The 57,671-nt window shown below is 42.6% G+C and carries 46 protein-coding genes (1 of these 46 running past the window's edge); 22 read left to right on the top strand and 24 right to left on the bottom strand.

What is annotated here, in order from left to right:
- Both tadA and AACU33_RS30885 read left to right on the top strand, forming a co-directional pair.
- On the top strand, positions 1 to 53 hold the 3' end of the coding sequence (gene tadA / locus AACU33_RS30890) for a tRNA adenosine(34) deaminase TadA (protein WP_096594107.1). Its footprint begins 433 nt before the window's first position; the window shows 53 of its 486 coding nt (coding positions 434-486); the start codon falls outside the window, past its left edge; its stop codon occupies positions 51 to 53.
- Positions 54 to 164: 111 nt separating this feature from the next.
- Positions 165 to 935, top strand: coding sequence for a lysophospholipid acyltransferase family protein (locus tag AACU33_RS30885; RefSeq protein WP_339376388.1), 771 nt, complete (start codon positions 165 to 167; stop codon positions 933 to 935).
- A 209-nt stretch (positions 936 to 1,144) separates the two neighbouring features.
- On the opposite strand, the gene AACU33_RS30880 is transcribed toward AACU33_RS30885, so the two are convergent.
- A complete protein-coding gene (locus AACU33_RS30880; RefSeq protein WP_096594105.1) occupies positions 1,145 to 3,247 on the bottom strand; it encodes a S8 family serine peptidase in 2,103 nt (700 codons plus the stop codon).
- A 171-nt stretch (positions 3,248 to 3,418) separates the two neighbouring features.
- On the opposite strand from AACU33_RS30880, the gene AACU33_RS30875 reads away from it, so the two are divergent.
- The 4 genes from AACU33_RS30875 (at position 3,419) to AACU33_RS30860 (ending at position 5,532) form a co-directional block, all read left to right on the top strand.
- Positions 3,419 to 4,018 (top strand): hypothetical protein, encoded by a 600-nt coding sequence (locus AACU33_RS30875; RefSeq protein ID WP_096595445.1) that lies wholly within the window; start codon positions 3,419 to 3,421, stop codon positions 4,016 to 4,018.
- A 209-nt stretch (positions 4,019 to 4,227) separates the two neighbouring features.
- On the top strand, positions 4,228 to 4,485 hold the full coding sequence (locus AACU33_RS30870; RefSeq protein WP_096594104.1) for a BolA family protein: 258 nt from the start codon (positions 4,228 to 4,230) through the stop codon (positions 4,483 to 4,485).
- A gap of 94 nt (positions 4,486 to 4,579) precedes the next feature.
- Positions 4,580 to 4,903, top strand: coding sequence for a Grx4 family monothiol glutaredoxin (grxD, locus tag AACU33_RS30865; RefSeq protein WP_096594103.1), 324 nt, complete (start codon positions 4,580 to 4,582; stop codon positions 4,901 to 4,903).
- A 161-nt stretch (positions 4,904 to 5,064) separates the two neighbouring features.
- Positions 5,065 to 5,532 (top strand): hypothetical protein, encoded by a 468-nt coding sequence (locus tag AACU33_RS30860; protein WP_096594102.1) that lies wholly within the window; start codon positions 5,065 to 5,067, stop codon positions 5,530 to 5,532.
- 52 nt (positions 5,533 to 5,584) lie between these two features.
- Here the strand turns inward: AACU33_RS30860 and AACU33_RS30855 are convergent, their stop codons facing one another.
- From AACU33_RS30855 to AACU33_RS30810, 10 genes are all read right to left on the bottom strand, one after another.
- Positions 5,585 to 6,184, bottom strand: coding sequence for an SMI1/KNR4 family protein (locus AACU33_RS30855; protein ID WP_096594101.1), 600 nt, complete (start codon positions 6,182 to 6,184; stop codon positions 5,585 to 5,587).
- Between the two features lie 160 nt (positions 6,185 to 6,344).
- Positions 6,345 to 8,183 (bottom strand): ATP-dependent zinc metalloprotease FtsH3, encoded by a 1,839-nt coding sequence (ftsH3, locus tag AACU33_RS30850; protein WP_096594100.1) that lies wholly within the window; start codon positions 8,181 to 8,183, stop codon positions 6,345 to 6,347.
- 80 nt (positions 8,184 to 8,263) lie between these two features.
- The gene (locus tag AACU33_RS30845; protein WP_096595444.1) at positions 8,264 to 9,085 is read right to left on the bottom strand and encodes an aminotransferase class IV; all 822 of its coding nucleotides are present in this window, start codon (positions 9,083 to 9,085) and stop codon (positions 8,264 to 8,266) included.
- A gap of 180 nt (positions 9,086 to 9,265) precedes the next feature.
- Positions 9,266 to 10,051 (bottom strand): hypothetical protein, encoded by a 786-nt coding sequence (locus AACU33_RS30840; protein WP_096594099.1) that lies wholly within the window; start codon positions 10,049 to 10,051, stop codon positions 9,266 to 9,268.
- Positions 10,052 to 10,180: 129 nt separating this feature from the next.
- Positions 10,181 to 11,398 carry an acetate kinase gene (locus AACU33_RS30835; protein WP_096594098.1) on the bottom strand — a complete coding sequence of 406 codons (1,218 nt, stop codon included), beginning with the start codon at positions 11,396 to 11,398 and terminating at the stop codon, positions 10,181 to 10,183.
- A complete protein-coding gene (locus tag AACU33_RS30830) occupies positions 11,395 to 12,084 on the bottom strand; it encodes an N-acetylmannosamine-6-phosphate 2-epimerase (protein ID WP_096594097.1) in 690 nt (229 codons plus the stop codon). Before AACU33_RS30830 ends, AACU33_RS30835 begins: the two co-directional genes overlap by 4 nt.
- 3 nt (positions 12,085 to 12,087) lie before the next feature.
- Positions 12,088 to 12,408 (bottom strand): TolC family protein, encoded by a 321-nt coding sequence (locus AACU33_RS30825; protein WP_445291774.1) that lies wholly within the window; start codon positions 12,406 to 12,408, stop codon positions 12,088 to 12,090.
- A 171-nt stretch (positions 12,409 to 12,579) separates the two neighbouring features.
- A complete protein-coding gene (locus tag AACU33_RS30820; RefSeq protein ID WP_096594096.1) occupies positions 12,580 to 16,611 on the bottom strand; it encodes a tetratricopeptide repeat protein in 4,032 nt (1,343 codons plus the stop codon).
- Positions 16,612 to 16,686: 75 nt separating this feature from the next.
- A complete protein-coding gene (locus AACU33_RS30815; RefSeq protein ID WP_096594095.1) occupies positions 16,687 to 17,013 on the bottom strand; it encodes a hypothetical protein in 327 nt (108 codons plus the stop codon).
- A 164-nt stretch (positions 17,014 to 17,177) separates the two neighbouring features.
- Positions 17,178 to 17,810, bottom strand: coding sequence for a YdcF family protein (locus AACU33_RS30810; protein WP_445291773.1), 633 nt, complete (start codon positions 17,808 to 17,810; stop codon positions 17,178 to 17,180).
- Between the two features lie 376 nt (positions 17,811 to 18,186).
- Here AACU33_RS30810 and ctpB point away from each other — a divergent pair, with 376 nt between their 5' ends.
- From ctpB to AACU33_RS30795, 3 genes are all read left to right on the top strand, one after another.
- Positions 18,187 to 19,524 carry a carboxyl-terminal processing protease CtpB gene (ctpB, locus tag AACU33_RS30805; protein ID WP_096594093.1) on the top strand — a complete coding sequence of 446 codons (1,338 nt, stop codon included), beginning with the start codon at positions 18,187 to 18,189 and terminating at the stop codon, positions 19,522 to 19,524.
- Positions 19,525 to 19,693: 169 nt separating this feature from the next.
- Positions 19,694 to 20,662 (top strand): glycosyltransferase, encoded by a 969-nt coding sequence (locus AACU33_RS30800; RefSeq protein ID WP_096594092.1) that lies wholly within the window; start codon positions 19,694 to 19,696, stop codon positions 20,660 to 20,662.
- 191 nt (positions 20,663 to 20,853) lie between these two features.
- Positions 20,854 to 21,549: a response regulator transcription factor gene (locus AACU33_RS30795; RefSeq protein ID WP_096594091.1), complete on the top strand. Its 696-nt coding sequence runs from the start codon at positions 20,854 to 20,856 to the stop codon at positions 21,547 to 21,549.
- Between the two features lie 759 nt (positions 21,550 to 22,308).
- Here the strand turns inward: AACU33_RS30795 and AACU33_RS30790 are convergent.
- On the bottom strand, positions 22,309 to 22,590 hold the full coding sequence (locus AACU33_RS30790; RefSeq protein ID WP_086682179.1) for an Npun_R1517 family heterocyst differentiation transcriptional regulator: 282 nt from the start codon (positions 22,588 to 22,590) through the stop codon (positions 22,309 to 22,311).
- Positions 22,591 to 23,787: 1,197 nt separating this feature from the next.
- Between AACU33_RS30790 and AACU33_RS30785 the strand changes: the two genes are divergently transcribed.
- From AACU33_RS30785 to AACU33_RS30765, 5 genes are all read left to right on the top strand, one after another.
- A complete protein-coding gene (locus AACU33_RS30785) occupies positions 23,788 to 24,147 on the top strand; it encodes an NAD(P)H-quinone oxidoreductase subunit M (protein WP_096594090.1) in 360 nt (119 codons plus the stop codon).
- Positions 24,148 to 25,294: 1,147 nt separating this feature from the next.
- On the top strand, positions 25,295 to 27,559 hold the full coding sequence (locus AACU33_RS30780) for a protein phosphatase 2C domain-containing protein (RefSeq protein ID WP_096594089.1): 2,265 nt from the start codon (positions 25,295 to 25,297) through the stop codon (positions 27,557 to 27,559).
- A gap of 137 nt (positions 27,560 to 27,696) precedes the next feature.
- Complete coding sequence (locus AACU33_RS30775) at positions 27,697 to 29,283, top strand: CHAT domain-containing protein (protein ID WP_096595443.1); 1,587 nt, start codon at positions 27,697 to 27,699, stop codon at positions 29,281 to 29,283.
- A 238-nt stretch (positions 29,284 to 29,521) separates the two neighbouring features.
- The gene (locus tag AACU33_RS30770; RefSeq protein WP_096594088.1) at positions 29,522 to 30,172 is read left to right on the top strand and encodes a hypothetical protein; all 651 of its coding nucleotides are present in this window, start codon (positions 29,522 to 29,524) and stop codon (positions 30,170 to 30,172) included.
- Between the two features lie 315 nt (positions 30,173 to 30,487).
- On the top strand, positions 30,488 to 30,823 hold the full coding sequence (locus AACU33_RS30765) for a hypothetical protein (protein ID WP_339376386.1): 336 nt from the start codon (positions 30,488 to 30,490) through the stop codon (positions 30,821 to 30,823).
- Here AACU33_RS30765 and AACU33_RS30760 read toward each other — a convergent pair.
- On the bottom strand, positions 30,773 to 32,137 hold the full coding sequence (locus AACU33_RS30760; RefSeq protein ID WP_096594086.1) for a PrsW family glutamic-type intramembrane protease: 1,365 nt from the start codon (positions 32,135 to 32,137) through the stop codon (positions 30,773 to 30,775). The two genes, AACU33_RS30765 and AACU33_RS30760, sit on opposite strands and share 51 nt — an antisense overlap.
- Positions 32,138 to 32,653: 516 nt before the next feature.
- Between AACU33_RS30760 and AACU33_RS30755 the strand changes: the two genes are divergently transcribed.
- Positions 32,654 to 33,850, top strand: coding sequence for a transposase (locus AACU33_RS30755; RefSeq protein WP_339375962.1), 1,197 nt, complete (start codon positions 32,654 to 32,656; stop codon positions 33,848 to 33,850).
- 344 nt (positions 33,851 to 34,194) lie between these two features.
- Here AACU33_RS30755 and AACU33_RS30750 read toward each other — a convergent pair whose 3' ends face one another.
- The 9 genes from AACU33_RS30750 to AACU33_RS30710 all read right to left on the bottom strand — a co-directional run bounded on the left by AACU33_RS30750 (position 34,195) and on the right by AACU33_RS30710 (position 46,549).
- Entirely contained in the window at positions 34,195 to 34,656 is a 462-nt protein-coding gene (locus tag AACU33_RS30750; RefSeq protein WP_096594085.1) for a nitrate reductase associated protein, read from the bottom strand.
- A gap of 112 nt (positions 34,657 to 34,768) precedes the next feature.
- Positions 34,769 to 35,176, bottom strand: coding sequence for a phosphate-starvation-inducible PsiE family protein (locus AACU33_RS30745; RefSeq protein WP_096595442.1), 408 nt, complete (start codon positions 35,174 to 35,176; stop codon positions 34,769 to 34,771).
- 312 nt (positions 35,177 to 35,488) lie between these two features.
- Complete coding sequence (locus AACU33_RS30740; RefSeq protein WP_096594084.1) at positions 35,489 to 37,675, bottom strand: molybdopterin oxidoreductase family protein; 2,187 nt, start codon at positions 37,673 to 37,675, stop codon at positions 35,489 to 35,491.
- A gap of 163 nt (positions 37,676 to 37,838) precedes the next feature.
- Positions 37,839 to 39,341 (bottom strand): NarK family nitrate/nitrite MFS transporter, encoded by a 1,503-nt coding sequence (locus tag AACU33_RS30735; RefSeq protein WP_096594083.1) that lies wholly within the window; start codon positions 39,339 to 39,341, stop codon positions 37,839 to 37,841.
- Positions 39,342 to 39,623: 282 nt separating this feature from the next.
- Positions 39,624 to 40,463 (bottom strand): nitrate ABC transporter ATP-binding protein, encoded by an 840-nt coding sequence (locus AACU33_RS30730; RefSeq protein ID WP_096594082.1) that lies wholly within the window; start codon positions 40,461 to 40,463, stop codon positions 39,624 to 39,626.
- 123 nt (positions 40,464 to 40,586) lie between these two features.
- Positions 40,587 to 42,563, bottom strand: coding sequence for an ABC transporter ATP-binding/substrate-binding protein (locus tag AACU33_RS30725; protein WP_096594081.1), 1,977 nt, complete (start codon positions 42,561 to 42,563; stop codon positions 40,587 to 40,589).
- Positions 42,564 to 42,649: 86 nt separating this feature from the next.
- The gene (ntrB, locus tag AACU33_RS30720; protein ID WP_096594080.1) at positions 42,650 to 43,489 is read right to left on the bottom strand and encodes a nitrate ABC transporter permease; all 840 of its coding nucleotides are present in this window, start codon (positions 43,487 to 43,489) and stop codon (positions 42,650 to 42,652) included.
- Between the two features lie 58 nt (positions 43,490 to 43,547).
- The gene (locus AACU33_RS30715) at positions 43,548 to 44,873 is read right to left on the bottom strand and encodes a CmpA/NrtA family ABC transporter substrate-binding protein (RefSeq protein ID WP_096594079.1); all 1,326 of its coding nucleotides are present in this window, start codon (positions 44,871 to 44,873) and stop codon (positions 43,548 to 43,550) included.
- Positions 44,874 to 44,977: 104 nt separating this feature from the next.
- Positions 44,978 to 46,549 (bottom strand): ferredoxin--nitrite reductase, encoded by a 1,572-nt coding sequence (locus AACU33_RS30710; RefSeq protein ID WP_096594078.1) that lies wholly within the window; start codon positions 46,547 to 46,549, stop codon positions 44,978 to 44,980.
- A gap of 409 nt (positions 46,550 to 46,958) precedes the next feature.
- Here AACU33_RS30710 and AACU33_RS30705 point away from each other — a divergent pair, with 409 nt between their 5' ends.
- From AACU33_RS30705 to AACU33_RS30675, 7 genes are all read left to right on the top strand, one after another.
- Positions 46,959 to 47,393 (top strand): QcrA and Rieske domain-containing protein, encoded by a 435-nt coding sequence (locus AACU33_RS30705; RefSeq protein WP_096594077.1) that lies wholly within the window; start codon positions 46,959 to 46,961, stop codon positions 47,391 to 47,393.
- 147 nt (positions 47,394 to 47,540) lie between these two features.
- A complete protein-coding gene (locus tag AACU33_RS30700; RefSeq protein WP_096594076.1) occupies positions 47,541 to 48,842 on the top strand; it encodes a HEAT repeat domain-containing protein in 1,302 nt (433 codons plus the stop codon).
- Positions 48,843 to 49,288: 446 nt separating this feature from the next.
- Complete coding sequence (locus AACU33_RS30695) at positions 49,289 to 53,542, top strand: PAS domain S-box protein (protein ID WP_096594075.1); 4,254 nt, start codon at positions 49,289 to 49,291, stop codon at positions 53,540 to 53,542.
- A gap of 4 nt (positions 53,543 to 53,546) precedes the next feature.
- Positions 53,547 to 53,699: a hypothetical protein gene (locus AACU33_RS30690; protein ID WP_339376385.1), complete on the top strand. Its 153-nt coding sequence runs from the start codon at positions 53,547 to 53,549 to the stop codon at positions 53,697 to 53,699.
- A 12-nt stretch (positions 53,700 to 53,711) separates the two neighbouring features.
- Entirely contained in the window at positions 53,712 to 53,834 is a 123-nt protein-coding gene (locus AACU33_RS30685; protein WP_339376384.1) for a hypothetical protein, read from the top strand.
- A gap of 150 nt (positions 53,835 to 53,984) precedes the next feature.
- Positions 53,985 to 54,932 (top strand): LysR family transcriptional regulator, encoded by a 948-nt coding sequence (locus AACU33_RS30680; RefSeq protein WP_096594074.1) that lies wholly within the window; start codon positions 53,985 to 53,987, stop codon positions 54,930 to 54,932.
- A gap of 123 nt (positions 54,933 to 55,055) precedes the next feature.
- Positions 55,056 to 56,126, top strand: a complete 1,071-nt coding sequence (locus AACU33_RS30675; protein ID WP_096594073.1) for an anthranilate phosphoribosyltransferase family protein — start codon at positions 55,056 to 55,058, stop codon at positions 56,124 to 56,126.
- Positions 56,127 to 56,206: 80 nt separating this feature from the next.
- Here the strand turns inward: AACU33_RS30675 and AACU33_RS30670 are convergent, their stop codons facing one another.
- On the bottom strand, positions 56,207 to 57,109 hold the full coding sequence (locus AACU33_RS30670) for an MBL fold metallo-hydrolase (RefSeq protein ID WP_096594072.1): 903 nt from the start codon (positions 57,107 to 57,109) through the stop codon (positions 56,207 to 56,209).
- 12 nt (positions 57,110 to 57,121) lie between these two features.
- Positions 57,122 to 57,505, bottom strand: a complete 384-nt coding sequence (panD, locus tag AACU33_RS30665; protein WP_096594071.1) for an aspartate 1-decarboxylase — start codon at positions 57,503 to 57,505, stop codon at positions 57,122 to 57,124.
- Positions 57,506 to 57,671 lie beyond the last annotated feature (166 nt).

The raw sequence follows: 57,671 nt of genomic DNA, 5'->3' as shown, positions 1-57,671 counted from the left end.
GTCGTCAGCAATTGCAAGCTTGGTTTGCTACCCGACGCCATCAGCAAAATTAGCAGACAGAGACGAAACTGTCCAATAGGTATGACACAAGTAATGAAAGAAAATTTACGGTGTAACTAATCAAGGTTTCGTCACAATTTATCTGACAATCAGCAGCCACCATCATGATGGAAATTTACTCTGCTAACCCTACCTCTCAGCAAAAACTAGCAAATACTCGTGCAACTACCAAGGTGGCTCATACTACCTCGCGGGTTTCTTCTTGGTTAGCGCCTCTAGCGTATCTCTTAGGACGCCACTTCCTTATACCGTCGTTTTTTGGGCGAATTAAAATTATTGGGCAAGAAAATATTCCCACAACTGGCCCTGTAATTCTCGCTCCTACCCACCGTGCGCGTTGGGATGCATTGCTTGTACCTTATGCAGCGATCGCTTGTCAAGCAAAAACAGACCTGCGATTTATGGTGACTAGTAGCGAATGTAAAGGGTTGCAAGGTTGGTTTGTCCGACGTTTAGGAGGATTTCCTGTCGATCCTAAACACCCATCAATTAGTACCTTACGGCATGGGGTCGATCTGCTTCAGCAGAAAAAAACCCTAGTAATTTTCCCAGAAGGTGGAATTTACCGTGATGGTGAAGTTCACCCATTAAAGCCAGGAATTGCACGTCTAGCTTTGAGTGCTGAATCAAGTCAGCCAGATTTGGAAATTAAAATTATACCTATTAGTATTAATTACAGTCAAACTTATCCAAACTGGGGTACAGATGTGATTATTCGCATTGGCCCAGCAATCAAAGTTGCAGATTATAGTAAAGGTTGTATCAAACAAAATGCTAAATCCCTAACTAGCGATTTAGCTAAAGTTTTGCAACAACTCAGCTACCAAGAATCAGAAATTACTAATCATACATTGGTCGAAATTCCTAATTCTTAATTTTGTCATTTGTTGTTTGTCCTTTGTCCTTGGTTAGGATGTCATAAGTTATAGGCAAGTTTCTATAGTTCATATAGCAGTCCTATTTGGTTTGTGAAAACTGAGATTCTCCCAACCCAGACTTCTTTAATTACTATTTTTTCTAGATAATTTAGAGTTTGTATAGCCTATAGTCCAATGACAAATGACCAATGACGAATAACAAATGACTAAATACTGAAATTTAACTCCCAGCTATTCAACTGACCAACATCTTGTAGTGCATAATCGACAAGCCATAATTGCCAGCGTCCTTTAGCTGAGGAGGATAGCAACTGTTTGAGGGCTGGGTGCGATCGCACTGTATAAGTTGTTTGTAAATTAGTGCGGCGACCTAAGGTGCGATTTTGCAATAAAACCTGTTGATTATTGGGTGCAATTAAATAAATTTCTAAATCGCCTAAAAAATCGTGGGTGATATTAACTGTTACTTGAATATCTTGTATAGGACTGTCTTCAGAAATGGCGATCGCACTTTTTATTCCCTGTTGATTATTATCGGGAATACCTATTGGGCTGTCATTTCTGCCTTTAATTTGTTTGGTAGCCGTTGATGCGCCTGTACGCATTTGCTGCGCTGTTTGTACTGCTTTAGCAGCATTCACCTTACCATAACCAAACCATTGGGAATGGCCGTTACTGTCGTAAGTACCTTCACGTAACCCTAGTTGTGGGTCGGGATTCGTGTCTAAAATTTTATCGGCGGTTTCTTGTAATATCCGTCTGACTTGTTGGGCTGTTAAGTCAGGATTTACTGACAACATCAAAGCTGCAACACCTGCGACTACAGGTGTTGCGCCAGAAGTACCGCCAAAGTTGCGGGTAAAGTCACCAGGATCGTAACCTGCGGCTCCTAATTGATCGGTGGTGAGCATTCCTAATCCTGAAAGCGAAGTTGCGATCGCAGGTTGTGTTTCCATATATCCAGAATCTTGAAACCACATCCCCGGAGGAGCATTGTTACTAGGCGCACATACTGCAATATTATTACCCCAATTGCTATAGGCTGATTTCTTACTCAAACTTGTGGAAGCAGCCACAGCTATCACATCTGTATGTACCGCAAAACCACTTAACCAATCTGTATTCCCTGATAGCAGATTCTTAGGCCAATTGCGCTCAAAAATAGTACCGTCAATTGGGCGGTTAGCATTACCTGCTGCAAACAAAATTACACAGCCTTTACCATTGCGCCCTTTGGTAGCGGCGCGAGTGATAACAGCCTTTTGACGCAAAGATAAAGGGAAATAAACAGCAGATGCTCCCCAACTGCAAGAAATCACGCTAGCGCCTTTGTCGATTGCCCAATTGAATATATCTTCAATTGATTCATCATCTAAAAACCCGGTGGTGCGAATTGGCATTAAAGCACAACCAGGAGCTACCCCCACAATCCCTTTACCATTTTCTTCCGCTACAGCTATCCCTGCACAAGCTGTACCGTGGCTGGTTTCCTGTTCATCAGGTAAAGGTAAAAAGTCATTTTCTTTTAAGTCTCTAGAGGCGACAATCTTACCACTGCCTTGGAAATCTGGATGGTTCAAATCAAAAGAATCATCAACCACAGCCAAAACCACAGAACGAACACCGCGAGTAATATCCCAAGCCTTTTCTATAGAAATATGAGAACCAACTGCTAACTGATTACCACCATTGTGGTTGAGATACCATTGCTGGGGATAGAGAGGATCGCGGGGTTTGTAATGAGTTTCTTGGCGTACAAGAATATTAGGTTCAGTAGCCAATACTTCTTTTAGCCCTTGGATTTGGTTAGTAATTTTGATGGGATTTTCTGTGGCTTGTTTGCTGACGCGAAACACAAAAGTATTAGGCAGACCAAGAACTGGTTTTTCTTGAATTAGGTTAAATGCATTGGAGAGAGCATTTATTCTAGCCTGATCAACATCAGTGGCAAATTGAATTGTAATTCGATCGCTGAGATAAACAAAGGTTCCAGGATTATCTTTAAGTTTGTAAATATGGCTGGCAAAAGCAACATTTTGGTCAGCACGTGCTTGGGACATTGCAGTTTCTAACTGGTTAGGTGCAACAGTAAAAATTTCTAGCCGTGCTTGGGGAATGCTGCGCTGCCAAGTACCCCAACTAACCTGAGATAATGCCTGGAGAGAAATATCATTAACCAAACGGACACTGAAACGATCCAAAGCCTTTTCTAAAATTAATTCTTCACCACCGCGTTGTAATACCATGCCCAGATTACTAGTTGGTATACCTGTATTGGTATAATTAGAGGAATTGACGGGATCGTTCATAGGAACACTTTTAGATACTATGATTAGAGGCTAAGGGAACTCAATTAGGGTGATTTTCAGTCTAAAACAGAGAAACCTACTGTGTTGCTTTGCTTGGTCAAAGACGAAAACAGAGTTAAGATACCCGAAGTTTCCATTACTTTTTATATATTTGTCGCACAAATTGATCCCATGAACCTAGCAGCAGCTGTTCCCTGGATTCGCTTCACTTCTTTATCACTCATAGCAGGCCTCAGTCTGCTATCGCCTGTTAGCGCTCAAGTAATCCAGCTACCGAGCAATAACCAACCGCAACCTATCGATCCCAACAATCCCAATAACTTGCGTCCTGTAGCGCAAAATAGTACCCTATTAAGCATGGAAAGTGGGCAGCGTCTGCTCAAAGAAGCAGAAAGTGCTGTTTCTAGTCAAAAATATGATGTAGCGGCGAAGAAACTCCAAGAAGCCCGTCAGGTTTTCAATCAACTTTCTAATTTTTATCAGGATCTCAACTCTAGTTTTTCGGGAATTGACCTCAGAGTCTCTGATTCTCAGCGGGAAAAAGCCCGACAGTCTGCCCAATTGCGAGATGAAGCCACCTATAGATTGGCACTGGTACATCGGGCACAAAATCAATCAGAATTAGCCGTACCTTTGCTAATCCAAATTATCAAGAGCCAAAGCCCAACACGAGACTTAGGTAAGAAAGCCTACCAACAGTTATATGAGTTAGGTTTTGTTGATGCACCCTATCCCCGACAAGGTGGTAGTTCTTCTTCATCCCAAAAATAATCAAATTTAGCCAATAATCCCTTTTGTGGTAGCCGTAGCTTGTGAATGCCCTAATGGTAAGATGTAATCATCTGCCATATTTTTAGCTATTCTCAAAACACGTGCCTAGAGCGCGTCTATGCTTAAAGCTTGTCAAAAGCTTGCAAGTAGTAAAGGCGATCGCTCTATATCTGTTAATAATAGAAAAGAAGTTTTTTTCAGGAATTGCGATGATTAGTCCGCAGCAGGTTGAGGAAATGATCAAAGCGGAACTGCCAGACGCCGTGGTTCAGGTGCAAGATTTGACTGGTGGTGGAGACCACTATCAAGTGACAGTAGTTTCATCGCAGTTTGCAGACAAGAGACTGGTGCAACAACACCAGTTAGTGTACGGTGCGTTGCGGCAAGCTATGTCAACTGAAGCGATTCATGCTCTGGCAGTAAAAACTTATACTCCCGAAGCTTGGCAAGCAACAGCCGCTTCTTAGTAGTTTAATACTGACTGTTGAATGCCAGTCGCAGCGATGGACTAACTGGACTGGCTCCTCTCGACTATAAGCAAAAGTAGGAAACAGAAAAACAATGACGCCAGAACTCAAAGAGAAAATTGACAACTTAGTACAACAAAACAAGATTTTGGTTTTCATGAAGGGAACCAAGTTGATGCCTCAATGTGGTTTCTCCAACAACGTTGTCCAAATTCTGAATACGTTAGGGGTTCCCTTCGAGACTGTTGATGTTCTTTCAGACTCCGAAATTCGTCAAGGAATTAAAGAATATTCCAACTGGCCAACAATTCCCCAAGTATTTATTGATGGGGAATTTATTGGTGGTTCAGATATCTTAATTGAACTGTATCAGAAAGGCGAATTACAACAATTAGTAGAAGTAGCACTTGCTTCTTGACATATTCGTCTAATGCTCAATTAGAAGATATGTTGTGTTAAGGAATTTTCAATAACTTAGAAAAATGAGAGGTGATTTAAATTACCTCTCATTTTTTTCTAGCTGTGCCAAAATTTGAGTAAATTTGATTACTACAATCGCTACTGCCAAAGTCACTGCTTATGTTAACTAAATATTTAAAAAGATTTTTGTTTGTGGGAACTGTAGTTAGTATTTTTCTGATTTGGAGTGAGACTGCTGATGCTTGTCCTGTTTCTTCTTCTGGAACTTCCAACTTACAAACAGCATCTGAAAATTTAATGATATCAAAAATACAAACTTTCCGCGGAAAATTAATTTATGAAAAAATTCCTCCTGTAATGTCAGTGCAAGCTTATCTAGGAGAAGAGTTTTTTCTAATTACAAATTTGAAACCTTCCAGCCGGTTAGTGCTGCGTCCTTCTGAAAAGGTTTCTTATGAAAAATTACAATCTTTGCATCAGCAAGAAGTTGAAATAAGAGCAGTTTATGTAGAAGGAACTCGTCCTGCATCCAATGAAGCTGCTTGCCCTTTGGATAGTAATGGGCAATGTATACATCAAGGTGCTGGTTATAAAGTTTTATCTATCAAACTCTTGTCTGAGTTATGAGTGTTTCATTAAAATCTTGCATCTATGACATTACTAATCATAAGTTGTAAATCTATTTATGCTTGTTGTCATAGTAACTCTTCTCCATCATGCCGTTTTTAATACCAGGATTGTATTTACAAAAAATTGAAGCTGATTTTGCTCTATCTTCTTCTAAAAACCCTTCTTGATTGATGTAGTAAGCACCTGTTTCATAGCATTCAGCAATCATTAACATTAAATTTGTTAAGCTTGTATAGCATATTACAGGTTCAGCACCCATATGCACTAACCAAATAGGAGAAGATTCTTTTTCTTGGTTATCGCAAACTATATAAAAAAATGATTTATACCAACTGAAGATAATCAAGCTGTTACGGGGACTCATAAGAAGATTATCATCTGTTTCATACTTGACAGTGCAATAGTAAAAATCCAAAGATTCCTGTAAAGAGTAGAAAACTAAAAAAGGGAAAAAACCATCACCATGCAAAGTTCCGTTACTCCACTGATAAAGCTCATAAACTTCTTTGGTCAGCCTGAAAGGTAAATCTTTAGTTAGCTCTTCAATCTGTTCATTTGTCAATCCAGCATAGTGAAATGAAGAAACTTTTGGGTAGTTCAGTTTTAACCATTTCAAAATTCTTTGTAAAGATTCTGTAAGTGCTGACATATTAACAAAACATAGCTTGAAAACATTAGGTTTTTAGCATTTTCAAATTCACATTAGAAGCAAATTTTGTATTCAGTCTAATTTGAATAAAAAATTGGGGTAATCCCAGAAAATTCCCGAATTACCCCAATTTTAAATGTTAAATTTCAGCTAAAACTGCTTATGCAAAAGCGGCAGTTTTCACATCATTATTTGCCAAAATTTCTTGCAGTTCATCGGCATCTACGGTTTCTTTATCAACCAGCATTTGCGCGATTTCATCTAAAATGTGACGGTTATTCACTAGCACTTCTTTAGCGCGAGTGTAAGCTACATCTACGAGTTTGCGAACTTCTTCATCAATCGCGGCAGCAGTTTCTTCAGAGAAATCGCGCTCTGACATGATATCGCGACCGAGGAACATATTGCCTTGCTGGCGACCAAGGGCTACAGGCCCGAGTTTATCACTCATACCAAAGCGTGTCACCATCTGACGAGCAACACGTGCGACTTGTTGTAGGTCGTTAGAAGCACCTGTGGTAACTTCTTCTTCACCAAAGATTAGTTCTTCAGCCAACCGACCGCCTAAAGCCACCGCCATCTGATTTTCTAGATAAGCGCGGCTGTACAAGCCAGTATCCATCCGGTCTTCGCTAGGAGTAAACCAGGTTAAACCACCAGCACGACCGCGAGGAATAATGCTAATCTTTTGTACTGGATCATAGTCGGGCATCAACGCACCAACTAAGGCGTGACCGGCTTCGTGATATGCGACTAAGGTTTTGCGCTTTTCGCTCATTACCCGGTCTTTCTTCTCTGGGCCAGCTAATACGCGATCGATCGCATCGTTGATTTCATCCATTGAAATTTCGGTTAAATTCCGCCGTGCTGCCAAAATTGCGGCTTCGTTTAACAGGTTGGATAAATCTGCACCGGTAAAACCAGGGGTACGACGAGCGATTTTATCTAAGTCTACATCCTTGGCTAAGGTCTTACCACGGGCGTGAACTTTGAGGATTTCACTGCGTCCAGCATAGTCGGGACGGTCTACGACAACTTGACGGTCGAAACGACCGGGACGTAACAACGCTGCGTCTAGTACGTCGGGACGGTTGGTAGCAGCAATAATGATGATACCGGTGTTACCTTCAAAGCCGTCCATTTCTGTGAGCAGCTGGTTGAGGGTTTGTTCGCGTTCGTCGTTACCACCACCTAAACCTGCACCCCGTTGACGACCTACAGCGTCAATTTCATCAATGAAGACGATACAAGGAGCGTTAGATTTAGCTTGCTCGAATAAGTCACGGACGCGGGAAGCACCAACACCCACAAACATTTCCACAAACTCAGAACCGGAGATAGAGAAGAAAGGTACGCCTGCTTCACCAGCAACAGCACGAGCGAGAAGGGTTTTACCTGTACCTGGAGGGCCAACTAGCAGTACACCTTTGGGAATCTTGGCACCAACTGCGGTAAAGCGATCGGCGTTTTTGAGAAAGTCTACAACTTCGTTTAGTTCCAGCTTGGCTTGGTCAATACCAGCAACATCACCGAATGTTACTTGGGTTTGTGGTTCCATTTGCACTCTGGCTCTGGATTTACCAAAGTTCATTGCTTGGCTACCAGGGCCGCTTTGGGCGCGGCGTAGCAAAAAGAATAAGCCAACTAGAAGTAATACTGGGAAAAATAAGCTGCTAAGTGCCTTAAACCAAAATCCTTCATCGGTTTGCGGCAATACGGAAATATCAACGCCTTTTGCAGTAAGAGTATTAATTAAGTCAGGGTCATTGACTAAGGTCACTACCTTTTTGTTACCGTCTCTGGATGTCACCAAAGCTGTAGAACGGTCTGCACTTAAACTGACTTTATCTATTCTGCCTTTTTCAACTTCTTGAATAAACTGGCTGTAGCGTAATGGTTCTCTGCTTTGAGGCTGCTTGTCAAAGAATGCTGTACCTAAAGCTATGACAACTATAAAAAGCAGCGCGTACAGCCCCGCATTTCTCCATCTTTTATTCACTGAGGTGAATCCTCCTAATATTTTTTGTGCGATCGCCTAACTTCTCAGAAAGAGAGGACATTTTTAAGAATTATGTTAACTTATCTTAACGTATACCAAATTGGTGACGTTGTCATGCTAAAAAAACTCCGGATTATTTCATATTTAGGATGGTGAGGATTATATTCTAACGATCCTGCGGGCTGCTTAACGGTATGAATCGGGACGATTTCCACTACACTGTTGCTATAAGCGATCGCTTCAAATTGTTTCACTAAATCCACTGTCCAAGGTTCTTCTTTCACTTGTTGCTGCTGGGATTGCAGCCATTGAACAAGTTGCGATCGCATAATTCCGGGCAAAATCCCCACAGCTAGAGGCGGCGTCCACCAACAGCCATCTTGCCATCCCCAAAGGTTGCCTGTACTGGTTTCTAGCCAATTTCCTGCCCCATCTACTAAAATCGCTTCTTGAGCATTTAGCTTTTGGCTATTAGTCTTGGCTAACCAAGCACTCAGGTAGTTCCCAGTTTTATGAGAAGGGAGACTGCGAGATAATTCCACACTAGCAACGGCGCAAACGATACCATTTGTTTGTTTTTCGGTCAAATCCTCTGGTAACGACCTACCCGTTATCCACTCCCTACCATCGGGAAACAGGGTAATTCTGAGAATTGGGAAGCGGGTAAGAAGAATTTCTGCACCTTCACGTACCCACTGCCAATCTGGTTGTTCCCAGCCAAAAGTTTTGAGTGATAATTGCAAGCGATCGCAATGCAACAGCCAGTGAGTTAACCTACTATCGAGCGAGTTCTCATAAACCCGCATGGTAGTAAAAATTGTCGCCCCGTAAAGCAACCCCGGATCGTGAATATCTAACTCTAAGGATTGGGATTGAATTAATTTGCCGTTGTACCAATGAATAAGACTAACCTCAACAAGGTGATGGAGAAGTAGGGAGATCGAGAGTACAGGTAAGGAGAACAAGGGAGAAGCGACACATCAATAATATTCTAGAGGTCACGGCAGTGCCGTGCCCCTACAATCTTTCGCATTCTTTTTTCAAATTGGTATAACTTATGAGTCTTGACTCTTGACCAATTACTAATCTTTTGCAGGCGGGATAATTTTGTAACCTTCAGGAGTAGAGACTACTTTAGCTCCTAACGCCTCGATTTCTCTGATTGCTCGTTTACGAGTTTTGTCATCAACTCCGTTATTTAATACCATTGTCCATGTAGAAATTCTAGCTTTTTTGCTATTAGGATTATGATTGAGGAATTGAGCAGTTCTCTGAGAAATATGAGCTATCAGCTTGCTTTCTTCGTCTGAAGATTGGCTAGCCCAATCAGCAGCTTTGACAAAAGAGTGCTTGGCAGCTTGAGAACTCCCCAAAAATAATAATTCATCTATGCCTTTGTACCGCCATGCATAATAAGACTTTTCAGGTACTTTCGGCGATAAAAATTTTAAACTTTGTTGCATTATGTCTATAGAGCGTTCGGGTAGACCAGCATACATAGAAGTACTAGTAGATAGACCCAAATAAGCAGCTAAAAATTTTGGATCGCGTTCGAGAATGACTTCAAAATATTCTGGACTAAAACTGTAACCTGTTTTGGCACGTGCTTCATCGTCGCCAAAGTATTGCAAAAAATTGATATATACCCAATCGGCAATTAAGTTATCGTAACCAAAACTAGGCGTTTGCTTGATCAGATTTAGCCGAACTTGTTCTGCTTTAATTTCCCCTTCTAGACTTTCCAAGGTAATAGTTTCTCGACTTCTTAACAGTTTTTGTAGTTGGGGATATTGCATTGAGCCAACACCTAGCATACACAAACAAACTGTTAAAAATGCACCTATAGTTTGACGATATTGAGCGAACATGATGCTTGATTAACCTTTTGAGTTAAGGGCTGTTGTTATGTATCTATAATTACAGCACACCCTAAATCAACCAGCCAAGGTTAATGGCAACGCAGAGAATCGCAAAGGTACTATTTTGAGTGCAATTTTTTACTTTTGCAAAATTTGCCAACATTGTTGAGCGATCGCCCAATCTTCCTGAGTATGAATCGCCAATACCCGCACTGCTGATTCTGGGGTGGCAATATCAATATCGACAGGGTTGTTTTGATTCTTCTCTGGGTCGATTTTCAACCCTAGGAAACCAAAGGCTTCTGAGACAGCTTGGCGAATTCCGGGGGATTTTTCACCCACACCTGCGGTAAATACTAAAGCATCTAGTCCCCCCAAACTGGCAAGCATCGAACCAATCCCAGAACGCAAGCGATGTACGTAGATATCCCAAGCAAGTTGGGCACGATAATTACCTTCGGCGATCGCTTCCATGACTTGCGGTAAATCGCTGGATACTCCAGAAATACCACGTAAGCCAGAAGCTTTATTCAGAACATAATCCAGCCTTTCAGCAGAATAATTAGATTGTCGTAATAGGTAAATCAGAATTCCCGGATCTACTGAACCAGAACGACTGCCCATCATCACACCATCTAAGGGAGTGAAGCCCATAGTAGTATCAACGCTGCGACCGTTTTTAATTGCAGCTAAAGAGCAACCATTACCTAAATGACAAGTAATTAATCGCAAGGATGCTAAATCTTTGCCGAGGATATCAGCAGCACGTTGAGCGCAGTATTGGTGACTGATGCCATGAAACCCATAGCGACGGATACCTTGTTCCACCCATTCATAAGGGCCGGGGTAAACTGCAGCTGCATCGGGGATAGTGGCATGAAATCCGGTATCAAATACCGCCACCTGCTTGACTGAACCCAAGCTTTTTTCAATCGCTTCCATTCCTTCCACCGCCGCCGGATTATGGGCGGGAGCTAGGGTAGCTAATTGAGCGATCGCTTTTTTAACATCTTCAGTAATCACCGTACTATTGCGGTAATTTTGTCCGCCATGCACTACACGATGACCGACTACATCAATTTCCGATAGCTGACCAATTACTTTAGTAGCACCGCGAGTTAGAGTGTAGAGCATATAGGTAACATGAGCTTGGCGAGAATCTGCATAGATTGATTCTTGCAGCACTTCACCTGTAGCCGTTTTCACTTGAATTTCTGCTACGCCTCTATCTTGAGTCCAGTTGACTTTGCCTTCCCACAGCGGTTGAGGTGCTTGCTTGGGTAAAGCATCATCATTTATGTCATACAGACAACTTTTTTGACTACTAGATCCGGCATTCAGTACAAGTATTTTCATAATTCTTCTGAACTCAGCGCTGATTTATAGGCTCTGACTTGGATGTCAATACCAGTGATTGCAGTGCCAACAACAACAGCATCAGCTCCCAAATCTAAAGCTTTACGAGCCATTTGGGGTGAAGCAATTCCACCTTCACAAATTACGGGAATATTTAGCTGTTCTACCATCTGGCTCAGGAGTTCCCAACCAGGAGGTTGAAGATGTTTGGTTGAGGCAGTGTAACCAAAAAGAGTTGTTCCCACAATATCTGCTCCAGCGTCTGCTGCTGCTTTTGCCGCCTCAATTGTATCGATATCTGCCATCACTGGCTTATTTAATTCCTGATGAATTTGGGCAATTATCTCTGCTAAATTTTCATTACCCGGACGGCTTCTCGTTGTTGCATCAATGGCGATAATGTCTGCGCCTGCTTGCGCCACAGCCTGAGCATGGTGAAACTGGGGTGTAATGTAGACATCAAAGCCAGCGATTACTTGCTTCCATAGCCCAATAATTGGCACTTTCACACTGGCACGCACCGCGCTGATATGATTTGGAGTATCTATGCGCACGCCCATAGCACCGTTGTTTTCAGCAGCTTGTGCCATTGCGGCAATTACTAGCGGTTGATGTAGTGGAGAATCAACAGGTGCTTGACAAGATACAATTAGTCCTTTGTTAAAGGTTGCAATTAAATTGGGCATTGGTCATTGATTTTGATTAACGGAGTTCTGAGCCTCATTAATGGAGTTCCGAGCTTCATTAACGGAGTTCCGAGCTTCATTAACGGAGTTCCGAGCCTCATTAACGGAGTTCCGAGCCTCATTAACGGAGTTCTGAGCCTCATTAACGGAGTTCCGAGCTTCATTAATGGAGTTCCGAGCCTCATTAATGGAGTTCCGAGCCTCATTAACGGAGTTCCGAGCTTCATTAACGGAGTTCCGAGCCTCATTAATGGAGTTCCGAGCCTCATTAATGGAGTTCCGAGCCTCATTAATGAAGCTAAAAGCCTCATTAATGAGTATCAAAGACTGGTGGATAAGTTAGCTTAACGCAAAATCGGCGATCGCACCCAGCACAATCGAGTTGAATGATAACTGTCATTGCGAGCGAAGCGAAGCAATCCCAGCCCTCGCGATTGCTTCACTGCACTTCGTTCCGTACCCTTCGGGAAGGCTTTCCGCCAACGCAATGACAAATTACGAATTACGAATTAAATCTTGCACTCTCGCTACTATTTGCCTAACTGCTTCAGCATTAGGCGATTGGATACGCTGCAATATCTCCAAGGCTGGTTGCAAATAATCTAGTGCTTGATTGTAATTACCCTGTTGTTCTGCTATGTGTCCTAACCACCACAAAGTCATTGCTTTGCCTTGGACATTGCCGATTTGTTCCTTGAGTGCCAGGGATTGTTGAAAAAGGGCGATCGCTTCTTCTATTTCTCCTTTGTTGGCTTTGAGTATCCCCAAACAATGCAATGTCGCCGCTTGACCTTTGACATTGCCGATTTGTTCATCGATAGTAAGGGATTGTTGAAAAAGGGCGATCGCTTGTTGTGGTTGATCGTGTTCGATTTTTATTATTGCCTGGTCATAGAGAAATACTGCTCGTCCCCGTTTTAATCTAGCGATTGCTTCTCTTACTATTTCAGCATCAGGAGATTGGCTATTTTGGAATATATCCAAAGATTTTTGTAAATAATCTAATCCTTCATCAAAGTCTCCCTGTACTGCCAATAACTGCCCTAGCATTGATAGTGTCTTTGCCTTTTCTTGTAAATTATCAGCAAATTCTTCAATTGCAAGTGCCTGCCGAAAAAGTGTGATTGCCTCAGCAATATCGCCCAAGTTAGCTTTCAGAATTGCTAATTGATGTAGAGTAGCTGCCTTAAGAGAAGTTTCGGTGTTGTTTTCTTGAAGTGCAAGAGATTGTTCATATAAATCAAGTGCTTCTTCAAATTTACCTTGTGCAAATTTCTGTTTACCTGCCTGTGTTTTTGCTTGAGCAAGTGATTGTTTCACCTTCTCAGCATCAGGAGATTTGAGTTGGGCTAGAATTTCCCATGATTGTTGTAAATAAACTAAAGCTTGATTAAAATTTTTATTTGTTTGTGCCTCAATACATCCTAAATGCCACAATGTCATCGCTTTACCATAGACATCACCAATGCTGTCTTTAAGAGATATGGATTCTTGATAAATAGCTATGGCTTCCTCGCTTTTGCCAATCTGAGCTTCGAGGCTAGCTAGTTGATGCAAGGTTGCTGCTTTACCTTGGATATTACCAGTACCCTCTTTAAGCGCTAGAGATTTTTGAGCAAGAGTCAATGCTTCTTCAATGTTCCCAGTTTTGGTTTTCAGGATTGATAGTTGGTTCAAGACTGTTGCCATTAAACGACTATCACCTATACTTTGACTGAGCAACAATGAGTGCTGGCAAATATCAATAGCTTCTTCGATGTTGCCAATATTATTTTTATAAACTGACAGTTGGAGTAAGTTTAATGCTTTAGCGTTTGTAGCATTACGATAAAGTTCTATTGCTTCTTCAATTTGTTCAGATTCAGCTTTGTGCATTAACAATTGGTATATTTCTGTAGCTCTACTCTGCCAAATACCTTCTAAAATTTTTAGAGATTTTTGATTGCTAATAATTGCTTCTTCAAACTGTCCAATAGCATTCTGCAAAATTCCCAACATATATAGCGTTTCCACTTTTCTGTTTTTATCGTCTGGTGGACAGCATTTTAATGCCTGTTGATAATGCTCTAATGCTTGATCAACTTTACCTAATTGATGTTCAGCAAAGGCTAAAATCGAGAGAAGACGATTATTTTCAACGATTGCTAACGTATCTTGGCAAATCTTGATGGTTTCACGAAATCTACTGCGGTTAATCCATTCAGGGATTAGTCCCATTGCAATCTCTACAATTATTTTTTCCAACTTCCCCCGCGATCCAAGCCAATGCATTTGTAGCATTTGTTCTTCTCCGTAGCCTTTGCCCCTATGCCAAAGGCGATACAACACCTCAGCCGCTTGCTTATACAAAGCTTCCCTATCTTCTGGTAAATGCACAGGCAAAATGCGCGGCACTCGTAACGCTTCATCGTGGCTGACTTCTAACAGTCCCAACGCCACCGCCCGATTAATATAATCTTCCAAATTGGGGATACTCTCACAAACTGCGGCTAACGCTTCCCTCGGTACTGGTAACTCAAACACCAAACCCCGTGACAACATCTCCCGCATAGTTTCATCCATCTGTTGCAGCAACGCCTCAGCCAAAACTTGCTCTCGCAACTCTACCGGATCTGCTGCTAACCTCTGCAAAATTGCTGCGCGATCAACTGTTGTATTTTGGAGAATCTTATCTAACCATTCCAGCAACCGAGGATTACCATCCGCTAGCCTCTGCGCCTGTAACTTCAACGCCTCATCAACCTGAGATTTCTCACCAAAAGCTGTGAGGCGATTAAACTTTTTTCGCAAATCTGCGCCTTGCAGTGCATCCAACGGCTGCTTGTAGAAATACTGCAACTGGTTAAATTCAAAATCGTAACGGCAAGTAATAATGATGCGGTGGGATGTGTAATTTTCTCTAATCGCCCAAACTAAAGCTTTCAAAACCTCGGCTGCTTCCGCTTGCAAACAACCTAACCCCCCTAACCCCCCTTCCCTGCTAGGGAATGGGGGGACTTGACTCCCCTCTCCGCTTCGGAGAGGGGTTGGGGGTGAGGTCTCTAAATTCACCTCAAAGTCATCCAGCACCAACAAAAACGACTTTCCACCCTCATGCAACTGCTGCAAAACTCGCCGCAACCGAAATTTCAATTCTTCATCGTAATTTTGTAAGCTTTTGCGTTGTTCGTTATCATCCAAATTTTCCGCCAACCGACTTACCAAACTAGCTTCATCAATTCTCCCTACCCAAACAACACGCTCAAAAGTCGGCAGTCTGTCACAAAGCCTAGCTGCTAAACTACTTTTACCTAAACCGCCCATCCCATGAATCAACACCCCAATTTCATCGGGTGATTGCGTCAGCACCCTTAAACAATCTTGCAATTGACGACGACGACCAACAAAACTTTCCCGCGTTGGGACTTTCACCTTACCCGCCGGATCTAAAAACTGAGTAGTCACAGAAGGCGCTGGTGCTGGTTTTCGTCCAGGTTTCCGCAAGGGTGTGACTAATGCACTGGGTAAATCACCTGCTGCATACAGCCGCAACAAATGCCAATCCCGCGCTTGATTCTTAATTAATGCTTGGTAAGTACTAGCAACAGCCTCTACAATTTGCTTCCCCGCCGCTAATTCCTGATACAATGCAGCCGCCGCAGCCGTCGCCTCTGGATCTAATACCTTTTGTCCCCAACCCAAAACCGCTTTCGCACCAGCTTGCAGCAATTCTTCCGCCATTGAAGGTACATCACCCCCATTACCAGCTTGCCCAGTGCGACAACCAGAGAGGAAAATCAGTTTCGGCAGTCGAAATTGTAATTCTTGAGCGATATCTGCTGCACTGGCATAGTAAGCTTCACCTGTTAGGGTTTCTGTAACAAAGCGCGGTTGCCCATCTCGTAAAGTAGCATGACCAGTCAGGTGTAAAACATCAAAATAATTCTTGTCGTAACTATCAACCAAATAACCCAACTCCGACAAACAGCCGCTTTCTTCCACTGTCAAAGCTAAAGGTTGTCGCGCCGTCGCTGATAAAATCCGCCCTTCCTCCGCCTCAAAATCCAGCACAGGTGCAACATCCAAGGGCGAAGTCGCCATAAACAAAACTTGTAGCGCTCGGTTTTCTGGTTCCCCTGCAACAGTCAATTTTTTTACCCTGCTATCCGACACCCACCGCACCGGAACCACCGCCGGAACACGCTGCACCAAAAAGCCATTACCATCATGCAGCACTTCCCAAGGCAGATGAGCGAGTTCTTCTGCTGTAGCGATCGCTAAAACAACCCCCTCGCGCCGATACTTATTTAGCAAGGATTGCAGAGTGCGATCGCTTCCATCCAACCAGTTATACAACCGCCGCCCAGTTACCGCATAATCCTCTGGTAAATCCGAAACGTAATAATCTCGCTCCGCCAACTCAATCAAATCTGCGATTTCTGTTAAAGGAAGCGATCGCCTTTCATACTCATTAGGATTATCAACAAAATAACGTAGCTCTACGTAATTATCTGCAATTGCTTTCAGGTCGAGGTGGAGCGTTTGCATATTTCGGCTCCAGAATTTGAGGTGTCAGTATTTTCCTCAATTTTATCAACCTCGATTCCTGAGTATATAGCATCTTTACGATTCTAAAATTTGGCAAATTTCTTCTATTGTTGCATTCTCCAAAAGCAACCGCCCGCCATTGCGCCCGACAATCAACACCTTTTCAATTCTTTTACCAGACTTTTTCGGCTTGTACTCTTGATACCACTTACGGATTTGTTCAGCAATTGCGATTGTCCCGCCAACAAGCCCCACAATAGTAGCCACTGTTGTGATTACTGGCTCTCTCTCCTGCACTTCTGAACTTACCGCATAGTTACCCGATATACCAGGAATCGCCAAAAGTTCCTCAGTTGCAGCCACAGCATCTTCACCCTCAATCGCCACTCGAATATCTGCCATAGATTTACCTGCAAGTATCTCCAGGCTTATTTTAAACAATAGGCAACTCAGGATTAAAGCTACGTGTCATAGATTTCTCGTTGAAGCTGTCATTTGTCATTGGTTATTGGGCATTGGGCAATAGGCAATAGTTATTGTTATTTCTCACTTGTCCCCCTGCTCTCTCATCTCCCCAAATTCCCCTGACGTTCGCACTTAAAACCCTGACTTTGCCAAGCTTGCATATCTACCTCTGCAAGTCTTGTCACCTTCGCGCATTGTGGCTGAATAAATTGGCTGAAACCCGCCCATATCAAACTACGACTTACATCCAATCCAGTTTTCAACCAAAACTCATGATTCCCCGGAACGCCTTGCTCCTGAACAATATCTGGCTCTACCCAAATACCATTAGCTCCCAACAGAATCTGCGCCATCCATTTAGCTCTTGGTAAGTGGGTTGGTGAAGTAATCAGTTTTACCTTATGTACTTTCCAGCGTCGCAAAATGGGAATACTATAGTAAAAATTTCCCCAAGTAGAATTGGCACAGTTTTCTAACCAAATATTTTGTAACCCAGTATTTTCTCTCTGGAATATTAGCCATATACAAGGGTCTGGAGAACCATGAGAAATTAAAATCGGTATATTAGGGTAGTTTTTAGCTTCTTTTGCTACGTATATTTCTCGTTGTATACTGCCACCCAGCACAAAAAAGGCATCTACGGGCTGGGAAGATACTGAAACTAAGGTTATAGTGGTACAGATTAGCCAGAACCCAAGGACAAAGCACATCCCACAGGATATCTTTTGTATCATGCGCCACAGTTCCCTCAGTTTTCTCCTATGGGAATTTGTTGATTTAATGGAACCGTTACGTTTCATTACACAGTTACGAAAACCTTGGTTAGTCGGTGTTTAAAATACCAGCAACTAAGTTAGCAAAGTGCTATCTTATAAAAGTAATCTAGGAGGTAAAGTTGACACATATAAAAGTGTCATAATCTCTTAGACCATCGTCCCGGAGAAAGCTAGCAAACAGAGAAATGATTGTTAAAAGTAAAGCTGTATTTTTAGGATCGTTTCTGCTTGAAAAGATCGAAAAGTAGAGCTGAACTTGAGTATGAAAACTTAAAAATTTTTGGAAATCCTGATTGCTAAACTGTCAACAACACAATTATTCCAGCTGATATACATGAACCAATCTGCGAAACGTTACTCACCGCTCCAAGTAGCCTTGATTGGTGGAGCGATCGCCACGACAGCCACTGTATCCGTATTTGGTCCCGCTTGGACTCGCTGCGTTCGCGCTGCCTTACAAGATAGCCCGAAAGCACTAGTAGACCAAGTATGGCAATTGGTGAATCGTGAATACGTTGATGGTAAATTTAATCAACAAGATTGGCAAGCTACTAGACAGAGCCTTTTAAGTAAAAACTATGCTTCTAAAGAAGAAGCTTATGTGGCAATTCGCGAAGCTTTACAAACTTTGGGCGATCCATACACTCGGTTTATGGACCCCAAACAATATGAAGCTCTAACCAGCCAAACCTCAGGGGAAGTCTCTGGGATTGGCATTCGCATGGAATTGAACGATAAAACCAAGCGGCTAACTGTTGTAGAAGCTATAGAAAATTCCCCAGCTATTAAAGCAGGTATTAAAGCAGGCGATGAAATTCTCGCTATTGATGGTAAACCCACTCAACAAATGAAAGTGGATGATGCCTCTAAGTTAATTCGCGGCAAAGCTGGTACTGTCATAACTTTACGACTGGGACGTACAGGACAGAGTATTTTCGATTTGAAGCTGACCCGGGCTACTATTGAAGTGCCAACAGTGCGTTATACCCTGAAGCAAGAAGGTAATCGACGTGTTGGTTATATCCGGTTACGAGAGTTTAGTTCCCATGCTGCGGATCAAATGCGGCGCGCTATCCGCGATTTGAACAACCAGAAAGTTAACGCTTACGTCTTAGATTTGCGGGGCAATCCTGGTGGTTTATTGCAAGCAAGCATTGAAATTGCTCGGATGTGGCTGGATAACGGTGGTATTGTCCGTACAGTAGACCGTCAAGGAGGCAGTGAAGATACCAAAGCTAATCGCACAGCCTTGACTAATCTCCCCTTAGCAGTGTTAGTAGATGGAAATTCAGCTAGCGCCAGCGAAATCCTCACAGGAGCACTTAAAGATAATAAGCGGGCAGTAGTTGTTGGTAGTCAAACCTTTGGTAAAGCCTTAGTGCAGTCAGTTCACGAACTATCAGATGGTTCTGGTTTGGCTGTCACCATTGCCCACTATTACACTCCTAAAGGAACTGATATTAACCATAAAGGGATTACACCAGATATCAAGCAAGAATTAACAGAAGCACAAGAGCGCCAGCTAGCATCTAATCCAGATTTGGTTGGCACGCAAAACGATCCGCAATATGCGCGAGCAATTGCTGTTCTATCTAATACTAACTTTGCTCAACCCCCAGTAAGTCAACCTGCTGGAGCCATGAGCATTCGTGCCAGAGACTTGAAATTGTAAGTAATGCGGATTGAGGAATTGAGTAATTGATTGTCCTACTCAATTTCCTTCCCATCGCTAGTTGCAAGGAATATAGGTTTTAAGATTGAGGCAACTGCCTATCTTAGCTGATTTTAAGATTTTGGATTGGGAATACTAGTTAGTAATCCCATCCCCAAAAATTGAATTTATGAACGATCTACAAGTTGATGCAACCACTGCCCACAGCTTTTTGCCTAAGGTGTCAGTGGTTGTACCTATTTATAATGGTGAGGCGGATTTACCAGATTTAATTTCCTGTTTGTTGTCTCAAACTTACCCTCAAGACCGAGTAGAGTATTTGTTGGTAGATAATAACAGTAGCGATCGCACTCCAACTTTCCTCAAAACAGCTGCGGAACTTTCTCCCCTTACTATTCACCCTGTGAGTGAAAATCAAATTCAAAGCTCCTATGCAGCTCGTAATACTGGCATTCGCTCTGCCACAGGTGAAATCATCGCTTTTACTGATGCTGATTGCCGTCCCCAACCACAGTGGCTAGAATTATTAATTCAACCTTTTATCAACTTGGATGTGGTAATTGTTGTAGGTGAAATTACAGCGCTTCCAGGTAAAACTATTTTAGAACAACACGCAGACCGACAAGAAACTCTATCGCAAAAGCATACTCTCTCCCATCCTTTTTGCGCTTACGGTCAAACCGCTAATTTAGCCATTCGCCGTCTCGCCTTAGAAAAAGTCGGTATGTTTCGCCCATATCTGACTACTGGTGGAGATGCAGATATTTGTTGGCGAATTCTCATGGCAAAAATTGGGAAATTAGAATTTGCACCAAATGCGATAGTCCAACATCGTCACCGTACCACATTCCAAGAACTTCAAAGTCAATGGCGGCGCTATGGACGCTCAAATCGCTACCTGCACGAACTTTACGGTGTAGAGTTAATGCCAATGCTGACACGCAAGGATTATTTTTATCGCTTAGTACGTTGGTTATTAAAAGAAGTACCAAAAAATCTTTTCAAAGCGATCGCAGGTAAAGCTACTTTTGTAGACTTTTTCAGTACTCCCATAGGTTTGTTTACAGCCAAAGCGCGTTACCTAGGTCAAAGTGAAGCCAAGCTACCAGACAACGCCGAGATTATTGATTGGTTATAAGAATTTTTTATTAGTCAAGAGCCAACAGTCAAGAGTCATCAATTATTTCCTCCTTGTCTTTCTTGTCTTCTGTGTCTCCCCCGCACTCTGCACCCTGCTTCTTCTCCCTTGTCCTTTTATTTACTCTCCTTTTGCCCAATGCTCGCCAACTTTCGCTAAATTGGAACAAGGTAGACTCAAGGAAATTTTCAATGTCAGCACAACTGTTATTGGTAGATGATGAACCAGGATTGCGCGAAGCCGTAAAAGACTATTTGCAAGAAAGCGGTTTCAGCGTTCAAGTCGCCAGTAACGCCCGTGAAGGCTGGGATTTGATGCAACAAAATACACCTGACTTAGTAATTTCTGACATAATGATGCCTCAGGTGGATGGCTATCAGTTCCTCAAACAACTGCGAGAAGATCCTCGCTTCCAAGCACTTCCTGTAGTATTTTTAACTGCTAAGGGGATGACAGGCGATCGCATCCAAGGTTATCAAGCTGGTGTTGATGCTTACTTACCCAAACCTTTCGATCCAGATGAGCTAATTGCCATAGTAGAAAACTTACTTTCCCGACGCATGGCTAAACCTCAAGCTACAGGTGAAGATACTGAAACACCTGATATAGCTGAACTAGCTAATCAGATTGCCCAAATCAAAGCACTCTTAACTCAAAGAAGCGCCATTTCTCAATCACCAGCACCTTTTAAAATAGATTTAACTCCTAGAGAACAAAGTGTCTTAAATTTGGTAGCTGAAGGGTTGATGAATAAAGAAATTGCCCGTCGCTTGGATACTAGTGTCCGTAATGTGGAAAAGTATGTTAGCCGTTTGTTTAGCAAAACTGGTACCAATAGCCGTACAGAGTTAGTCCGTTTTGCTTTAGAACATGGTCTTGCTAAATAGCTGCCATGAAATAATTTGTATACAAAGTATAGAAAAAAAAATCGGCAAGAGTAGGGAGCAGAGGCGGTAAGTAAGAAACTATCTGCCTCTTGACTCTTAAACGCTAGTAACCTGCGAGAAGCCCTATCCTTAGGGTAGCAAGTGGCATGGAAACTCCTAAGACTCTGCTACTTCAATACCCTATGGGCATCTACACTCAACTAACGAAAGCTACGTACCTGACTAGTTCCCCTCGACTCTTGACCCTTGACTATGGCAACACAATGAATTTAAATCTGATGATTTCGTCAAAATTATCTTAATATCTATGCCAGTTTTAGGGGCGGAATGTAACTTCAAGCTCGCAAAATACTTCATTTAATAACTGCGATCGCTCAAGACAGGTGCTAAAAATTCAGCAATTTTAGAAATGTTTAAAGTATATAAAGCAGACAATCGTTTACAAGTATTTCGCCAACTTGAAGTAACACCCTGATTAAGCCTATTCTCCAAAAATATAATTTTTGAAAAAACGTAACCGCCCTGCTGAGGAAGGCATAACTGCATTAGTAGGCACCCAAATATTTCTGTAGTGCAAAGGGTGAGGGCTACTGTAAAACTGTACTTAGGCTTTTTGAAGAGTCTAATCGGCTCCCAGCCTTAATTTTAGATTACACAAGCCAACTCAATAAATATTAGAGCAAATGACAAACTACTTGTAGCCAATTCACCATTTGATGCTCAATTTACGACTTGCCACTACTTAATTAATACAGATAATTATTGACTATTGTCAGCAAAGTTACGTAAGCGCATTAACTGGCGTCGCATTTGCGGTGAAGCTTTAAACTCAGAAATTTCTTGAGCTTTGACTGATGCTTGCAGGGTCTCTAAAAAGTCATCAGAACCTTCGGTTAAAGCATCTAATAACACCTGTAATAGTTGCTCGCGATCGCCTAATAGACTCTTTTCCTCAATTAATCGGAATTTAAGATGTATCTCGCACTCATAAACGCCTACTTCAATATTATTTATCTGGCGTGGTAAGGCTTTGGAGTTCATAGATTTGAGGATTCCTTTACTTGGTGGTCATGAAGTTTAGGGGTTAAATCTTCAGCAAAATTCTTTATATTTTTTTTTTGAATCCAAAGTGTTTGAATTAAGAATTATTCTTTATCCATCACATTTGTATTCCATTTCACTCTCCTGTGGTTTTTTGCAATTCATACTTTACACCCAGTAGGCTCTAATGTCCCTGCGCTAGAGGTAGTGCAGTTAAGCCATAACTATTATTCAGTTTTTAAGATTCTATACAATAAAGTTTCTGTAAGAAGTTGTTCGAGCTTTTTAAAGGTTTTTACATCAACTTTATCTTAACGTCAACAACAGTTTGGGATTTTACTGAAAATTTAGTGTTTTTACGTAAGCGATCGCACTAAATTTTCTCTTTTTGATTAAAGCCCAAGGTAGTTGTACCATAACTCCGTAAATCTACTAGATGTACATTTTGTTCATCCTAAAATTGAGGAGGCGTTCAGCAGCAAAGTCATTAAAGGTTTATTTTTGTTCTGAATCAGAATTATAGGCAATGAACCACGCTGATTACAGCCATTACAAAGTGATGAAATTGAAGAAATCAAAGTCAGCAGTAGTTGATAAGTTATCCACAATCAAGTCGGCAAAACTGCCGCAGTAGTTCCCTAAAACTCTTCAGGCTAAATCGTACTACTTTAGATCGGCTTCTCTCAAACACGCTAGGCAAAAGCCAGCCAATTAGGTTGAAAACAACTCCTCTGCGCCTTCTCCTGATAAAGTATGAGTCTGGCGACCAAATGAAGCGTCTGGGAAACATACCAAGCAATTTCCTTGCTGTAATAGACTTACCGCGTTGCTTGCCGTAGCAGGAGACCGATGAATTAGCAATATACCTTTTGCTTGCTTGCACTCAAATATCTCACCCTGATGCTCGTTCTCTCTAATGAATGCAAACAGCTTGACAGTATTGTTTGGATATGGTTAACTTACCGCTACAGTAAAGTTATAGTCCCTCCAGGCATGAAAACAACCTAACTTTATCATTTTCATTGGAGAAAATTCTGTTTACCGCTGTTAGTTGAATAAATCTCCCGTGTTTGAGTTATGAGCAGTTGCTGGTATCTGCTTGATTGGCGAAATTCCTTTTCAAAGCAGGCATATTTAAGCTTAGGCATACCGTCTACAATGATTTCAGTGTAGTCAAACCAAATCTTACACCCTTTTATGGACAACCCGATGCTGCTCAAGTCTACAACCCGGCATATTCGCATTTTCGCGGCAGAACTTGACCGGGATGGTGAACTGGTTCCCAGTAATCAGGTCTTAACCTTAGATGTTGACCCAGACAATGAATTCAACTGGAATGAAGATGCTCTACAAAAGATTTATCGCAAGTTTGATGAACTAGTAGAAGCTTCTAGTGGTGCGGATTTAACAGACTACAACTTACGTCGTGTTGGTTCCGACTTGGAGCATTATTTGCGATCGCTCTTGCAAAAAGGCGAAATTAGCTACAATCTCCAAAGCCGCGTCACCAACTACAGTATGGGAGTCCCACAAGTAGCAGTTGACGATAAACAGTAAAGTTCAGAGCTACCTCTAAGTTTTACCATCTCTGAGCTTCCTAGGGGCTTTCTCTAAACTTCCCCTAGGAAATTTTAAGATGGTAGTCCTATGAAAAAAACTTCCACAGTCGTACAGTCCAGACAGACAATTGCGGTGGACTTGTTCGCCCTTGGCTGTACTCCAAAGGAGAACTCGAAGAGTAGCCCTTCTCGCAGAGTACTCTTTCCCGCAGGCTAAAGTACCCGAAATGTAAAGTGAGGAAATCATCAATGGCTCTGTCAGGTCAGGTTGTCTATCGTCAGTGGCTCTGCTGTAAAGAAACACTACTATATATATTTGGTATAGGTAAGCACACTTTTCTAGTTCCTGGAGAGCGTCTTTACTGCAAATAAGTGAATTATAATTTTTTCTAATACAAAAGGTGTCGATTTATTATGCGAGCTTAAGAAAAAATCAAATAAAGGTAAGTTTTTCCAGCTTTAAATCAAAGATTAATGACAAATATATTAATATTATCTAATTTGCGAACTGAATTTTTAGAGATCCTTTACAAACAACAAGGCACAGTGAAGCCATGCTTCATTGAGATTTATGCCATGAGAAACTACTAGCGTTAGCAACAAAACAACATCACCGTAGTGCTAAAGCATAACCCGCAGGGAAGGCTAACAGGAAAGAAAGCAGATAAAGAAGTTTGTCAATTTGGCAAAAAGCAAACCGGATTCCTATCTTTGTCCAACTTTAAGCAGCGATTAGTTGATGTATTTAGTTATCTTAATTCTTAATTAAAGTTAATTGCTACCTAGTAACTTATAAACTAGGGGAATAGCAAAATTATTTGCCTGTTTTTGATGGCGTAATTCAACAAAAGTAAACAGTAAAGTTATGCTGGGGTTAGGCTTTGGTGACAGGGTTAAAGTTAGCTGTGTTCATGATGGAGAGTCAGAGAGCAATAGAGGCTATGATGAGGCAGTAGGGTTGACTGAGGAGTAAATTCTTTGGATAAGTAGATCGTAGATTCAATAAGTATTAGCACCTGCTGCTATCCACCAGCTAAAATCATTGATCCAAAGTTGGATATGTCAGGTTCAAAAATATGAGCGGTCTAGATTCCCGCTGCCAATGCTGTTGAAGAAATTGCCAATTGCTGATCGGTGAGAAAACTATGGAAAATGATGCGGCAACGCTCTACTGCCCAAACGAACTTTGTCAATCTCCTAACCCCCTAAGCCACAAGTTCTGCTTGCGATGTTCTACGCCCCTACCCAAACGCTATCTTTGGGCGCAAGGAGAAGCCTTAAGTGTTGCCACTGCTGGAGAAATCTTAGCCGATCGCTATTTGGTAATCGATAAATCTATAGTTTTAGATATCAGACCAGGTTTAGTACCCCAAACACCTGAATTAGATAATTTATCAGCAATTAGACCTTATTTGCGACTCATACCCTATCGATTACACGTACCACAGGTATATGGAGCCATACCACCCATAGATGGGCGCTACGAACAAGAAATTTTACTCTTAGAAAAACCGCCACTTCTTACCGATTGTACAACCCAACAAGTACAACTTTGTCCAGATTTAATTGCAGCTTGGCGTGATGCCAGCTCGATGCGTCAGATCCATTGGTTATGGCAGTTAGCAAATCTCTGGCAACCACTGTTAAGTGAAGGTGTAGCCGCTAGCTTACTCGCACCAGATTTAATTAGGGTAGAAGGGCCATTAGTACGCTTGTTAGAATTGCGTTCCGACTCGGCAACAGCACACAGCTTACCCCAACTAGGTGAATTTTGGGCGCAGTTGTCTAAAGGAGCAAAACCAGCCATATCAGAATTTATTGACAAAATAAGCAATTCTTTAATTGAGGAAGAGATCAATTCAGCCGAACAATTAATAACAGTCTTAGATCGAGGACTAGCGCAATTAGGGCGATCGCAAACTGCCGCAATCAAAATTTTGACCAAAACTGATACAGGCCCCAGCCGCCAAAGGAATGAAGATGCCTGTTATCCTCCCAGCGGTACTTTGGTGAGTAAACCGCCTCAACCCTCAGCCTTAGCTATTGTCTGCGATGGCATTGGTGGGCACGAAGGCGGCAATGTGGCATCAAATTTAGCAATTGAAACAATTCAACAGCAGGTACAGCAACTGACAAAAGTTCCTGCCGATCATATAGATCCTTCGCTGCTACTAACTGACTTAGAATCGGCTGTAGCAGTTGTGAATGATAAAATCAGCCAGCGCAACGACAGCGAAAATCGCCAAGGGCGTCAGCGCATGGGTACAACTTTGGTAATGGCATTGCCAATTGCTCACGAAATGTACATTACCCATGTGGGTGACAGTCGTGCCTATTGGATTACGCGCCACGGTTGTTACCAAGTTACCCTTGATGATGATGTTGCCTCCCGCGAAGTCAGGTTAGGTTATGCTATCTATCGCGAAGCTATAGAACAGAGTGGTTCTGGTTCTCTGGTACAAGCTTTAGGGATGAGTCCTAGTACTTCGCTCCATCCGACATCCCAGCGATTTATTCTTGATGAAGATGCAGTTTTCTTACTCACATCCGATGGCTTGAGCGATTTTGACCGTGTAGAGGATTATTGGGAAACAGAAGTATTGCCAATTCTCAAAGCGGAAACAGATGTAGTTAGCGTGGCGGACAAATTAGTAGAAATCGCTAATACTAAAAATGGCCATGATAATGTCACCATCGCCTTAGTCCACTGTCAGATTAAATACACCGAACCAGAGTCTAGCCTGAGTGCAGTCATTCCCGAAAGTTCCCCTACACAAGTCCCCGATCCATTCCCTGAGGCTACACAACAAACTCTCTTAAATAACTCCAGTACGAAAACAAAAGTAATTCCCGAAAATAAGTCGCGTGGTAGCACTAGGCATTTACCGCTACAGTTTCTTGTCCCGTTACTCATAGTAGCCGCAGCTGGTGGTATTGGATACTTGGTAATGCGACTGCGATCGCCAATCGATGCAGTTCCCATTACTGCTAGTCCAACGCCTACTGTGGAACCAACGCCAGAAAAACCGCCAGTCAGAAGAACTTTAGATAACCTTTCCCAAGGTTGGGTAATTCAAACTAATAGCGAGATTACTTTAAGCAATCAGCAAAAGTTTAATAGTGGCACATTTTTACAAGTTATTGAGAAAAAACCAAATCCCAAACCTGCTAATAAAGACTTTCTGGTAGATTTACAGGTATGTCCTAGTCCAGACGCTTCCACTCCAGCACAGGACGGTTCTCAAACTTTACAGAAACCGCAGAAAGTTGAATTTTCTCATTCTCAACTTAAACGCTTTGGGGTTACTGTTTTACAAGCAGACCAAAAAAGTCCCTGCGATCCAGCTTCACCTGAGCCAATTAATCAGACGCCACTACCAACTCCAAAGGCTGAAGGTAATCCAACTTAGTACAGACCACCATAAACTGATAAAACCTGAAATAATACAGGTAGGAACGAAAATAAAAAACTGACAAGGTAGTACTTTTACCTTGAAAAATTGTTATTTGAAATAATTTGTTTTCACCCCTTAGTTTAATGACTCCATTGCCATGCCTGAACCTGGCGATCGCTCGTTTGACCAACACTGGCGCTGATAACTTTGCCATTTGGGTGGTTAAGGCTCCTTATCCCAGTGGCTATGTTTTGCATGACTGTACATGGCCAGTTGAACTCTCTCAAGTTTGGCAAGAATGGCAGGAAATGTTCGCAGGTCACAGTCGCTTAGAGATTTCCTCACGCTCAACGCCGCCACAGCTACCGCCGCTACCGCTAAACTTGAGTTCATCCCCTTCCGGTCAGACAGCAGGCTATAGTAGTCGTCTGATGCAATACTTGGGGATTAGTTTGTGGCGCTGGTTATTTGACGGACAAATTCTCGGTAGTCTAGAACGCAGTCGTGGTATGGCTATGGGACAGCATACACGTTTGCGCTTCCGCTTAGAAATTCGCGACCCGGATCTGATTGCCCTACCTTGGGAGATTATGCAGCGTGAAGCTGGTCAATCGGCAATGTCACTGTCTCAAGATTTACTATTTAGCCGTACAACCAGTGAAGTTGAATCATTACCTGCTTTGCGAACAGATCAGGCTCTCAACATTCTCTTAGTTTTAGGTGAAGATGAAAATAAAAATCTGCAACTGCAAAAAGAAGCAGAAATCTTAACGCAAACTCTGACGAAAGCCGGGCCTTTAGGTAGTAATTCTCAGGGATATGCACCTTGTATGGTACATACGCTGTTGCAACCAAGGCCGCAGGAATTGATTGAAGAATTAGAAACTAAAGCCTACAATGTCTTTTTCTACGCTGGTCATGGTTTGCCAGATCCTGACGGAGGTTTATTATTTTTACGTCCTAGGATGACTCTCAATGGCATAGAATTGGCTCAAGTATTGACCCGTACTGGTGTGAAATTGGCTGTGTTTAATGCTTGTTGGGGCGCACAACCAGCGGCTGTCAATCACCAAGCTATACCTTCTAGCAGTTTGGCAGAAGTGTTAATTCGTCATGGCGTACCTGCGGTTTTGGGAATGCGCGATGAGATTGCTGACACTGAAAGTCACAGTTTTATCCAAGCTTTTACGGAAGCTTTGCGATCGCGCAAGCCAATTGATGAAGCTGTAGCAGAGGCGAGACAAGAATTATTAACACTATATAAATTCAATCAACCTGCATGGACTTTGCCTGTTCTCTATCTGCATCCAGATTTCAATGGCGAACTAATTAAAAGTTTTGATGAAGGAATCACAGAACTACCAGACACAACTATTCCGAGTATAATTTCCTCGGTGCCATCAGCCTCATTGCGATCGCTCTCACCAGAAGGTAAAACTTGGTTGTTGCGTTCTGGAGTCACTCGTATTGGTCGGACAAAAGACAATGAGATCGTCATCCCAGAGCCTTCAGTTTCTAAACGCCATGCCGAAATCTTATGTCGGAGTACTTTCAGCGGTACAACTCCGGTAAGAACTTATTACTTGCAAGATTTATCTACCTACGGTACAACTTGGGTTTTTGGTTCTAATGGATGGCAGCAAATCCTCCGTGAGGAAGTACCTTTAAAGTCGGGAATGCAGTTAAAGTTTGGTAGTTCTAGAGGTGAAACCTGGGAATTTATTATTGAAGATTCCTAACTTTTACCATGACAGTTTCAAACTAACTAAAAATGGCTAGCACAAAAGCAGGCAAGAATAATTTGTAGCTGTTAAATAGCACCTTAATATCAGCTATTGCATTGATGAAGTTTCCATTAATAGCAACAGCCGCACAAAATTATTCTCACTCTCAACAAAATTCACCTATTTTTGCGGAAATGGCATTCTCAACGCTGTAGCTGTCAATACCGCTAAATAAACACTCTGGAGGCGACCAATGATTAACAAAACTCACAATTCAGATAGTTTCACTTCTTTACCATCTCAAGTGGAATTAGATTTCCTCGCAGCCTTACTAGAACCCGAAGATGCAAGTTATCCTTGGAATCCTGCTGATGAAGAATCAGAAGCTTATTTTGTCGAATTAGAACAGCAGTTCATGAGTGATGATTTGTGGTCAGAAGCAGAAATTACAAAGCGATCTCAAGATTTTTATAGCCAACTTGATGCATTTTGGCCGGAAACTAGCGTTGCTGCCGATTCCAAAAGCCAGATCAGCCAAATGATGATGGCAAATCTTCAACAAGCTTTACAAGCAGCTTTTGCTTCACTAGTACCCCAAGGCTGGCTCAATAAAATTGCCCAGAACGCTACAGAGATTTTTATTTCCCAACAGTCAATTGGCGAGCAATTAGTTCAGTGCGTTCAAGATGTACTACCTACCTGGGGAACAGAAGACCTCTTGGTTTTAGCTCGTCCTTATGCTTATGCTATGCGTAGCGGCGAACCCCAAAACCCCAACGCGATCGTGAGTAAAGTTGGCGATCGCGAATGGTCAGATTTATCGGAAGTCGAGCAAGCAAAGATTAGTTTAGCGATTTCTTACTACGCCTTCATACAACTCAATAGTTTTCAGTCAGAATCCTAAAGTCCGTTGTTTGAAACATCCCTCAATTGGGAGCTACTTTCGGCGAATATTAGCTTTAGCTTTGCCCGCACTCGACGCTTCTTGTATTGCGGGTCTTATAATTTATTGCTTATATTTTTTCAGCATGGTTAAACCAGCATAATTCAGACTATAGGGTGATTTACGCAGTAGCGCTATCTATCCCAAGACATAAATAATCAATGGTCAAAAGTCAATAGTCCAAAGTCAAAGATCAAGCATTTCATCTCCCCCTTGCTTCCTGCCACGCCAGTCGCACGCCACTTGCTTCAACGCGTCGGCTAGCCGCCCAACGGAGTGCCTTGGGAACCCGTGCAACGCAATAGCTCCTCAAATCGGGAAACCCTTTCGGCAGTTCCTCATAGGGGGAACCCCAACGGACAGTTTGACGCCACTTGCTACCCTGCGGGAAGCCCTCCGGGTTCAGCAGTTGCTTCAAGTCGGGGAACCCGCCCAACGCACTGCTTCACCGCTGCGCGTTTACAAGCCGGGAAACCCTTTCGGCAGTCGCTTATGGGAAAACCTCCAAGACCGCGCTGCTTCACCACAGCGCTGGCTCCCCTGCTCCCTGCTTTCCATTTGTTATTTGGGGCCAAGAAAGCGGGTAGCAAAATTCTGCGATCGCGTTGGTGATAAAGCGCGTGCCTTCAGAATTGCCGCCATCAAAAATGCATAAGATAAAACACCGACAATCACCAACAGCAAGGCATTGATCGAACCAGTGGCATTCCATAAGGCATGGAGTGCAGCAGCGCTAACGTAACCAATTGGGAGAATTTGCCAAATTAGCCGCGGTTTCAGCACAGCCAAGCCAATAAAATACCCCAGATAGCCGCTGTAAGCCATGTGTCCGGCTACAGAGCCTAAAATGCGTGGAATTAATAATTGCAATCCTACTAGTTGACCAGTTCCTACTCCTGCCTGTTGCGCAACATTTTGAGTAATAACTGGCACATACTGTCCAAGGGTTTCTAGCAGAGTAAAACCAACAGCAGAAGCAGTTCCCAAGAGAATACCATCTAAAGGTTCCCAAATACCTATACGTTCTCGCCAAGGTGAGGGTAAGGTCAGACCGAAGATCAGCGCTGCCAATACAGGTAATGCCTTGAGTAATTCCTCCATCAACCCAGCACCAAAAAACATCCGTATCAGCAATTCGGTGAAGGTAAGCGAATCCTGAGATGAAGGCAAGCTCCCAGGCAAAATACCGCGAAATACGAAAATAAAGAAATCCAACAGGGGACTTTTCAAAATTAGAGCTGTACCTAAGGCTACAGATACAAGCACCCACCAAGGCTTCTGTTTGCCGCAAAGCTGGTAAACAAAATAATAGGCAGCAAACGCTATATAACTGGCTACAATAACTTGATTTGCTTGCGGCCGGCCTACCGTCGCAAACATTAATACTACAAAAACTACTGTGAGAATTCCTGGTACGAGGTAAGCTTTACGAGTTAAATCTTTACCAGTAGAAATAATTGGGAACAGTTGGGTAAAGCTCACTGAATCAGATTTTGATTGCCCTGGATAACTCCCCGCGGATGGCAGCGGTGTCGCTGGCCTGGTCATGATGGTAGCTTGAGAGAAATACTCATGCTCAAACACAAATTGCGGCCCATCAGCACCCAAAGAAATGCGATCGCCTGGGTGTAATTCCTGACAACCTTGTATACGCTGTCCATTTAAATAAGTGCCGTTAGCACTGTTCAAATCACAAATGAGCCAGCTGAATTTGTTATCGGGAGAAGAGAGAGGACGAACCACAGCATGACGACGAGATACCATCCGGTACAACATGGCATCCAAGACAATTTGGCAGCTGGGGTCGCGTCCAACGATCATCTCTTTACTGGGGAGCAGCGAGTAGCGGAATTCTGACCTATAAGGTGCTCCATTACCAGACACTAGCCGCAGAAATGCATTATGTCTTGCGTTTTTGCCTGTCATCGAGTTAGAGTGCTTGTCTCAACTAATTATTAAAATACTCTGGCATTAGAACTTAAGCTTAGCCAATTTACAGCAATCTCATTTAGGTGGTGTACAAAAATTATCTGCCGTACCTGGATTTCGACTTTAGATTTGTTCATATACTATTTCAGACTGCTGTAACTGCGGCATGGCTAAATACACTATAGCTTTACTCTCTGCTCAGGAATCTGAAATTGGCTGCTAAAAAATTAAAATTGTGCGATCCTCTGCTGGCAAGCTTTGGATGGTATCTTGGTGCCACTGGGTAGGATGGGTACTCTTGCCTTTGTCAATCAAAACTTAGAAGTCACAAAACTTTTATTTCGTCTCGCACTGTGTTTAAGCGGATCTTTGTTTTTGTTGTACTGTACTAGTGCAAATTCAATGTACGTTAATTCAATACTCCGGACAGTTTTGAGTTGAGCCAATCGACAAGAAAGCTATCGATCCATTAGGGTGCTGATTAGAAGAAACAAGCACAGGAACGATAGCTGTATGGAAATTATACAAAGCCTGGTGGAAAAAATGGGCGTTTTGGGCAAACCGGGAGTAAAGGTGATGACAACGCTGTTTGCAACGATATTAATTACATGTGGCAAGGTAAATTTTACCAACTTGAGTCGCTACAGCAGTTTGAGCGAGAAAACCTATCGACGACAGTTTCACAGACAGTTTGACTTCGCCCAGTTCAACGCAGAAATTATCAAAGCAGCAAACTCTTTACAGCACCAGATGATCGCCGTGATGGATTGCTCATTCATTGCCAAAAGTGGGAAAAAGACCTTTGGACTTGACCAATTTTACAATGGTAGTCACAATCGAGTCGAGAAAGGATTGGAAGTGTCCTTGGTGGCGGTGATAAATGTAGAAACTGAAGTGGGCTTTGGTCTGCTTGCTGAACAAACATTTGACCAAGGCTTCTGTCCAGAACTGACACGGATGGACTACTATCTTCACCACCTGGAAATTACTCAACCTCAATTACCTCCCCAAGTTCGCTATCTTGCTGTGGATGGAGCATATGCCAAGGAAGCATTTGTCACAGGGGTGAGGGCGCTCAAGCTCGATGTGATTAGTAAACTGCGCCGAGATGCGAATCTACGATATGTGTTTGAAGGTGAACAAAAAGCACGGGGAGCTAAACGTAAATATGATGGCAAAGTTGATCTAGCCGACCCTACTCGCTTGAGTTGGGTACGCGAACTGCAATCAGGGCTTGAACTCTACACATCTGTTGTATGGCACGTTTCACTCAAACGCAAGATACGCCTGGCTTATTTACTTGACCGCCGTCAGCCTCACAAACCGAGTTATGCTGTCTTATTCTCGACAGATATCAGCCAATCGCCAGACGAAATTTATCGTTTCTACAAACTGCGCTTTCAAATCGAATTCATCTTCCGTGATGCTAAACAGTTTACCGGACTGAGTGATTGTCAAGCCCGTGATGTTAAAAAACTTGATTTTCATTTCAATGTCAGTTTCACTGCCTTAAATCTTGCCAAGCTCGATGCTTATCGACAGCAGTCGGGTCAACAACCCTTTGTCTTTTCAATGGCCAGTGTCAAACGACGCTCTTTTAATGACCATTTGCTCGACACGTTTATTTCAAAGTTAGGCCTTTGTGCGACTGTAATTAAATCTCATCCTAACTACCAAAGCCTACGATCTTACGGCGTTATTGCTGCCTAATTTTGTCCGAAGTATTGTTAATTAATTACATAATTTAGTAGTCTTAACCACATTTAATTGGACACCAAAAATGTAGAGTTATTAACAGTCTTTTTCATACCTTCACCAAAATTAAACACCATATAAGAGTCTATATATAGAAATTTAGGCGCGGCTTGCTAATTCCCGCACTGCGGTAAGAGTTGACAACACCATTGGTTAGCCTGCGGATCTAAGCCAAGTGAATGAACTTTGTTTGTATAGCCGAAGCATTGGTTGGGTGGTTTTTTCCCCAACTTCTGTTGTAGCGACTGCTGTTCGGGCTTTCTGTTTATGAGCTTTACGGCAAATTGGCAAAGGTCTTGTTAAAGTAGGTGAAATTCTTCGATTGCTTTGGGAAAGTTTTTATTTTCATGACTCGAACGGCTGAGTTTAATCAACGCAAACCGCTGTAGAGAAGTTAACGATTTCCACTGTTGAGATGTGAGCGTAAGACCTAGTTCTTGAGCTTTCTCTTGGACGCTAATCGGAATGTTATGAGAATCCATCCATGCTGGCTCTACTTCAATTGGTAATTGTTTAGCTGGTATACCTGTAAGCTTGAAAATTAACTGTTCGAGATGTTGCCGATAAGATTGAATTTCCCTTTCTGTAGTGCAAGGTAATTCAACTAAAGCTTCGCGTTCAGCCTGAGACATTTGATGCCAATCAGACAACTTGAGCTTGATACCACTGGTATCTAGTTTGTAACGTACCTGCATGGGTATGCAACGGAGAGATTCAACGAAATCTGCCTCGAATTCAAAAAAGATTTTGTTATTTGTCATTTGTCAAGAGTCCAAAGTCCAGGGTCAAGAAGGCAATAGCAAAAGTTCTTTTTCTTCTCCTTCCTCTTGTCCATTATCTCCCTATAACATATGGAAAAGGTTAGTTGGATTTCTAGTTGTGATTTCCAGAATTACTAAAACGAATTATTAAATAGCTAATTGAAAGAGCTAAAATTGCAACTCCTAGACCAATGATATCAATTCCTGAAACTTTTTCTAAGTCAAGAATAATAATTTTTCTGGCAACAGCGATTAAGGATGTTACAATCACTAATTCAACCTGAACCACATGTTTTCTCAGGTATGCAGTGATATTTTCTAAAATTTCTAACGCGATTAAAATATTCAGGAATAAACCAAAAATTTTAAATAATGTAGTATTAAATTTGCCGTATGGAGCAGTAAATAGTTCTCTGAAAAGAAAGACAGCCAAGTCCCAGATTGCGGCTAAAATTACCGCTATCATAAACAAAGATAGTACCTTAGATACTAACACCTCAATTTGTTCAACGAGGTGCATAAATTTCTCATCTTTGTTGTTCTCTAATTTCTGAGGATTTCGGATTTTCGATTTTCGATTTTGAAATATTGATTGGTAATCGTATTTAGCGATCCATTTGTCGTAATCCTTTTTCAAATTTGTGGTGTCTAATACTTTTTTCAGAATTCTTTTCATCTAATACACCCTGTTTTGCAGTCTAAAGCCAACAGTCAAAAAATCAAATAAAAATCCTATAGATAAATCTATAGGATTAAAAAAAATAATTGTAACTATTGACTATTAACTATGGGTTAAATTATCAACTTACTGTTTAGTTATCTATTTAGCAGCTTACCATTGTGAGGACTGGAGTTGATAATTTTTGAGAGTTACTTCCAAAGAAATTGGAGTCAGTTGCACTGCACAAGCCTTTAATTCCGGTTGCAATGAATCGGGACAAGATTCGGGATGGGTGAGAGCATTAGCTTCAGCTTCATTTGCCCATAACGCACCCCAATGCATAGGGACAAAAACTGTACCAGGAGCGATCGCTTTTGTAATTTTAGCCGGAAATTTCGCTTTACCTCGACGCGATCGCACTTCTAGCCAATGGCGATCGCTAATTCCTAAAACAGCAGCATCGCGAGGATGAATCTCAATGAAGGGTTCGGGATGCATTTGCTGAATTTTTTCAATTCGACCAGTACGAGTTTGGGTGTGCCAATGTCCGTAAAGCCTTCCTGTAGTCAACACAAAGGGATAATTCGGATCTGGTGGTTCTGCCAATCCGCGTGAGTGATATGCTCCAAACCTTGCCCGACCATCAAGAGTATGAAAGCGAAGATCTGTGTAGAGTCTTTTAGAATCCTGAGTTGATTTTTGCTCCTGAGAACAAGGCCATTGGGTGGGGCCTTGTGCTTGTAATTTTTCATGACTAATACCAGTCATCTCACAGGGGCGGTGGCGAGTTAGTTGCACAAATTCAGCATAGACCTCAGCAGAGTTGGCAAAGGCAAATTCTTTCACAAAGCCTAATCGCCGACCAACTTCGGCAAAAATTTCCCAATCTGGTTTGGCTTCTCTTGGTGGTTCGCGGAATGCTTGACACAGGGTGACTGTACGTTCGGAATTGGTCATTACCCCAGTTTTTTCGCCCCATTGAGCAGCAGGTAACAGAACATGAGCGTAAGTAGCGGTTTCTGTCGGGTAATAAGCATCTTGATAGACAGTGAAGGGCGATCGCAATAATGCCTTTTTAGTCCGTTCCAAATCTGGCATACTCACAGCTGGGTTAGTAGCAGCAATCCACAGCAATCCCACTGTGCCATCTTCTAATCCAGTAATCATATCCCAGGCTGTTAAACCAGGATTGGGTGAAATCTGTCCTCGCTTCAGTCCCCACAAATCTTCAACTTCCGCACGATGCTGGGGGTTTTTTACCAAGCGATAACCGGGTAGTAAGTGCGCTAAACCTCCGGCTTCCCTTCCTCCCATTGCATTTGGTTGACCAGTCAAAGAAAAAGGCCCAGCTCCTGGTTTACCAATTTGTCCAGTCATCAGGTGCAAATTAATAATCGTTCTCACCTTAGCCGTACCTTCACTTGATTGATTCACACCCATTGACCAGAGAGACAGCACTCTTTGAGATTGTCCCCAGTAGCGAGCGGCTGTTTCTAAATCTGCAACGCTGATTCCACAACGATTCGCCACTATATCCGGAGCATAGTGACGAATAACCTCAGCGTAGGCTGGAAAGTTGCTGGTGCAGTCTTCGATGAAGCCAGGCTCTATATAGTTCCAACGCATCAACAGGTGAGCAATACCGTTCAACAAGTCGATATCTGTACCTGGACGTATGGCTAAATGTAGGTCAGCTGCTTCTGCGGTGGGTGTGCGTCGGGGATCGACCACAATCATTTTGACTTTGCGATTTTTTTTGTGGTACTTCGCCAAGCGATTGAAAACTATTGGATGACATTCAGCAGTATTAGTACCAATTAAAAATGCACAGTCGGTTAACTCTAAGTCATCGTAACAACAAGGTGGGCCATCAGCGCCAAAGCTTTGAATGTATCCAGCTACAGCGCTAGACATACATAAACGTGAATTGGCATCAAAATTATTACTACCCAAACATCCTTTCATGAGTTTTTGGGCAATGTAATAATCTTCGGTTTGAAACTGACCGGAACCATACATACATATAGCTTCTGACCCTTGGGTAACGCGCACGGTTTGAATCCGCTTTGCGATCAGATCGAGAGCTTCATCCCAACTGGCGCGGCGAAACTTTTGATCTAAAGAGTCTCGTACCATTGGATAATGCAGTCTATTTTTATCCAAAGACTCAGCGATTGTTGCACCTTTAACACAAACCATACCCTGGCTAGATGGGTGAGCTTTGTCTCCTCGCACCCGCCAAATTGGAGTTCCTTGGCTATCCCGATGAGTTGCTTTGCCGTGTTGAGCTGGGGGCGAAACTTCTAGTCCACAGCCAACACCACAGTAAGGACATTGGGTTTTGGTAAATTCACTCATGGCAATTATCCTATTGGGGATTTTGCAACACCAAGCACAGCGCCAGATGGAAAAATACGTATGGTGTACATCAATCCGATATTGAGGTAATTAAAACCACAGATGCATACAGATAAAGATTGAAGTGTTTTCTGTATTTTTCTGTGGTTTCATATTGATAAAATTATTCTTCAGCTAGAACAGAAGGCTTTTGTGTTAACGTTTCTGATAATTCATCTTCAGGTGCGCCTGCAAAAGATCCTTTCGGTTCTTTGAGGAAGAAACCACACATAAAAGCGCAAATTATAGCTGCTACACCCATTGTGCTAAAGAGTGTTGATGCGTCAGTTAAGCTAAAAATTGTCAGATATACTACGCCACCGAAATTACCGTAAGCTCCGACATTACCAGCGATTTGTCCAGTGGCTTCTTTTTTAATTAAAGGTACAATGCCGTAGGTTGCACCACAACCAGCTTGGGCAAAGTAAGCAGCAAACATAGTGACTGCGATCGCTAAAGGAATTGGCCAGCTACTATTAATAAAATGTGCCATCAAGTAGCCAACACCAATACCAGCACTGATAATTGTCATTGTCCATTTGCGTGAGCCAAATTTATCAGAAATTAAGCCACCACTGGGGCGAGAAACTAAGTTTAAAAACGGGTAAGTTGCGGCGATCATTCCAGCTACCACGTGTTCTAAACCAAAGGTTTTTTCAAAGAAGGCTGGGAGCATAGAAACTGCTGCTAACTCGCTACCAAAGTTAGTAACGTAGGTAAATTCAAGTAAAGCAACTTGACTAAACTGATAGCGTTGAACAGGTGTGTAGGTTTTTTTACCAATTAGTAATTCTTTGTTAACTTGATAAGCTTTGTAGGTTTGGTAAGCAAATAATCCTGCTAACACTACCCAAACCAAATACATTTGGGTTTGATTGAGGAAGTGAATATTCTTTTGTTCTAAGCGCCAAGCTAATAAACCCAAGGCAAAAATCAAACCAAAATTGGAAAGAATCATTGCCCAGAAACTTTTAACACTGGTTACTTCCAAAGCACCATTTTTCTTGGGTTTCTTGTAGACTTTATCAGCAGGCGTATCTTGGACGCTGTTGTAATAAATCACGCCGTAGATAGCAGCAATGATACCTGTAAGCGCGATCGCCAACCGCCAGTTGGAAGCACCACCAGCTAAAAAGCTTGTCGCAACAGCAATCATGGGCAGGGCAAACTCTGCACCAAAAGCACCAAAGTTACCCCAACCGCCATAAATACCTTGGGCACTTCCCATCTCTTTTGGAGGGAACCACTCGGCTACCATGCGGATACCTACAACAAAACCAGAACCAACAATTCCCATTAACAGGCGGCTGATGACTAGTTGATTAAAGTCTTGTGATAGTGCTGTCGCCAAACAAGGAACAGCAGCGAACATTAATAAAATTGAGTAAGTAATCCTGGGGCCGAAACGATCCAGCAACATCCCAATAATTAGTCGTGCCGGAATTGTGAGGGCGAGGTTACAAATGCCTAAAGTTTTAATTTGCTCAGGTGCTAAATGTAATTGTTTTCCAATAGTGGTTGCAAAAGGTGCAAAGTTAAACCAACAGACAAAGGTAAGAAAAAAGGCAAACCAAGTCTGATGGAGGATACGATAGCGATCCCTGAATGAAAATAATCCTTTGAGCATTCAAAGTTTCCTCAATTACAAAATTGCACGGAACAACACAGGGATAATTGTTAAATTACCCTGCTCAAATCAGATATTTGTTGTTATTTATTGGTACTGGATCTAAATCTGAAATTTTTGCTCCCTTATTAGTGGGCCTCTAGGGAGTGTTTCAATTATTGCTAATAACTAAAGTTAGAATTACATAGCAAGTTGATTTGTATCTGCAATTACATTTTGCTGGTATAAATGTAAAAATGGCATCATAGCTATGCGTCAAAAATCATACGCTGCTCGTCGCTTTTATTCATCTTCATGAGCAAAGCGACGATAAAGAAAGTCTAGAGCGTAGTTCCGCAAATTATAGTATTCTGGGTCTTCCATGATGCGGCGACGATTCCGAGGACGAGAAAAGGGAATATCTAAGATTTCACCAATTTGAGCAGCAGGCCCGTTTGTCATCATTACAACTCTGTCAGCTAAGAAAAGTGCTTCATCAATGTCATGCGTAATCATCAATACGGTGACTTGATGATCTCGCCAGATTTGCAGTAATTCTTCTTGTAATTCCTCTTTAGTGATGGCATCTAATGCACCAAACGGTTCATCCAGAATTAGAACTTGCGGACGGATAGAGAGGGCGCGGGCGATCGCAACTCGCTGCTTCATCCCGCCAGAAATCTGACTGGGTTTTTTATCAGCAGCTTCTGTCAGTCCCACCATTGCTAAATGTTCTCTAACTATGGCTCGTTTTTCTGCCTGGGTCTTTTTGGGAAATACCGCATCTACAGCCAAATAAACATTATCAAACACACTCAGCCAAGGCAGTAGACAGTAGTTTTGGAACACCATCATCCGGTCTGGGCCGGGTTCAGTGATGGGTTGGTCTTGCAGTAACACCACTCCATCGCTAGGAGTGTTAAACCCAGAAACCATATTCAGCAGAGTTGATTTACCACAGCCAGAATGCCCAATTAAACAGACAAATTCACCCTCGCGAACTTTCAGGTCAATTCCATCGAGTACTGTGTAAGGGCCTTCAGGAGTTGGATAAATTTTGCTGACACCTTCAATTACCAGAAAATTCTCTACTTTCTGGGTTTGTAATGTCTCGATTTGATTAGCTCTATTTACTATTTGCATGGCATTTTTTAGCTTTGCTGTATGGACTTATGATTCACGCAGAGGCGCGGAGAGGGATAAGGAAGACAAAGAGAAACAGGGACGCGGAGAAATAACCAATGACAAATGACAAATGACCAAGGACTAAATAAATACCTCTTCAATACGTATCTGCCGCTTGATTTCTAAGCTTTTGAGATACTCTATTGGCTCGGAAGAGTTAAAAACTTTACCATCAAACAAATGAATCGGGTTATCTTCTCCGATGTCGAGTAAGCCTAGATCTCGGGCAGCCGCACCAAAGATGTCTGTACGACAGACTCTTTCAATCACTTCCACCCAATTTTTCGGGAACGGTGTTAAGCCCCAGCGCGCCAGTTGAGTCACCATCCACAGCAGTTCGGTGCGGTTGGGATAGTTGGTTTGATGGAGATAAAACTGGTTGTAGCCTGTCAGTGCTTGAGGTGCTGTACCGTCACCGCGATCGTAGGGATCGATAAAACCTGGGCGGACGTATACAGGATCGATATCCAGATATTCAGAACGGCAGAGTAATTCGAGAATCTCTTCGCGATTGCGGAGGTCGTCACAATATTGGCAAGCTTCCAACAGCGCTTTGACGAGGGCAAGATAGGTTTCTGGGTACTTTTGCGCCCACTCTTCTCGCACTCCCAGCACTTTTTTTGGTTGTCCTGACCAAGTTTCTAAAGCTGTGGCAGCAACAAAGCCTAAGCCTTGGTGAACGGCTTGGTAGTTCCAAGGTTCTCCGGCACAGTAACCATCAATATTTCCGGCTTTCAGTTCGGAAACCATTTGTGTTGGTGAAATCACAGTCAGGCTGACATCGCGATCGGGATCAATACCGCCAGCCGCTAACCAATAACGCAGCATCAGGTTCTGCATCGATGTGGGATGAACGATACCCAAAGTGAGAATTTGATCGGGAGCAGCATTAATCGCCGCTTTCAACTCAGCTAAGTTCCTCACACCTTGGCTATACAACCTTTTGCTTAAGGTAATGGCGTTCGCATTCCGCGAGAGATTCAAGGCATTGACTACAGGTATGGGCTTTTTGTCACCAGCACCCAAAGTCAAGGCTAGAGGCATTCCTGCTAGCATCTGAGCTGCATCTAATTCACCATTGACAACACCTTTAGCGATTTGCTTCCAGTTGGTAGCACGGTGGAGAGCGATATTTAAGCCGTACTTAGCAAAGAAGCCTTTTTCTTTGGCAACGATTAGAGGTGCAGCATCAGTCAGAGGCATAAAGCCAATTTCAAGACTGACTTTTTCTAAGCCTTGGCGGGATGTTGTTACAGGTTGCTGTGCTTTGCGTTTCTTGGCTAGCTTTTGTTGGTTGAGGAAGTAAATCATTTCATTCCGCAGGCTGTAGTAGCTGGGATGTTTGACTACTTCCAAGCGTTGACGCGGACGAGGGATGGGAACTTCCAAAATTTGCCCGATATGAGCTTCTGGGCCATTGGTGAGCATAACGATGCGATCGCTCAACAATAATGCCTCATCTACATCGTGTGTGACCATCACACAGGTAACGTTGTGTTCGTTGCAGATTTTCATCAGTTGTTCTTGCAAACTTCCTCTGGTTAAGGCATCCAAGGCCCCAAAGGGTTCGTCTAGCAGTAACAACTTAGGACGGGTAGCCAAGGCGCGGGCGATCGCTACTCGTTGTTTCATCCCCCCAGATAACTCACTCGGACGTTTATTTGCTGCATGGCGCAGTCCCACCATGTCGATATGTTCTTCGACAATCCCCCGACGTTCGCCCTTGGGCTGATTTTTATAGACTTCATCTACAGCTAGGGCAATGTTTTCTCTAACGGTTAACCAGGGAAGCAACGAGTAGTTTTGAAAAACTACCATGCGATCGGGACTAGGATCTCTGACTTCTCGCCCTTCTAAAGTCACACCGCCAATGCTGGCTCTATCTAAACCTGCAATGATGTTGAGCAGAGTAGATTTACCGCAACCGGAGTGTCCAATTAAGGAAACAAATTCCCCTTGTTGGATTTTCAATTCAATATTTTTCAGGGCAATATATTTGCCGCCATTTGGTAGGTCAAATATCCGGTCAATGTGATCGACTTCTACAAAGGTAGCCATTGGTTAATTCGTAATTCGTAATTGGTTATTAGCCAAGAGTCAATCATCTACTTTGGACTTTTGGACTCTTGACTTTTGACTTTTGACTACTTCTGTTCTGCTACAACTTTGCTAGCGATAAAACCCACACATCTATCTAGCAGTAAGCCAACCAAACCAACGTAGATGAGAGCTAAAATAATCTCGCTCAAATTGGTGTCTGTGGTTGTGTTGTAGGCATCCCAAATAAAGGAACCAATACCCACGCCACCTACTAACATTTCTGCGGCGACAATTGCTAACCACGATAAACCAATGCCAATGCGTAACCCTGTAAAAATATAAGGAACGGTAGCAGGAAACACAATTTTAAAGAAATACTTTCCGCCTTTGAGACGTAACACCCTAGCAACATTAATGTAGTCTTGGGGAATTTGTTGCACGCCAACTGTGGTGTTAATAATAATTGGCCAAATTGATGTGATAAAAATTACGAAAATCGCTGAGGGATTAGCTTGCTGAAAGGCTGCCAGGGAAATAGGTAGCCATGCTAGAGGCGGTACAGTTCGTAATACTTGAAATATGGGATCGACAGCATTATAAACAAATTGGTTCGCACCAATGAGAATTCCCAAGGCAATTCCTACAACTGTCGCTAGCGAGAAGCCTAAACCAACTCTTCCTAAACTACTAAGGATTTGCCAGCCTAAACCTTTATCACTTTCGCCATTATCAAAAAATGGATGAATGATAAAAGGGTCCCAAGTTTCGGAAAATGTTTCAATTGGCCCGGGTAACTTAAAGTTAGGATTTAAACAAAGTAATTGCCAAATCACCAGAAAAATGGCTAATGCTACTAGTGGGGGGACAATTTTTTTCCAGAAAAATTTATTGAGTGCTTTTTGAGACTTTTTTCTACTAAAACGACTTCCCGCAATAGCTGTCATGTTCTTCTTTCTCCTGTTGTAGTTTAGTTAAATTAAAAAGAAGCGATCGCAGCCATTCTTAAAGTTTTTTAATCTTCAAACTATTGAGATATTCTTCTGGTTTTTCGGGATCGAACTTGATACCATCAAAGAAAGTCTCAACTCCACGAGAAGTACTAGTAGGAATTTCCGCATCAGGTACGCCAATAGCTTTAGCCGCTTTCTTCCACAAATCTTCTTTATTTACCTGGTCAACTACTTCTTTAACTTTGGTATCTTTTGGTAGATAACCCCAACGAATTTCTTCAGTTAAGAACCAAGTATCGTGGCTCTTGTAAGGATAAGAAGCATTATCAGCCCAGTACTTCATCTTATTAGCGAAGTTTTGTTGCTTGCGTCCATCACCGAAGTCAATATTACCCTTAGCCCTTTCTAAAATATCTGCGGCAGCAACGTTAAAGTATTTGCGGTCAGAGCAGATTTTGCACATCTCCTCTTTGTTTTCTGGTTTATCGCACCACTGTTGAGCCTCTAGAACTGCCATTAATAGCGCTTGGGTGGCATTGGGATTTTGATCAACCCAATCTTTACGCATGGCAAAAGCTTTTTCTGGATGGTCTTTCCACAACTCACCTGTAACTAGGGCTGAATAACCTAATTTTTGGCTGACTAATTGGGCATTCCAAGGTTCTCCCACACAAAAGGCATCGACTGTACCAACTTTCATATTCGCTACCATTTGTGGGGGTGGTACTGGTTCCAAAACCACATCTTGGTCAGGATTAATCCCGCCAGCTGCTAGCCAATAACGCATCCATAAATCGTGAGTACCACCAGGGAAAGTCATTGCTACTTTCATGGATTTTTTATCAGCTTTGGCTTTTTCAGCAGCCTCTTTCAACCCCTTACTTTCTAAACCAACTTTTAGGTCTTTCAACTTATTAGCTACAGAGATAGCCTGACCGTTGGTATTTAACCGCGCCAAGAGATACATTGGCACTTTATCGTTAATCGTCATTAGGTAAGGCATGGGGCTGAGGATGTGTGCGCCATCAATCCCACCACCAGCCGAGCCGATTTTCAGGTTGTCACGGGTAACAGGCCAAGATTTTTGCTTGATCACCTCGACATCTTTCATACCGTACTTGGCAAAGAAGCCCTTTTCTTTAGCAATGATGAGGGGTGCAGCGTCAGTGAGTGCGATAAATCCTAGCTTGGCTTTGGTGGTTTCAACTTTGGGTGCGTTAGCTGCTGTAGAGACATTTGCAGCTGGAGCAGCCGAGGGTGATTGTTCGCCTGTTGTGGCTGAATTGGAATTACCAGAAGAGCAACCATGAGCCAAGATAGAAGCAGCAGCCGCAGCAGTAGTAGTGAAAATAAATTTTCTACGTGAAAGATCTTTCATTGTTCCTTTGTTAATTTTTGGTTACGCAGTTATTGGTTGTTGCTTTTTATCCACTCACCGAAATAATCAATACGGGTTTAGCATTACTAAACCCCTACACTCATCTAATGAGTCACTAAGGCTTCTTGCTTTAGTTTTGCGCCAAAGTGTTGGATGAGTAAATTCTGTAATACTGGCTGTAAGTCTTCGCAGGGGATGCCTTTGGTGACGCAAGTTCCCAAATGTGCATCTTTGCCGACTTTACCGCCCATGTAGATGTCCACCCCTTCTAAGGTTTTGCCGTTCTTGCGGGTTTTAGTTCCCATTAAGCCGATGTCTGCGACTTGTGGCTGTCCGCAGGAGTTAGGGCAACCAGTCCAATGAATGCGTACAGGACGAGTAAGGATTAACTCTGATTCCAAGGCTTGAATCGTTGCTAAAGCACGATTTTTGGTTTCGATGAGGGCAAAGTTGCAGAACTGTGCGCCTGTGCAAGAAACTAGCGATCGCGTTAGTAAACCAGGATCTACAGCAAACCTTTCTAATAAAGGTTCAGCTAAAAATGTTACTAAACGCGAATCAGAAATATTGGGGATAATGATGTTCTGCTCGACCGTTAGCCGGATTTCTCCACTGCCGTAAACCTCAGCCAAACGGGCAATTTCAAACATATCTCCCGCATACAACCTACCAACAGGAATATGTAAACCTACGTAGTTTAATCCCGGTTGTTTTTGTTTGTATACACCGATGTGGTCGCGTTTTTCCCAGTCGATTTCATCTTTTGGTGCGGCGGGTAAAAATGACTTACCCAAACGCTTTTCTACTTCCAAGCGGAATTTTTCTAAACCCCACTCGTCAATTAACCACATCAAGCGAGATTTTTGGCGATTGGCGCGTAAGCCGTTGTCGCGAAACACTTCTACAATCGCTCTACACACAGCTACCACATCTTCGGGAGCTACCCAAGCATTCAAGGGGATCGCCGCTTCACAACGTTTAGCTGAGAAAAAGCCACCAACGATGATGTTAAACCCAAATTTGGGCGATGAGGTATCTGCATCCTTAAAAGCTGGCACAAAAGCTAAATCGTTGATTTCGGCGTGAACTGAATTATCCCTTCCACCAGTAATTGCAATATTAAATTTGCGTGGGAGGTTGGTAAACTCAGAGTTCCCTTGGCCTTTGTTGGTCAACATATCTTGAATTTGTTGTACCAACTCTCGTGTATCAAACAACTCATCCGCATCCAAACCCGCTACCGGGTCGCCTGTGATATTGCGGATGTTGTCCATCCCTGATTGGATGGTAGTTAAACCCACTGCCTCAAATCTATTAAAGATATCTGGCAAGTCTTCAATCGCGATCCCCCGCAGTTGGATATTTTGCCTGGTCGTAATATCGGCGCTGCCATCATCACCATAACGCTGCACCACTTCTGCGAAAGCACGCATCTGGGGACTGGTGAGAATACCGTTCGGTATCCGCATCCGCATCATAAACTTACCAGGGGTGACTGGGCGAAAAAACACACCCACCCACTTCAGTCGATGATCGCGGTCTGTTTCATCCATTGCTTCCCAGCCTAGAGAGGCAAATTTTTCAATTTCCCCCTTAATGGCAAGTCCATCTTTTTCTGCCTTGAATTTCTCGAACTTGTTGAGGCTGGCTGTAGTGGTAGTTGCTGTGTCTGTCATGAGCTGACTCTCATTGCAAATTTTTAATCCCGAAGAACCTCTTGAGTTATTGCCCAATATCAATTAACCCGTAGTCGATCGTTTCTTCTGTCTACTAGGGCAAATGCATTCATAATGTATATTTGGTACTGAAATTATTGCTTCAGGAAAAATATTTCCGTGTATCCATTTGGAAAAGGTGTAATAGCTGTTCTGGTACTGAAAGTGTAACGATTTACATACTATTAAGGTTAAAGGCGGATTTTCGCTAAAATCGTATAAATCGCTACGAAATTTTAGGTTACTGGCCAAAAATGTATCTATATGATGCATTTTCTGCATAATATGTGTTTCTGAAGTGACACGCAGCCCTTGAGAAAAGCGATCGCCATTAATCCAAACTGGAAAGTTATTTGAGATAAAGTAGCCTATGAAACGTCGTGAGTTCATTAGTTGGGTAGGTTTAGGCTGGATAGCAAGTTCTCTACCGATAGCAATTGCTGCTTGTTCTTCCGAAACAACGACACCAACACCAACATCTTCTGCGCCTTCTGGAGGCTGGCAAAAGGTAGGCACTTCAGCAGAATTAGATAAGACTGGTCAGCTGATTGTTAATGACTCACCTGTTGGATCTGTATTAGTAGTAGGCAAATCTAAATCGGAAAATTTGATAGCTGTTAACCCTACCTGTACTCATAAAGGCTGCACGGTAGCATGGAAAGACGAAGCTAAAAAATTCGCTTGTCCCTGTCATGGGTCAGAATTTGGCGCTGATGGTAAAGTGCTAAAAGGCCCAGCCAAGAAACCACTCACAACTTACACGGCTAAAATTGAGGGTGATTCTGTAGTGGTTAAGCAAAGCTAGTGCAAGAAAGTAGAAGAAATTCGCAGTCAGGACTTTGATACCTGGAATTTTCAGCACTTTCATGCTTAGTACAAACTTATCAAAGCTTTTGCGATGAACCAGTCGTCTATGAGAAGATGCAAATTAGCAGTGTAGGGGTTTCTCAGGATTGTGAATAACATCAACCAGCTTTTGGTGCAAGCACAAACAGCACATGATGCAGCTGATTGGTCATCGCTGATTCAATATTTACAAAGGTTGATTCTAAAACAAGATTCTACAAATCCGGAGATAGTTAAACATCGAGAGCAAATACTGGAATTAGCGCTCGCGATTTTAGAATTTGGGGATTTTCAGCAACGCTGGGAAATTGCTAAGGTTTTTATTCAATTGGGCAATGTTGCTATCCCGCGCTTAATTGAAATATTAGAAGACGAAGATGCAGATGAAGAAGCACGCTGGTATGCAGCGCGAATATTATCAGAATTTAAGCATCCAGATACGATCGCTCCTTTAGTGCAATTGTTAAAAAGTAGCGACAGTCAAGAACTTAAAGCGATGGCTGCAACAGCATTAGGGGAAATGGATACTCTGGCGATCGCAGCACTTGCTGAACTTTTAAGCGATGAGAATACACGGCTTTTGGCAGTGCGATCGCTGTCTTACATCCGGCGTACAGAAATTATCACACCTCTATTGAGTGTAGTACAAGATCCTCAAGCCGCAGTTAGGGCAGCAGCGATCGCAGCCCTCAGTAGTTTCCATGACGAACGCGTACCCCCCTTATTAGTCACTGCTTTAGATGATTTTGCTAGCTCAGTGAGACTAGCAGCAGTCCAAGGTTTAGGTTTTCGCTCCGATCTATGCGCAACCTTAGATTTGGTGACGCAAATCCAACCCAGACTTTATGACTTGAACGAAGACGTTGCTTGTGCAGCAGCAGTTGCTTTAGCACGAATGGGTGGTGATAATGCTGCTAAATCCTTATTTGAGGTACTGATTTCACCCAATCAATCAATAAAACTGCAATTAGAAACTATTCGCTCCCTCAGCTGGTTAGGGAGTGTTTCTAGTTTGGAATATCTTCAACAAGCACTAAATCACAGCACCTCAGAAACACTGTGGCAAGAAATTGTCACCGTTTTAGGAAGAGTACAACAGCCGGAATTAACACTCATAGCCACAGAAATTTTGTTGGAAATGCTGCGATCGCCGCATCCAGCTACAGAAATTAGCAATATTAAAAGTGCGATCGCTCTATCTTTAGGGCAGTTAGGTCAAATGCAGGCAATTGAACCATTGATTGAGCTACTAGCAGATCCAAATAAATCGGTGCGACTACACGCGATCGCTGCACTCAAAAACCTAGCACCAGAAGTTGCATACCAACAATTGCAACAGCTAGCAAATAACACCACAATTACACCAGACTTACAACAAGGAATTGCGATCGCCTTAATAGAATGGTGACATTACTATAGGTATAAATTCCCTAATCAATTAACAAACATGAAGACATACAGATGCAATTTTTGCTGTTGAAGGTGATAGACTTATGTCTGTAAAACTGCTTATAAAAAAATTCTAATTTCATTAACAATTACATAGTTTTCTAATTTTTTATCAACAACAAATATCGATAAAACAAAATTTTCATTTGAGCGCATTCTTAATTCTTAAATACTCTAGAAGCGTTTACAGACATCAATAACAACCAAGTAAGAACAATCAAGCATTTCTAGATTTCTCTAATCATGCATCTTGGCATAGTCTGGGTAATAGATCCTTTAATCTCATTAATTAAAATTGCTGAAGTACTTTAAAGCTAATTTTTGTAAGCACTCGTAATACTTAGAAAACATCAACTACAGAAACTGGATTGCAGCTTGCCTTTCAAAGCCAATATACGAGGGATTATGTCACTCACAATACAAAATCATCATAATGAATTTAGCCCTCAGTCCCTTCATTTACCAAATTTAAAGGATTGTATAGACTACTCTCCCTTGACAGTTACCCCAGATTTTTCTGTAGTCGATGCCATTGTCTTGATGAGTCAGCACCGAACCAGTAGTACCTTGATAGTTGAGAAATCACAATTAGTAGGAACGTTTACAGAGCGAGATTTAGTTAAGCTAACTGCCTCTGGAGTTCAGCTATCTCAGGTAAAAATTGCAGAAGTAATGACACGACAAGTAATTACCCTCAAGCAATCCGATCCTCAAAATTTATTCACTGTTGTGTCGTTATTACATCAGCATCAGATTCGTCATTTACCTGTGTTGGATGAAAACGATCGACTAATCGGTATCATCACACCCGCAACTATTCGTCAAGCACTGCAACCCGCTAATTTTCTCAAGCTGCGATCTGTTACCGAGTTGATGACTACGCAGATCGTTCATGCGCCGCGAACTGCAACTGTGTTGGATGCAGCCCGACTCATGGCTGAAAATCAAATTAGTTGTGTGGTGATAGTAGAAGCAGCAGCGGAGCAATTGGACTTGCTTATCCCTGTAGGAATTATTACCGAGCGAGACATTTTGCAATTTCACTTATTGGGGTTAGATATAGCTCAAACCCAGGTGGAAAGTGTGATGAGTTCACCATTATTTTGCCTAAGTCCTACAGATTCTCTATTGGATGCTCATGAAGAAATGCAGCGTCGCCATGTCCGCCGATTAGTGATAGTTGGCAAGCAAGGGGAATTGTTGGGAATTATTACTCAGACAAGCTTTCTGCAAGTTTTAGAACGCCTGGAAATGTCTGCTGTGATTGCTGCACTCCAACAACAGGTAGAACAACAAACAGATGAATTAAAAAAAGCCAACGAGCAATTAAAGCAAGAGATTGAGCAACGCCAACAGGTAGAAGCAGAGCTACGCAAAGCTACTGCTGATTTAGAAAAACGAGTAGCGGAACGCACAATAGAAATTTCCCAAGCTAATGCACTTTTGCAACAGGAAATTAGCGATCGCGAACTTGCTTTTCGAGAACTCCAGCAAGTTGAATTAACTCTACAGCAGGAGCGTGACTTTATTTCAGCCGTCCTCGATATAGTTGGCTGTTTGGTTGTAGTACTCGATCGCCAGGGAAGAATTCTCCGTTTTAATCAAACCTGTGAAGCAGTAAGCAACTATTCGTTTGCTGAAGTTCACGGTAAGCATTTTTGGGACGTGTTTTTAGTTCCAGAAGAAATAGAAGCTGTCCAAGCTGTTTTCCAGCGACTCCAAGCAGGTCAATTTCCCAACCAATATGAAAATTATTGGTTAACAAAACAAGGAAATCGTCGATTGATTGCTTGGTCTAATACTGCTATTTGTGATGAATCAGGGACGGTGGAATATATTATTGGAACTGGTATCGACTTGACCGAACGCCAGCAAGCCGAGACAGCACTCAGAAGTAGCGAGTTGCAACTGAGAGCATTATTTCAGGGGGCAAATGATGCTATGGTGATAGCCGATGATGAAGGCAGGTATGTAGACGCTAACCCCGCCGCCTCTCGACTTTTTGGCTTGTCAACAACAGATCTTTTCGGTCGCACTATTGTAGAATTTGCCGAGCCTGGTTTTGATTTTATCAAAGTATGGCAAGAATTTCAAGCAAGTGGGCGAGAAACTGGGGAATTTCGCCTCCTACGTCCCGATGGTACGATTCGCGAGGTAGAGTATGGGGCGACAGCTAACTTTATGCCTCACCGTCACCTCTCAATTTTGCGGGATATCAGCGATCGCAAGCGAGCCGCAGAACAGCAGCAACTAGTAGCAACAATCGCCCAACGTATCCGCGCCTCTTTGAACTTAGACGAGGTATTAAATACTACTGTGGCTGAAGTTCGGCAGTTCCTTCAGGCTGACCGAGTTTTTATTTATCGCTTTCAAGCAGACTACAGTGGCATTGTAGTAGTGGAAGCTGTTGGTGATGGTTGGTTTTCTGCTCTCAATACCAAAGTTGAAGACACTTATTTTATGGAAACTGGCGGTGAGGAATACAGACAGGGTCGTATCCAAGCTGTACCAGACATTTATACAGCAGGTCTCAGCCAATGCCACTGCGATTTACTAGCTCAATTTCAGATAAGAGCAAACTTGGTAGTCCCGATCTTGCAAGGAGCAAAATTGTGGGGATTGTTAGCGATCAACCAATGTTCTGCAACCCGGTTGTGGCAGTCGTGGGAAATAGATTTAATTAATCAATTGTCAACCCAGGTCAGCATTGCCATTCAGCAATCAGAATTGTATCAGCAAGTACAAGCTGAACTGATGGAGCGTCGGCAGGCAGAAGCGGCTTTGCGTAAGAGTGAAGCACAATTGAAGTTAGCCTTAGAAGCTGCCAAAACAGGGATTTGGGACTGGAATATTCTCGATAACAAAATAACTGGGTCTGAGAATTTGCCTGAGATGTTTGGTCTTGACCCAGATAAATTTGATGGGACTTATGAAGCCTTTATCAATCAAGTTGATCCACTAGATCGGGAATTAGTGATTAACGCAATCACGCGATCGCTCCAAGAAGGCGCAACCTACGACATCGAATTTCGGATTGTCTTGCCTGATGGCAAAATTCGCTGGGCAGCCACCAAAGGTCAAGTTTTTTACGACCAAACGGGCCAAGCTGTGCGGATGATTGGGGTAGATATGGACATTAGCGATCGCAAGCAAGCGGAGCAGAAAATCCGCGAACAAGCTGCTTTGCTTGATATCACCAGCGATGCGATCGTAGTCCGGAATTTATCACACGAAATTTTATTCTGGAACAGAGGAGCCGAGTGCTTATATGGTTGGTCGGCCGAGGAAGCCCTAGGCAAAAATGCTAATGAATTGTTGTATAAGAAAATTCCGCCACAAATAGAAGAAGCTCTCAAGACAGTTCTGGAACAAGGCGAGTGGTTTGGTGAATTACCTCAAGTCAGCAAATATGGTGCGGAGATCGTTGTCGAAGGACGTTGGTCGCTGGTACGCGATGAAGTCGGAAATCCTAAATCAATTTTAATTGTCAACACCAATATCACTGAGAAAAAACAACTAGAAGCGCAATTTTTACGTGCCCAGCGTTTAGAGAGCCTGGGAACTCTTGCTAGTGGCATTGCTCACGATCTCAATAATATTCTCACACCTATTCTGACTTCATCTCAATTGTTGGTACTCAAACTGAGCAATCTCGATGCACGGAATCAACAATTATTAAAAATAATCGAAACTAATTCTAAACGCGGTGCTGATTTAGTTAAACAAATTCTTACCTTTGCCCGTGGATCGGAAGGCAAACACCTCCCTTTACAAATAGAACATCTGCTCTCAGAAATTCAACATATTGCCAACAGTACATTTCCTAAATCCATTATCATCAAGACGAATCTGCCAACAACTAAGCTTTGGACTGTCTTGGCAGACTCCACGCAAATGCATCAGGTATTAATGAATCTAGTAGTTAATGCTCGTGATGCTATGCCCAATGGTGGGACTTTGCAACTGCAAGCAGAAAATATTTCCATTGATGAGACCTATGCCAAAATGCATTTGGCTGCTCATGTGGGTCAATATGTAGTTATAACTGTCTCGGATACAGGAGTAGGTATTCCTGCTCATCTATTGGATCGCATTTTTGAGCCATTTTTCACAACTAAAGAACAAGGCAAAGGTACAGGATTAGGCTTGTCAACCGTAATTGGCATTATTCATAACCACGGTGGTTTTGTTAACGTCTGTAGCAAGATGGGTCAAGGCACCCAATTTCAGATTTACTTACCAGCTGGTTCCCAAAAGATCAACCAGCAAGCAGAAACTCTAGAATTACACAATGGTAAAGGAGAAACAATTCTCGTTGTAGATGATGAATCCGCCATCCTAGAGATTATCAAAATCTCTCTAGAAGACTACAACTATAGAACACTAACGGCTACTAACGGTATTGAAGCGATCGCATTATATAGCCAGCACCAAGATGAAATTAGCCTGGTACTGCTAGATATGATGATGCCATCGATGGATGGGTTAACCACAATCCGCGTTTTACAACAAATGAATCCGCAGGTCAAGATTATTGTGATGAGTGGTATCAATGCGAGAAATCAACTTGCCGAAGTTGATGGCATCAATACATTTTTGAGCAAGCCCTACACTATTAATGAATTGTTGCAGGCTATAGAGACAGTCAATAGTCAATAGTCATGTGTCCAAAGTTCCGAGTCCAGAGTTAATAGTCATTTGTCCCTCTCATCTCCCTTGTCAACGCCACTTGCTACAACGCGACGGCACTTCCTACCCTTCGGGAACGCTTTCAGCGAACAAGTCGGCGTTCGCCCTTGGCGTTGCCGAAGGCTAGCCGCCCAACGGAGTGCCTTGGAAACCCGCGCAACGCAGAGGCTCCTCCTTGTCTCCCCACACTCCCCACACTCCCTCATCCCTAGCAAACAAATTGCGTGGCGGAGATTTAGGGAAAAATACAGCATCAGAATGAATATTGATGAGAAAAGCTGTAAAAAGCGAAGTCGAAAAAATGTAAATTAAAATCTTGCAGAGTCAACCACTTGTAACAAACTCTACCAAATTAAGTTTAAAAATCCGTTAACTTAATGAAAGCCATAAATGTAATTCAGGCTACAAAAAAATGCGACTAGAGCAGTTGCAAGCTTTTTTAGCGATCGCGGACACTGGCAGCTTTCAACAAGCCGCAAGAAAATGTGGGGTCACTCAATCTACAATTAGTCGCCAAATCCAGGCATTAGAAGCAGATTTGGGGATAGAACTGTTTCATAGAACCACTCACGCCAAGCTGACACTAGGGGGTGAGAGGTTACTACCCCGCGTGCGGAAAATCTGTCAAGAATGGCAAACAGCCACAGAGGAATTAACAGATTTAATCTCAGGTAAACAGCCAGAATTGTGTATTGCTGCTATACATTCCTTGTGTGCTTCATACTTACCACCAGTTTTACAGCAATTCTGTCGCGATTACCCAGATGTACAATTACGAGTAACTTCTTTGGGTAGCGATCGCGCTTTAAAAGTATTGAAAGATGGATTGGTAGATTTGGCAATTGTGATGAACAATCGCTTTCTCACTACTGGCCGTGAAATGGTTGTAGAAGTACTCTATGAAGAACCAATAGAAGTTCTCACCGCCGCCAAGCATCCACTCGCCCAATATGAATGTATCCCTTGGTCTGAGCTAATTCGCTATCCTCAGGTAGTGTTTAAAGATGGTTATGGGATGCAACGCCTAATCCAAGAGCGATTTGAGCGATTAGAAGCCACACTGCAAGCAGCTTTAGAAGTCAACACTTTAGATGCTTTCCGGGGAGTGGTACGTCAAGGAGAACTGATCGCTTTGTTACCGCATTCTGCCTTAATGGAAGCCCAGCTTGACCCGACTTTGGCAGTACGCCCGTTAGCTAGTAATAGTAATTGTACTTTGCCTGATACTTCTAGTTTGACACGGCGGGTAGTCATGGTTACAACTGGCGATCGTCTGCAAATTCCGCCTATCAAGCATTTTTGGCAACTAGTACGAGATAATATCCCACCACAAATTAACCAACAGCGATCGGCTTCTTAACGCTATGATGAGTCAAAAGTCCAAAGCCTAAAGTCCATAGTCAAAAGTTCAAAGCCCAATAACTATTGACTATTGATCTTTGACCATTGAGTATTGACTATTGACCCTTGACTATTGACTGTCATGAGCAATGTATTTAGGCCATTTCTGCAAAAGGTAGGGAGTGGAAATCACACAGGAGAAAATTTAACTCGTGCTGAAGCTGCCACAGCTACCAAAATGATGCTGGTAGGTGAAGCAACTCCTGCCCAAATCGGAGCTTTTCTAATTGCCCATCGCATCAAGCGTCCCACGCCCGATGAGCTGGCGGGAATGTTAGATGCTTACAACGAACTAGGGCCGAAACTTCAACCTATAGCTTCTGAGCGATCGGTAATCGTCTTTGGCATACCCTATGATGGCAGAACGCGCACCGCACCAATTAGCCCGATTACAGCTTTAATATTAGCGGCTGTTGGCCAACCAGTGGTGATGCATGGAGGCGATCGCTTACCGACGAAGTACGGTATACCTTTAGTAGAAATTTGGCAGGGGTTAGGGGTCGATTGGACAAACTTGTCACTTGACAAAACCCAGCAGGTATTTGAGCAAACAGGAATTGGCTTTGTTTATACGCCTCAGCATTTTCCCTTAATTAACAGTATTTGGGATTACCGCGATCAGCTAGGCAAACGTCCACCTTTGGCAACAATGGAGCTAATTTGGTGCCCTTACGCCGGAGATGTACACATGATTCCGGGATTTGTCCATCCACCTACAGAAACGCTATTTCAATTAACTCTAGCTTTGCAAAATATTACAAAATATACTTTAGTTAAGGGATTGGAAGGTAGTTGCGATTTACCACGCGATCGCACAGCTATCATCGGCTTATCAACACCCTCCGGCGAACTAGATCGCTTGCACCTCGCACCGCGCGATTACGGTTTTACAACTAAAAATGTCCCCCTTGGTACAACAGAAGAACTACTTACCGAAATGCAAGCAGTTCTGGCGGGTAATCCTATAGAATTAACACAAACAGCCTTGTGGAATGGCGGATTTTACCTTTGGCAAAGTGGCGTTTGTCCAGATATGCGATCGGGTCTAGCTAAAGCGGCAGAATTATTAATAAATGGAGTTGTAGCTAACAAACTTCAACAACTAAGCCAGGTAGTAAATTCAATAGCAAAAACGGCATTTCAGCCAGTTTGATGAGTCAAGAGTTAAAGGTAAAGTGTCATTTATTTCTTTCCCCCTGCTCCCTGCTTCCTGCTTCCTGGTTCCTCATCGCCCTACTTAGCCACAGATAAGATCATACCTTCAGAGGCTAAAACTGCTTTGGGAAAGACAGACTTAACATCAGATTGAACCCGATCTAAAAACTCATCGTCGTCATCTGGATGATAATGAGAGATAACTAAGCTTTTAACACCCGCACGATCGGCTAAATCTACAGCAGTCTGCCATTGTAGATCGGCTAGATCGTGGTTGTGAGCTGTGGGGGGATTATAAGTACCGTTAGCAATGAAGAAATTGACCCCTTCAATTAGCTGTAAAATCCTTTCCTGCTCTACTTTATCGGGAGTCTTGGGCAAATCTGTAATGTAGGCAACGCTAAAATTCTGCCACGTAACGCGGTAGCCAAGCGATCGCTGATGTTTATTGATCAATGCTGCGTTAATCGAGACATCATCTAGCTTGACCTCGCTACCCGAATTGAGATTGTGGAAATGCAATTGTGATTGCATTACCTGTAAAGGATAGGGAAAGTGTGGCTGAAGCATTTGGTCATAAAGACACTGCTTAATCGAGGCACTATTTGAGGCTGCTGCGCCGTAGATATGGAATTTATTTTGAGCAATAAATGCGGGGGCAAAAAAGGGAAAGCCTTGAATGCGATTTAATTGGGAGTTAGTAAAAAATAAATGGGCCTCTATTGGCTGTTGTAGCTGCTGCCAAGTTTTACCTAATACTCGTAAGCCCGTACCTCCATCAAAAATCAATTCTTTTCCGGCTACACGTATTTCTACACAACCAGTATTCCCCCCGTAGCGGTTGGTGTTACTGGCTGGGGTAGCAATCAAACCTCTAACACCCCAGAATTGCACTAAAAATTCTGTGGCTGAACTACTGAGTGGGGTAGTTTGCTTCTCAGTTACGTAGCTCTGGGAACCCGACAGCTCAAAATTTGACATTTTCCTTGCATTTTAGACCTTACTGAGCAGGTCATCGTAGTGCCGTACTTCCAAAAGTTGGTTTTTTTCGTCTACAATGACGACCTTAGGCGAGTAATTTTGTAACTCTTCCGGAGTAAACTGCCCGTAGGCCATTATAATCAGGCGATCGCCTATAATGCCTAGACGTGCGGCAGCCCCATTCAATTCTATTACTCCTGAGTAGGCTGGAGCAGGTATTGCATAGGTAATAAAGCGCTCGCCATTAGCTTTATTCACTACTTGTACCTGTTCGTAGGGTAAAATACCAGCTTTTTGCAACAGAATTTCATCTATACTGATACTACCTACATAGTTGACATTTGCCCCTGTAAGGGTACAGTTGTGAATTTTGGCTGACAGGAGAGTTCGCTGCATTTGATTTAGATTTACTAGCAATTTTTGCGAGCCGCAAAAAGCAAAAGTTTTTGATTTTATTGATTACTGACTATGGTAACTAGGTTTTTAGCTAGTTTGTACCGATGAAATCATGAATCCATGATTCAACAAAATTGGTAATGGGCGATCTGTCAATAGTCAATAA

It is taken from the genome of Calothrix sp. NIES-2098 (assembly GCF_963875125.1).
Taxonomy (GTDB): domain Bacteria; phylum Cyanobacteriota; class Cyanobacteriia; order Cyanobacteriales; family Nostocaceae; genus Aulosira.
The sequence above is the reverse complement of the archived record's forward strand: the minus strand, read 5'-3'. Positions and strand labels throughout refer to the sequence as shown.

What these genes read in the sequence shown, in the direction of transcription:
- AACU33_RS30785 (WP_096594090.1), top strand. Translation starts at nt 23,788, where the DNA reads ATGGACAACCCGATGCTGCTCAAGTCTACAACCCGGCATATTCGCATT.
- AACU33_RS30855 (WP_096594101.1), bottom strand. Translation starts at nt 6,184, where the DNA reads ATGTCAGCACTTACAGAATCTTTACAAAGAATTTTGAAATGGTTAAAA.
- AACU33_RS30820 (WP_096594096.1), bottom strand. Translation starts at nt 16,611, where the DNA reads ATGCAAACGCTCCACCTCGACCTGAAAGCAATTGCAGATAATTACGTA.
- AACU33_RS30790 (WP_086682179.1), bottom strand. Translation starts at nt 22,590, where the DNA reads ATGAACTCCAAAGCCTTACCACGCCAGATAAATAATATTGAAGTAGGC.
- AACU33_RS30745 (WP_096595442.1), bottom strand. Translation starts at nt 35,176, where the DNA reads ATGCACCTCGTTGAACAAATTGAGGTGTTAGTATCTAAGGTACTATCT.
- AACU33_RS30670 (WP_096594072.1), bottom strand. Translation starts at nt 57,109, where the DNA reads ATGTCAAATTTTGAGCTGTCGGGTTCCCAGAGCTACGTAACTGAGAAG.
- AACU33_RS30755 (WP_339375962.1), top strand. Translation starts at nt 32,654, where the DNA reads ATGGAAATTATACAAAGCCTGGTGGAAAAAATGGGCGTTTTGGGCAAA.
- AACU33_RS30800 (WP_096594092.1), top strand. Translation starts at nt 19,694, where the DNA reads ATGAACGATCTACAAGTTGATGCAACCACTGCCCACAGCTTTTTGCCT.
- AACU33_RS30870 (WP_096594104.1), top strand. Translation starts at nt 4,228, where the DNA reads ATGATTAGTCCGCAGCAGGTTGAGGAAATGATCAAAGCGGAACTGCCA.
- AACU33_RS30780 (WP_096594089.1), top strand. Translation starts at nt 25,295, where the DNA reads ATGGAAAATGATGCGGCAACGCTCTACTGCCCAAACGAACTTTGTCAA.
- AACU33_RS30730 (WP_096594082.1), bottom strand. Translation starts at nt 40,463, where the DNA reads ATGCAAATAGTAAATAGAGCTAATCAAATCGAGACATTACAAACCCAG.
- AACU33_RS30810 (WP_445291773.1), bottom strand. Translation starts at nt 17,810, where the DNA reads ATGATACAAAAGATATCCTGTGGGATGTGCTTTGTCCTTGGGTTCTGG.
- AACU33_RS30835 (WP_096594098.1), bottom strand. Translation starts at nt 11,398, where the DNA reads ATGAAAATACTTGTACTGAATGCCGGATCTAGTAGTCAAAAAAGTTGT.
- AACU33_RS30705 (WP_096594077.1), top strand. Translation starts at nt 46,959, where the DNA reads ATGAAACGTCGTGAGTTCATTAGTTGGGTAGGTTTAGGCTGGATAGCA.
- AACU33_RS30735 (WP_096594083.1), bottom strand. Translation starts at nt 39,341, where the DNA reads ATGCTCAAAGGATTATTTTCATTCAGGGATCGCTATCGTATCCTCCAT.
- AACU33_RS30860 (WP_096594102.1), top strand. Translation starts at nt 5,065, where the DNA reads ATGTTAACTAAATATTTAAAAAGATTTTTGTTTGTGGGAACTGTAGTT.
- AACU33_RS30875 (WP_096595445.1), top strand. Translation starts at nt 3,419, where the DNA reads ATGAACCTAGCAGCAGCTGTTCCCTGGATTCGCTTCACTTCTTTATCA.
- AACU33_RS30750 (WP_096594085.1), bottom strand. Translation starts at nt 34,656, where the DNA reads ATGACAAATAACAAAATCTTTTTTGAATTCGAGGCAGATTTCGTTGAA.
- AACU33_RS30695 (WP_096594075.1), top strand. Translation starts at nt 49,289, where the DNA reads ATGTCACTCACAATACAAAATCATCATAATGAATTTAGCCCTCAGTCC.
- grxD (WP_096594103.1), top strand. Translation starts at nt 4,580, where the DNA reads ATGACGCCAGAACTCAAAGAGAAAATTGACAACTTAGTACAACAAAAC.
- panD (WP_096594071.1), bottom strand. Translation starts at nt 57,505, where the DNA reads ATGCAGCGAACTCTCCTGTCAGCCAAAATTCACAACTGTACCCTTACA.
- ctpB (WP_096594093.1), top strand. Translation starts at nt 18,187, where the DNA reads ATGAACCAATCTGCGAAACGTTACTCACCGCTCCAAGTAGCCTTGATT.
- AACU33_RS30710 (WP_096594078.1), bottom strand. Translation starts at nt 46,549, where the DNA reads ATGACAGACACAGCAACTACCACTACAGCCAGCCTCAACAAGTTCGAG.
- AACU33_RS30715 (WP_096594079.1), bottom strand. Translation starts at nt 44,873, where the DNA reads ATGAAAGATCTTTCACGTAGAAAATTTATTTTCACTACTACTGCTGCG.
- AACU33_RS30725 (WP_096594081.1), bottom strand. Translation starts at nt 42,563, where the DNA reads ATGGCTACCTTTGTAGAAGTCGATCACATTGACCGGATATTTGACCTA.
- AACU33_RS30840 (WP_096594099.1), bottom strand. Translation starts at nt 10,051, where the DNA reads ATGTTCGCTCAATATCGTCAAACTATAGGTGCATTTTTAACAGTTTGT.
- AACU33_RS30815 (WP_096594095.1), bottom strand. Translation starts at nt 17,013, where the DNA reads ATGGCAGATATTCGAGTGGCGATTGAGGGTGAAGATGCTGTGGCTGCA.
- AACU33_RS30675 (WP_096594073.1), top strand. Translation starts at nt 55,056, where the DNA reads ATGAGCAATGTATTTAGGCCATTTCTGCAAAAGGTAGGGAGTGGAAAT.
- ntrB (WP_096594080.1), bottom strand. Translation starts at nt 43,489, where the DNA reads ATGACAGCTATTGCGGGAAGTCGTTTTAGTAGAAAAAAGTCTCAAAAA.
- AACU33_RS30770 (WP_096594088.1), top strand. Translation starts at nt 29,522, where the DNA reads ATGATTAACAAAACTCACAATTCAGATAGTTTCACTTCTTTACCATCT.
- AACU33_RS30680 (WP_096594074.1), top strand. Translation starts at nt 53,985, where the DNA reads ATGCGACTAGAGCAGTTGCAAGCTTTTTTAGCGATCGCGGACACTGGC.
- AACU33_RS30740 (WP_096594084.1), bottom strand. Translation starts at nt 37,675, where the DNA reads ATGAGTGAATTTACCAAAACCCAATGTCCTTACTGTGGTGTTGGCTGT.
- AACU33_RS30885 (WP_339376388.1), top strand. Translation starts at nt 165, where the DNA reads ATGATGGAAATTTACTCTGCTAACCCTACCTCTCAGCAAAAACTAGCA.
- AACU33_RS30880 (WP_096594105.1), bottom strand. Translation starts at nt 3,247, where the DNA reads ATGAACGATCCCGTCAATTCCTCTAATTATACCAATACAGGTATACCA.
- AACU33_RS30760 (WP_096594086.1), bottom strand. Translation starts at nt 32,137, where the DNA reads ATGACAGGCAAAAACGCAAGACATAATGCATTTCTGCGGCTAGTGTCT.
- AACU33_RS30830 (WP_096594097.1), bottom strand. Translation starts at nt 12,084, where the DNA reads ATGCCCAATTTAATTGCAACCTTTAACAAAGGACTAATTGTATCTTGT.
- AACU33_RS30795 (WP_096594091.1), top strand. Translation starts at nt 20,854, where the DNA reads ATGTCAGCACAACTGTTATTGGTAGATGATGAACCAGGATTGCGCGAA.